The 56,415-nt window shown below is 57.7% G+C and carries 55 protein-coding genes, 1 tRNA gene, 1 pseudogene and 1 riboswitch (2 of these 58 running past the window's edge); of the genes and pseudogenes, 18 read left to right on the forward strand and 39 right to left on the reverse strand.

The annotated features are described in order from the left end of the window. Window positions 1–1,411: the 3' portion of an alkaline phosphatase family protein gene (locus tag ACR0A2_RS10615; RefSeq protein WP_480834976.1), read on the forward strand. It extends 263 nt beyond the left edge of the window; only the last 1,411 of its 1,674 coding nucleotides appear in the window; its start codon lies beyond the left edge, outside the window; its stop codon occupies window positions 1,409–1,411. 252 nt (window positions 1,412–1,663) lie between these two features. Here ACR0A2_RS10615 and ACR0A2_RS10620 read toward each other — a convergent pair whose 3' ends face one another. The 3 genes from ACR0A2_RS10620 to gntH all read right to left on the reverse strand — a co-directional run bounded on the left by ACR0A2_RS10620 (window position 1,664) and on the right by gntH (window position 5,954). Further along, window positions 1,664–2,779, reverse strand: coding sequence for a HupE/UreJ family protein (locus tag ACR0A2_RS10620; protein ID WP_480834977.1), 1,116 nt, complete (start codon window positions 2,777–2,779; stop codon window positions 1,664–1,666). Between the two features lie 160 nt (window positions 2,780–2,939). After that, complete coding sequence (locus tag ACR0A2_RS10625) at window positions 2,940–4,706, reverse strand: hypothetical protein (protein WP_480834978.1); 1,767 nt, start codon at window positions 4,704–4,706, stop codon at window positions 2,940–2,942. Between the two features lie 54 nt (window positions 4,707–4,760). Next, a complete protein-coding gene (gene gntH, locus ACR0A2_RS10630; RefSeq protein ID WP_172978510.1) occupies window positions 4,761–5,954 on the reverse strand; it encodes a guanitoxin biosynthesis MBL fold metallo-hydrolase GntH in 1,194 nt (397 codons plus the stop codon). A 184-nt stretch (window positions 5,955–6,138) separates the two neighbouring features. Between gntH and ACR0A2_RS10635 the strand changes: the two genes are divergently transcribed. After that, window positions 6,139–6,648, forward strand: coding sequence for a TetR/AcrR family transcriptional regulator (locus ACR0A2_RS10635; protein WP_171230081.1), 510 nt, complete (start codon window positions 6,139–6,141; stop codon window positions 6,646–6,648). Window positions 6,649–6,806: 158 nt separating this feature from the next. Beyond that, window positions 6,807–7,420: pseudogene (locus ACR0A2_RS10640) on the forward strand (IS5 family transposase); the annotation flags it as partial. Here the strand turns inward: ACR0A2_RS10640 and ACR0A2_RS10645 are convergent. The 5 genes from ACR0A2_RS10645 to ACR0A2_RS10665 form a co-directional block, all read right to left on the reverse strand. Next, window positions 7,355–8,002 (reverse strand): hypothetical protein, encoded by a 648-nt coding sequence (locus tag ACR0A2_RS10645; RefSeq protein WP_480835076.1) that lies wholly within the window; start codon window positions 8,000–8,002, stop codon window positions 7,355–7,357. The pseudogene ACR0A2_RS10640 and the gene ACR0A2_RS10645 overlap by 66 nt on opposite strands. 240 nt (window positions 8,003–8,242) lie before the next feature. Continuing rightward, window positions 8,243–8,794: a recombinase family protein gene (locus tag ACR0A2_RS10650; protein WP_480446555.1), complete on the reverse strand. Its 552-nt coding sequence runs from the start codon at window positions 8,792–8,794 to the stop codon at window positions 8,243–8,245. A gap of 143 nt (window positions 8,795–8,937) precedes the next feature. After that, window positions 8,938–9,096 (reverse strand): hypothetical protein, encoded by a 159-nt coding sequence (locus tag ACR0A2_RS10655; RefSeq protein ID WP_480446554.1) that lies wholly within the window; start codon window positions 9,094–9,096, stop codon window positions 8,938–8,940. A gap of 243 nt (window positions 9,097–9,339) precedes the next feature. Continuing rightward, window positions 9,340–10,662, reverse strand: a complete 1,323-nt coding sequence (locus ACR0A2_RS10660; RefSeq protein ID WP_480834979.1) for a tyrosine-type recombinase/integrase — start codon at window positions 10,660–10,662, stop codon at window positions 9,340–9,342. Window positions 10,663–10,819: 157 nt separating this feature from the next. Next, window positions 10,820–10,896 (reverse strand) — tRNA-Arg (locus tag ACR0A2_RS10665). A 114-nt stretch (window positions 10,897–11,010) separates the two neighbouring features. On the opposite strand from ACR0A2_RS10665, the gene ACR0A2_RS10670 reads away from it, so the two are divergent. After that, window positions 11,011–12,036 (forward strand): LacI family DNA-binding transcriptional regulator, encoded by a 1,026-nt coding sequence (locus ACR0A2_RS10670; RefSeq protein WP_152459531.1) that lies wholly within the window; start codon window positions 11,011–11,013, stop codon window positions 12,034–12,036. After that, a complete protein-coding gene (locus tag ACR0A2_RS10675; protein WP_480834980.1) occupies window positions 12,033–13,253 on the forward strand; it encodes a winged helix-turn-helix domain-containing protein in 1,221 nt (406 codons plus the stop codon). Before ACR0A2_RS10670 ends, ACR0A2_RS10675 begins: the two co-directional genes overlap by 4 nt. Before the next feature lie 3 nt (window positions 13,254–13,256). Here the strand turns inward: ACR0A2_RS10675 and ACR0A2_RS10680 are convergent, their stop codons facing one another. Next, a complete protein-coding gene (locus ACR0A2_RS10680) occupies window positions 13,257–13,955 on the reverse strand; it encodes a fumarylacetoacetate hydrolase family protein (protein WP_480834981.1) in 699 nt (232 codons plus the stop codon). A gap of 608 nt (window positions 13,956–14,563) precedes the next feature. Next, entirely contained in the window at window positions 14,564–14,998 is a 435-nt protein-coding gene (gene hpaR / locus ACR0A2_RS10685; RefSeq protein WP_170345758.1) for a homoprotocatechuate degradation operon regulator HpaR, read from the reverse strand. A gap of 232 nt (window positions 14,999–15,230) precedes the next feature. On the opposite strand from hpaR, the gene ACR0A2_RS10690 reads away from it, so the two are divergent. Beyond that, the gene (locus ACR0A2_RS10690; RefSeq protein ID WP_171364129.1) at window positions 15,231–16,001 is read left to right on the forward strand and encodes an HpcH/HpaI aldolase family protein; all 771 of its coding nucleotides are present in this window, start codon (window positions 15,231–15,233) and stop codon (window positions 15,999–16,001) included. Window positions 16,002–16,005: 4 nt separating this feature from the next. On the opposite strand, the gene ACR0A2_RS10695 is transcribed toward ACR0A2_RS10690, so the two are convergent. Continuing rightward, window positions 16,006–17,148, reverse strand: a complete 1,143-nt coding sequence (locus tag ACR0A2_RS10695) for a DUF3095 domain-containing protein (protein ID WP_480446548.1) — start codon at window positions 17,146–17,148, stop codon at window positions 16,006–16,008. A gap of 141 nt (window positions 17,149–17,289) precedes the next feature. Here ACR0A2_RS10695 and ACR0A2_RS10700 point away from each other — a divergent pair, with 141 nt between their 5' ends. The 5 genes from ACR0A2_RS10700 (at window position 17,290) to ACR0A2_RS10720 (ending at window position 22,917) form a co-directional block, all read left to right on the forward strand. After that, the gene (locus ACR0A2_RS10700; protein WP_480834982.1) at window positions 17,290–18,462 is read left to right on the forward strand and encodes an MFS transporter; all 1,173 of its coding nucleotides are present in this window, start codon (window positions 17,290–17,292) and stop codon (window positions 18,460–18,462) included. Beyond that, window positions 18,452–19,537: a glycosyltransferase family 4 protein gene (locus ACR0A2_RS10705; protein ID WP_480834983.1), complete on the forward strand. Its 1,086-nt coding sequence runs from the start codon at window positions 18,452–18,454 to the stop codon at window positions 19,535–19,537. The genes ACR0A2_RS10700 and ACR0A2_RS10705 overlap by 11 nt, the downstream gene beginning before the upstream one ends. A gap of 95 nt (window positions 19,538–19,632) precedes the next feature. Continuing rightward, window positions 19,633–20,655 carry an aspartate-semialdehyde dehydrogenase gene (locus ACR0A2_RS10710; RefSeq protein ID WP_171116819.1) on the forward strand — a complete coding sequence of 341 codons (1,023 nt, stop codon included), beginning with the start codon at window positions 19,633–19,635 and terminating at the stop codon, window positions 20,653–20,655. Window positions 20,656–20,806: 151 nt separating this feature from the next. Then, on the forward strand, window positions 20,807–21,721 hold the full coding sequence (locus ACR0A2_RS10715) for a DMT family transporter (RefSeq protein ID WP_480834984.1): 915 nt from the start codon (window positions 20,807–20,809) through the stop codon (window positions 21,719–21,721). A 278-nt stretch (window positions 21,722–21,999) separates the two neighbouring features. After that, on the forward strand, window positions 22,000–22,917 hold the full coding sequence (locus ACR0A2_RS10720) for an endonuclease/exonuclease/phosphatase family protein (RefSeq protein WP_480834985.1): 918 nt from the start codon (window positions 22,000–22,002) through the stop codon (window positions 22,915–22,917). 47 nt (window positions 22,918–22,964) lie between these two features. On the opposite strand, the gene ACR0A2_RS10725 is transcribed toward ACR0A2_RS10720, so the two are convergent. Both ACR0A2_RS10725 and ACR0A2_RS10730 read right to left on the reverse strand, forming a co-directional pair. Beyond that, window positions 22,965–23,501 (reverse strand): SRPBCC family protein, encoded by a 537-nt coding sequence (locus tag ACR0A2_RS10725; RefSeq protein WP_480834986.1) that lies wholly within the window; start codon window positions 23,499–23,501, stop codon window positions 22,965–22,967. 98 nt (window positions 23,502–23,599) lie between these two features. After that, on the reverse strand, window positions 23,600–24,250 hold the full coding sequence (locus tag ACR0A2_RS10730; RefSeq protein ID WP_152459543.1) for a carbonic anhydrase: 651 nt from the start codon (window positions 24,248–24,250) through the stop codon (window positions 23,600–23,602). A 144-nt stretch (window positions 24,251–24,394) separates the two neighbouring features. Between ACR0A2_RS10730 and ACR0A2_RS10735 the strand changes: the two genes are divergently transcribed. From ACR0A2_RS10735 to ACR0A2_RS10745, 3 genes are all read left to right on the forward strand, one after another. Continuing rightward, window positions 24,395–24,784, forward strand: coding sequence for a hypothetical protein (locus ACR0A2_RS10735; protein WP_480834987.1), 390 nt, complete (start codon window positions 24,395–24,397; stop codon window positions 24,782–24,784). A gap of 63 nt (window positions 24,785–24,847) precedes the next feature. After that, window positions 24,848–26,230, forward strand: coding sequence for a leucyl aminopeptidase family protein (locus ACR0A2_RS10740; protein ID WP_480834988.1), 1,383 nt, complete (start codon window positions 24,848–24,850; stop codon window positions 26,228–26,230). Beyond that, entirely contained in the window at window positions 26,227–26,964 is a 738-nt protein-coding gene (locus tag ACR0A2_RS10745; RefSeq protein WP_480834989.1) for a C40 family peptidase, read from the forward strand. Before ACR0A2_RS10740 ends, ACR0A2_RS10745 begins: the two co-directional genes overlap by 4 nt. On the opposite strand, the gene ACR0A2_RS10750 is transcribed toward ACR0A2_RS10745, so the two are convergent. The 10 genes from ACR0A2_RS10750 to ACR0A2_RS10795 all read right to left on the reverse strand — a co-directional run bounded on the left by ACR0A2_RS10750 (window position 26,961) and on the right by ACR0A2_RS10795 (window position 37,906). Further along, complete coding sequence (locus ACR0A2_RS10750; RefSeq protein ID WP_117871396.1) at window positions 26,961–27,311, reverse strand: DUF2794 domain-containing protein; 351 nt, start codon at window positions 27,309–27,311, stop codon at window positions 26,961–26,963. The two genes, ACR0A2_RS10745 and ACR0A2_RS10750, sit on opposite strands and share 4 nt — an antisense overlap. A 73-nt stretch (window positions 27,312–27,384) precedes the next feature. Further along, on the reverse strand, window positions 27,385–29,049 hold the full coding sequence (locus ACR0A2_RS10755) for an ABC transporter permease (protein WP_480834990.1): 1,665 nt from the start codon (window positions 29,047–29,049) through the stop codon (window positions 27,385–27,387). Window positions 29,050–29,171: 122 nt separating this feature from the next. After that, a complete protein-coding gene (locus tag ACR0A2_RS10760; RefSeq protein WP_171171637.1) occupies window positions 29,172–30,389 on the reverse strand; it encodes a phenylacetate--CoA ligase family protein in 1,218 nt (405 codons plus the stop codon). Between the two features lie 19 nt (window positions 30,390–30,408). Beyond that, the gene (locus ACR0A2_RS10765) at window positions 30,409–31,242 is read right to left on the reverse strand and encodes an ABC transporter ATP-binding protein (protein ID WP_152459549.1); all 834 of its coding nucleotides are present in this window, start codon (window positions 31,240–31,242) and stop codon (window positions 30,409–30,411) included. 108 nt (window positions 31,243–31,350) lie between these two features. Next, the gene (locus ACR0A2_RS10770) at window positions 31,351–32,634 is read right to left on the reverse strand and encodes an ABC transporter substrate-binding protein (protein ID WP_480446538.1); all 1,284 of its coding nucleotides are present in this window, start codon (window positions 32,632–32,634) and stop codon (window positions 31,351–31,353) included. A gap of 74 nt (window positions 32,635–32,708) precedes the next feature. Continuing rightward, window positions 32,709–33,785: a branched-chain amino acid ABC transporter permease gene (locus tag ACR0A2_RS10775; RefSeq protein ID WP_152459551.1), complete on the reverse strand. Its 1,077-nt coding sequence runs from the start codon at window positions 33,783–33,785 to the stop codon at window positions 32,709–32,711. 3 nt (window positions 33,786–33,788) lie between these two features. After that, window positions 33,789–34,046 (reverse strand): hypothetical protein, encoded by a 258-nt coding sequence (locus ACR0A2_RS10780; RefSeq protein WP_171230095.1) that lies wholly within the window; start codon window positions 34,044–34,046, stop codon window positions 33,789–33,791. Between the two features lie 3 nt (window positions 34,047–34,049). After that, the gene (locus ACR0A2_RS10785; RefSeq protein WP_152459553.1) at window positions 34,050–35,036 is read right to left on the reverse strand and encodes a branched-chain amino acid ABC transporter permease; all 987 of its coding nucleotides are present in this window, start codon (window positions 35,034–35,036) and stop codon (window positions 34,050–34,052) included. 29 nt (window positions 35,037–35,065) lie between these two features. Continuing rightward, window positions 35,066–35,884: an ABC transporter ATP-binding protein gene (locus ACR0A2_RS10790; RefSeq protein ID WP_171116793.1), complete on the reverse strand. Its 819-nt coding sequence runs from the start codon at window positions 35,882–35,884 to the stop codon at window positions 35,066–35,068. 78 nt (window positions 35,885–35,962) lie between these two features. After that, window positions 35,963–37,906: an AMP-binding protein gene (locus tag ACR0A2_RS10795; protein WP_480835071.1), complete on the reverse strand. Its 1,944-nt coding sequence runs from the start codon at window positions 37,904–37,906 to the stop codon at window positions 35,963–35,965. A 313-nt stretch (window positions 37,907–38,219) separates the two neighbouring features. Between ACR0A2_RS10795 and ACR0A2_RS10800 the strand changes: the two genes are divergently transcribed. After that, complete coding sequence (locus ACR0A2_RS10800; protein ID WP_480834991.1) at window positions 38,220–38,648, forward strand: GFA family protein; 429 nt, start codon at window positions 38,220–38,222, stop codon at window positions 38,646–38,648. Between the two features lie 24 nt (window positions 38,649–38,672). Here the strand turns inward: ACR0A2_RS10800 and mutT are convergent, their stop codons facing one another. The 3 genes from mutT to ACR0A2_RS10815 are packed head-to-tail and all read right to left on the reverse strand — an operon-like array spanning window position 38,673 to window position 41,149. Further along, window positions 38,673–39,071 (reverse strand): 8-oxo-dGTP diphosphatase MutT, encoded by a 399-nt coding sequence (mutT, locus tag ACR0A2_RS10805; RefSeq protein ID WP_171171438.1) that lies wholly within the window; start codon window positions 39,069–39,071, stop codon window positions 38,673–38,675. Then, on the reverse strand, window positions 39,068–40,294 hold the full coding sequence (gene argJ / locus ACR0A2_RS10810; protein WP_480834992.1) for a bifunctional glutamate N-acetyltransferase/amino-acid acetyltransferase ArgJ: 1,227 nt from the start codon (window positions 40,292–40,294) through the stop codon (window positions 39,068–39,070). Before argJ ends, mutT begins: the two co-directional genes overlap by 4 nt. 6 nt (window positions 40,295–40,300) lie before the next feature. Then, window positions 40,301–41,149, reverse strand: a complete 849-nt coding sequence (locus ACR0A2_RS10815; RefSeq protein ID WP_480834993.1) for a peptidylprolyl isomerase — start codon at window positions 41,147–41,149, stop codon at window positions 40,301–40,303. A gap of 177 nt (window positions 41,150–41,326) precedes the next feature. Here ACR0A2_RS10815 and secA point away from each other — a divergent pair, with 177 nt between their 5' ends. The 3 genes from secA to ACR0A2_RS10830 all read left to right on the forward strand — a co-directional run bounded on the left by secA (window position 41,327) and on the right by ACR0A2_RS10830 (window position 46,642). After that, entirely contained in the window at window positions 41,327–44,044 is a 2,718-nt protein-coding gene (gene secA / locus ACR0A2_RS10820) for a preprotein translocase subunit SecA (protein WP_480834994.1), read from the forward strand. 99 nt (window positions 44,045–44,143) lie between these two features. Next, entirely contained in the window at window positions 44,144–45,061 is a 918-nt protein-coding gene (locus ACR0A2_RS10825) for a hypothetical protein (RefSeq protein WP_480834995.1), read from the forward strand. A 24-nt stretch (window positions 45,062–45,085) separates the two neighbouring features. Further along, window positions 45,086–46,642, forward strand: coding sequence for a phosphate ABC transporter substrate-binding/OmpA family protein (locus ACR0A2_RS10830; protein WP_480834996.1), 1,557 nt, complete (start codon window positions 45,086–45,088; stop codon window positions 46,640–46,642). Window positions 46,643–46,645: 3 nt separating this feature from the next. On the opposite strand, the gene radC is transcribed toward ACR0A2_RS10830, so the two are convergent. From radC to ACR0A2_RS10895, 13 genes are all read right to left on the reverse strand, one after another. Further along, entirely contained in the window at window positions 46,646–47,401 is a 756-nt protein-coding gene (radC, locus tag ACR0A2_RS10835; RefSeq protein WP_480834997.1) for a RadC family protein, read from the reverse strand. 35 nt (window positions 47,402–47,436) lie between these two features. Then, complete coding sequence (locus ACR0A2_RS10840) at window positions 47,437–48,171, reverse strand: ABC transporter permease (protein ID WP_480834998.1); 735 nt, start codon at window positions 48,169–48,171, stop codon at window positions 47,437–47,439. Beyond that, the gene (locus ACR0A2_RS10845; protein WP_480620388.1) at window positions 48,168–48,896 is read right to left on the reverse strand and encodes an ABC transporter ATP-binding protein; all 729 of its coding nucleotides are present in this window, start codon (window positions 48,894–48,896) and stop codon (window positions 48,168–48,170) included. Before ACR0A2_RS10845 ends, ACR0A2_RS10840 begins: the two co-directional genes overlap by 4 nt. Further along, a complete protein-coding gene (gene tenA / locus ACR0A2_RS10850) occupies window positions 48,893–49,567 on the reverse strand; it encodes a thiaminase II (RefSeq protein ID WP_480834999.1) in 675 nt (224 codons plus the stop codon). Before tenA ends, ACR0A2_RS10845 begins: the two co-directional genes overlap by 4 nt. After that, a complete protein-coding gene (locus ACR0A2_RS10855) occupies window positions 49,564–50,499 on the reverse strand; it encodes an ABC transporter substrate-binding protein (protein ID WP_171116773.1) in 936 nt (311 codons plus the stop codon). The genes tenA and ACR0A2_RS10855 overlap by 4 nt, the downstream gene beginning before the upstream one ends. A gap of 20 nt (window positions 50,500–50,519) precedes the next feature. After that, on the reverse strand, window positions 50,520–51,485 hold the full coding sequence (locus tag ACR0A2_RS10860; protein ID WP_480835000.1) for a HesA/MoeB/ThiF family protein: 966 nt from the start codon (window positions 51,483–51,485) through the stop codon (window positions 50,520–50,522). Continuing rightward, window positions 51,482–52,078: a thiamine phosphate synthase gene (locus ACR0A2_RS10865; RefSeq protein WP_480835001.1), complete on the reverse strand. Its 597-nt coding sequence runs from the start codon at window positions 52,076–52,078 to the stop codon at window positions 51,482–51,484. Before ACR0A2_RS10865 ends, ACR0A2_RS10860 begins: the two co-directional genes overlap by 4 nt. Continuing rightward, entirely contained in the window at window positions 52,075–52,839 is a 765-nt protein-coding gene (locus ACR0A2_RS10870) for a thiazole synthase (RefSeq protein ID WP_480835002.1), read from the reverse strand. Before ACR0A2_RS10870 ends, ACR0A2_RS10865 begins: the two co-directional genes overlap by 4 nt. A 2-nt stretch (window positions 52,840–52,841) precedes the next feature. Next, on the reverse strand, window positions 52,842–53,036 hold the full coding sequence (gene thiS, locus ACR0A2_RS10875) for a sulfur carrier protein ThiS (RefSeq protein WP_171230109.1): 195 nt from the start codon (window positions 53,034–53,036) through the stop codon (window positions 52,842–52,844). Further along, the gene (locus ACR0A2_RS10880) at window positions 53,020–53,997 is read right to left on the reverse strand and encodes an FAD-dependent oxidoreductase (protein ID WP_480835003.1); all 978 of its coding nucleotides are present in this window, start codon (window positions 53,995–53,997) and stop codon (window positions 53,020–53,022) included. Before ACR0A2_RS10880 ends, thiS begins: the two co-directional genes overlap by 17 nt. Next, entirely contained in the window at window positions 53,994–54,797 is an 804-nt protein-coding gene (gene thiD / locus ACR0A2_RS10885; protein ID WP_480446526.1) for a bifunctional hydroxymethylpyrimidine kinase/phosphomethylpyrimidine kinase, read from the reverse strand. Before thiD ends, ACR0A2_RS10880 begins: the two co-directional genes overlap by 4 nt. Before the next feature lie 44 nt (window positions 54,798–54,841). Further along, window positions 54,842–54,947, reverse strand: a riboswitch (TPP riboswitch). 238 nt (window positions 54,948–55,185) lie between these two features. Then, entirely contained in the window at window positions 55,186–56,334 is a 1,149-nt protein-coding gene (gene dnaJ, locus ACR0A2_RS10890) for a molecular chaperone DnaJ (RefSeq protein ID WP_152459574.1), read from the reverse strand. A gap of 3 nt (window positions 56,335–56,337) precedes the next feature. Continuing rightward, window positions 56,338–56,415: the end of an FkbM family methyltransferase gene (locus tag ACR0A2_RS10895; protein WP_480835004.1), read on the reverse strand. The gene runs 675 nt beyond the window's last position; the window shows 78 of its 753 coding nt (coding positions 676–753); its start codon lies beyond the right edge, outside the window; its stop codon occupies window positions 56,338–56,340.

Genomic DNA, 56,415 nt, shown 5'->3' on the forward strand with positions numbered 1-56,415 from the left:
TCCTTCCGAACATGGAATGATTGGCAATGCCTGGTTCAACAGGGGTGAAGAGCGATTGGGGTACAATATTGAAGATCCGGACTACCCGATGTTGCCAGTTCCTGGCTTCGATGGAAACCTTGATCAAGTCGACCCGACACAAGCCGCGGCTGCTACTTCGGGTCGTTCTCCCGTCAACTTGTTGGCGACGACGTTCGGAGACGAGCTGGTGAAATCAAATGTCGGTCGATCAAAAGTGTTTTCTGTATCTGGTAAAGATCGCTCAGCGGTCGCAATGGCGGGACATTCTGGAAAGGCTTTTTGGCTTTCGGCGGCTACAGGGGCATTTGAAACAAGTAAATTTTACTACGACGCGTATCCTGAATGGGTTCTCGATTGGAATTCTAAACGCCCAGCAGATGCGAAGATCGAAAGTGAATGGTGGCCGGAGTGTTCAGACGCACCGTACCTAATGGAAAGAAAGGAACGCTCCTTCGTAACGAACCTTGGCACGTTCGGTCGCACGTTCCCGCATTTCTATGGAAAGCCGGACGACGGTCTCTATTACACACAGGTCTTATTGTCGCCGCATGGGGACCGGATCACGGCCGACTTCGCAAAAACTGTAGTCAAAGAGGAAGGGCTTGGTGTTGACGAATGGCCCGACTACCTAAGCGTCAGTTTTTCTGGGGTAGACGCTACCAACCATTTCTTCGGACCATCCAGCCTAGAAAATGAAGAAATGGTGCGCTGTTTGGATGAGACACTGGCTGATTTCTTTGAGTTCATGGATCGAGAAGTTGGACGTGCGAATGTGCTTTACGTGCTTTCTGCCGATCATGGCATGCCGGAAGCACCAGAAGAGATGGCCGAAGTTGGGCTCTCCACATTCCGCAACTCAACCGAAGCATTGATGATGGATGTGAATTCGGTCGTCGCCGATGAGTTCGGAGTGGAGTCCGCAATACAGTTCTTTTTTCGTCCTTACGTTTACCTAGACGATACCGCCATTGAAGCGTCTGGCGCCGACCGGCGCGTAATCGAGCGACGCATCGCAGAAAAACTGATGGCTGCATCTGGCATTGACCTTGCGATGCCGACCGAACCGCTTGCTGAACAGCGAGGGCATACTCTGGAGGAGCAGATCCGGCGAAACTATCACCCAACTCGCTCTGGCGACATTTACGTTGTGCAAACGCCTTATTCATTTCTCTTTGAGGATGGTCCAATTGCCGTAATGCACGGATCGCCTTGGCGCTATGACACACATGTTCCAATCATTTTTGCTGGTCCAAGTATCAAGCCAACTCGTGTAAACCGTCCTGTTTCCACGGTGGACGTGGCGGTCACTCTGAGCACTATTCTAGGTATCAGCCAACCGAGCAGTGCTGCGGGTCAAGCATTGAGCGAGATTGGCGTTACGAGTCCATAAGCGGTCTTGTCTTTTTGTCGGATGCCGGACTGTTAAGCGTGTTGCTATGGTTAGCTGCGACTTTTGGCTTAGCCTCCCGAGTTTGAAGAAATTTGGAGAATGACCTCATTAAACGTTAGTTTTGTCCGGAGAGCGGCCATTGATGCTCTGCGCAGCAAACGACTGCATTGAGCCTAATCTGTCTTATTCTTCGGAACAGCCGAAGTCCGCATGTCTTAGGCGACCATCACGGCACGCGCCTTCGCAATGACCCTAAGCCAACGTGGAATAAACCTCGGCAACTCGCTGAACGGTCCAAAAGCAGGCGATAGCCGCACACCCACTGGCTAAGCCCACTCGTACGGACATCCACAAACTGGAGTTCACGCGCCGACACATTATCAAGGCAGGCCAGAGTGCAAGAATAATGGCAACTTGGCCAAGCTCGACGCCAAGGTTGAAAGCAAGCAAGCTCTGCCAGATGTTTGGGGATGTAACCTGCAATATCTTGTGCAACACAAAACTGAATCCAAGCCCGTGCAAAAGGCCAATCAGCGTTGTCAGAAGCACCATCGTGACTTCAGAGCGTGCATTGTCCTTAGAACTCACAAACGCTGCGACGGCTGCAAATATGATAGAAAGCGCGATCCCGGTTTCGACGGCAGGAACAAACCACGCGCCCGATGGCACAAACCCGAAGAACCCCAGAGACAGCGTCACGCTATGCCCAACGGTAAAACCGGTTGCACGCAACAATAGCGCCCTTAGTGTCTGCGCTCCGATGACCAAACACACAACAAACAAAACATGATCCAACCCTTCGAGGATATGTCGTATGCCTTCCCAGACAAAACTGAGGAATCCTCCATACCCCTCTTGCTGAACTACCAATGGTTCAGTCATCAGGCCCCGAGATCGGAATATCTGAGGCGTGTCAGACGCGTAGTCGAGAATGAGGTTGGCCGTTTGGTGCTGATCCGGCAAGCCGGGGTCTAGCACGTTAGAAATACTGTACGATTGGATCGGGCCGTCAGTGTCATAATACAGGACGAGATCGACAATCGTATCACCAACAAAAAGCGGTGGCGTTAAGGCCGTTTCGGTGTCCACGGCCTGTTGAGCTTCGGCCAAAGTTGCAAATCCGGGCTCATTTCCAACGCGATGCAAGCGAACGGACTTAACTGTTCCTCTCAAGCGCTGATTGTCGACCAACAGATGCAACCCACCTTCCGCGAATTGCCCCAGCCCATTGGGATCGCTCATGACAGCCGGCAAGTCGACGAAGTGGACCACCTGACCATCGCTCATGGCATTGGTCGTGAATGGTGCAGCTTCCGGCAAGGCATCTCCATTCTGATCACCGACCTTGTCTGCAACCAGATAAGGCATGGGCGTACGCATGTAGACACGCAGACCGCCCTCGGAATGCTCGACATGCGAAATTCGAACGTTGAGGTTAAGCAAAAAATGCGCAGAGGCTGACAGCGTCAGTGATAAAAGCACACCGACAAACAGAGCGCCGACAGTAAAAACCTTTGATCTTAAATACTTATGCATTTGGATCGCGAGCCTCGATTACAGTTAATCCATCCAGCTTCCATTGCCCTGACTCAGGTATGACTTCGGCTAGCACTCGGAACGTAATCGCGCGTATATGGGCGTGCCCCCAATGACCACCTTGGGCTTTCACTGTCCATTTAGCCAGAGTGCTAAATCCACCCGGTTTAAAGGTCGGGTCAACGCGCTCTAATTTCAGGTCTCTAATATCAGTAACTGTAGCAAGACTGCCTCCTGGCGTTCGGATCACGAGACCACGCTCTACCTCTGTTGCGATGTCGCCCAGAGATGCCGCCGTTACAATGTCGGCCAGCTCTGCCTTTCTTGCTGCCGGTGAAGTTTCCAGGGTCACCGTGTTCAAGTTTTTGACCATCGAGTGCAGTATGTCTTCCGCAACCTGCTGCTCAGGGGGCTCGGGCTTGTTCCAAAGTAATTCCGGCAAATATCCCGAAAATACAAACGTTGCCGAAGCAGCGGCAATCATAGTCACGCAACTGGCACGCTTTGCGACTTTGTCCCTGGTTAGCAGGAGAAAACCGAGTGAAACGGCGCTGATAATCCCGGCGATCAACGCCATAGCCGGGTTCTGCCGTTTCTGCTGCTCAAATGGTATCTGAGTAACAGATGCTCTTTGGTATTGGAGCAGGTGGTTCTGCCAGTGAAACTGAGGGTCCGCAGGTGTCACAGCTCCAAAGAATGGCCCAGCGATATCGTTTGAAATGGTTGCAACGCGGGAAATTTCCTCGTCAAACATATCCCATGTGACTGTCACCTGATCGGGAAGCTCTACCGATGAGAAGGACAGGATAGCTCCGATAAACGCATTGTTCACGGACACTTCCTTTCCAGGCTCGACAACCTGATAACCCTGCGATGTCAGTTCCAAGAGCTTTGCTGTAGCGTTCGACGGTTGCACTAATTTGCCATCAATTGTCACCGGGTTACGAGAAGCCAGGAAGGACGCCGCTTGGTTTACGATCATGGCGCTACGCTGTGGCGAAAGTGTTTGACCGACTTCGGTAGTTTCACCAATCCAAGGCGCCAGTTCACGCAAGCGGATCAGCGTCTCATGCCGAACTTCACGAGGTTCGATGTAGAGAAAGGTGGATGTCCCGTCCTGCGCTTTTCGATTTAGGCTTTCAGCAGAAAAACGGCTATCCCACGGATCAGGCCAGTGAATCTTTAACTCTGCCGGCTTTGACAAGAAGCTAAAATCGGTGACCGGAACCTCTCGGTCAAAAACCTGCATCCCGATAGTCGCCAGTGGTTCACCATCCCGCGATGGAGGCACTATAGTCAGCTCGTTGGGAACTGTGTTTTGAAACGCAAAGAACACTTTGACGAACAGAACACGCGGATCTTTTGGCGGGCTGGGAACAACTTGACCCGAGAATGGATTCCGCTGACCTGCAAGTGGCGAGGCCCGGTCGATGCGTGTTCGGTATTCTAAATTTCTGATTTCAGCGTTTAGGGGCTGATTGTCCCTTCCAACAATCGATAACGCCCGACTTTCGGCTTGGGCAAAACCTTGTTTGGTCTCTTGTTTAGCCTCCGGCTCACCCTCGGCGAAATCCGATGACCAACCGATTGGCAACATATCAGTAAACAACGGAATATCTTCGACATAGATCTCAAGGTCGACGTAGACCCCATCGTCTTTGATATGAAGGACAGCGATGTTGGGGGCGACTTCTGATCCGTTAGTCAGAACGACATCCGCCGAAACGGCGCGCGCACCTGAGGCCATCAGGCTCAGCATCAGAAATAGTCGGCACAGATACTGCCAAATTGGAATTTTGTTCACCCCTGAACTTTATTTTTCCGGCATTGGCGGTGGCGTGTAACCATCCCATTTGCCCGCTTTGACTTTGTCGGACGGCTCTTTTTCTTTTGAACGCGGGGCATTGATATACTCGTCGCTCACAGCTGGTGGCAGTGCATAGTCATCAACACTCGCTTCCCGAACAACGATCTGGTCCTTGGTGACGTTGATCACCTGAAGATCTCGCGCGAGTGTGAGCGGTCCATCGTAAGTCGAACGGACACCTTCCAAAATCGCCTGATAATTCTCGGGTGAAAGAACAGAGTGATACCCCAGCGCCATACGCGGTTCGACCGCAGACATCACTTTGCCAAAGGCCGCAGGTTCGGTATGAACGCGCGTGGCTACATAGGTCGCCTGTTTCATGTCCCAGCCAAAATATGGGGCCAAAGCGTCAGGTGGCAGAAAAGCCTCGTGAGAAGCGATATCCGCCCCTTTGGCATATTCTACGTACCATTTGTTTGGGTAAGTATCTCCGCCAAAGACGTATTTCAGCCCATTCCATTCTAGAGAATAACTCACCGAGCCATCTAAGCTGTGGATAGCAGGCCAGGACCGGATAGTTACGTCGTTCTCCTGATAAACGATCTCGTTTTCCTGCATGTAATCGAATTCGGTAACTTCAAGCTTGGCACCATCATCCGGCAGCGCCCCTGTACGTGTGGCCAGATCCCAAGCATAGGCTTTTGACATGCCTTCTACATAGGCTTTGGTGCCCAGTTCATCCTCTGATCCGGACGGGCCGAAGACGCGGAGCGGAGTATATCTGCCCGAAAGCCAACCCCCAACATGAAGACCCATGAAGTCTCCAACGTGGTCGACATGCAAATGACTGAAAAAGACCTTATCGACCTTCGCAAAATCCGGTCTCAATGAAAACAAGTTTCCAGTTGCACCCGTGCCCACGTCAAACAGGAAAACGTCTCCATTTCCTAGTTCAACATAAAATGAAATCGAAACGGCAGCTTTGGTTTGGTTTGGCATCCCTGTCCCCAATGCCGTGATACGCATCTCATCCGCGCCAAGGATTTCAGTGTTGGGAAAGTATGACGCGGGATAAACACCGTTTTCAATTGCAGAAGCAGTTCGACCAGTCGGCAGCGCGTTTTGCGCTGAAGCGGTGCCAGCCAACGACAAACCCAATGCCAATAGTGCGCCAGTCGTGGAATTCATAATGCTATTCATTGATCCCCCCTTTTCTGCGTGGCGTTTCGGAGAGCACGATGTCGTGAACTCCCAGTCAACCATAGACTTCTCTACGGTAAGTCCATAGACTGCTCTATGTCAAACAAAGAATGCTGTAATCTGAATGTCAGAAACTATCACCCGAGCCTCACCCAAAAACGCCGCGACCAAAGAAGACTGGATATTGCTGGCCTACAAAGTCCTGAACGAGGGCGGCGTTTCCGCGATAAAAGTCGTACCAATGGCAAAGCGACTGAACCTGACAAGCGGTAGCTTTTATTGGCATTTCAAAAACGTCCGTGAGCTTTTGGATGAGGTTCTCAGATATTGGGAGCAGGAACTGACTGACAAAGTGATCGCACAGGCAAAGACATTTGGCGGCCCCCCGGAAGACCGAATTCTTCTTCTTATGAAAAAGGTCATTGAAGAGGACGCCGCATTGCCAGATCACGCTGTCTCAGTCTGGGCGAATACCGATGAGAAGGTGAAAGAATCGTATCAAAGAACCATCGGCAAACGCTTCCAATTTGCCGCCTGGATGTTTGAACAGGCCGGTTTCTCGAATGAGGAAGCGAAAGCGCGTGGAAGACTCATGGTCACGTCGCTAATGGGAGACTCTTCGACTGGTCTGAAGGCGCAAGGCGATTGGGAAAAGGTCATCGAACGGGAACACGCAATTCTTGTCGGAAAGTAGAAAAAAGTCAGGATAATAGCCAGATTAGGATGCTTGCTGGAAACGGAACACTATTTTTACCAGCCTCATGACCCATTGGATTAAGTTATGCGGCGTGATTCACGGTTCGAAAACGAGCGATTAACATGTCTGATCACTTCTGACTAACGGACACGCAGATGGCGCGTCTTGAGCCTTTCTTCCCGCAGTCCCACGGGAAACCTCGCGTCGATGACAAGCGTGTTTTGAGTGGGATTATATTCATTAATCGTAACGGGTTAAGATGGCGTGATGCACCCAAGGAATACGAGCCACACAAGACCTTGTACAACTGTTGGAAGCGGTGGAGTGATAAGGGCATCTTCGCGGAAATGATGATGGGCCTGTCCGCCGATCACGGCGAAGAAAAGACCGTGGTGATTGATGCGACCTATCTGAAGGCGTACCGCATGGCATCCAATCTTGGGTCAAAAATGGGGGCGATGACGACTGATACACTGCCTGGCAGGCGCATCCGAAGGATGCTGCCGAGAGGGGACGCGCCAAAGGTGGAATGAACACGAAGCTACATGCCATTTGTGACAGCCAAGGACGCCCGTTGAACTTCTTTGTGACCGCCGGTCAGGTCAGTGATGATACCGATGCAAAGGCCCTGCTAAACGGTCTGCCGGACGTGGATTGGCTGCCTGGAGATCGTGGATATGATGCCGATTGGTTCAGAGAAGCGTTACAAGACAAAGGCATAAAGGCCTGCACACCTGGTCGAAGACAGCGAAAGAAGCCCATCCGATATCCCTGCCTCGTAGCAAGCGTACAGCACGTCTTCCTGAGCGAATACGTCCATACGCTCTGCGAATCTGTCGGCCAGTTCGTCAAGCGACGTAGTGTCGTTTGTGGTCATCAACTCACGTGCTGCCTGCTGTGCCAGTTCCGAACCCTCAGCGCTGCCCACGAACGCCTCAAAGGCATCGACATCCAAGGTGCCAATGCGCTCACCAATGCGGTCGAGTGCGGCCTCTTGAACGCCTAGCGCCATGGTCTCGACGTGTGCTTGTACATCCTCAGGCTCAACGCTCATCTCCGACGCCGCCCGCTGCAAAATGTAGTCAGGCACTTCGCCAAGGTTGATCAGCCCATCGACGATTTGTGTTTGCGTCCCCGGCGCTGCTGTAGCGATAGCAACAAAGGCCTGCTCAGTTGCTTCATCAGCAACGAATGCACTCTCTGATGCACCTTTTGCCTCACCTTCAGTTGCGCCTTCTTGTGCCCCTCTCAGGGCCTCTGAAGGTTGTCCTTGAGGTGCTGCTTGTGGGTTCGTTGAGACTGCGAAACCCGCCGCATCAGTAACACACCTGAGGTGTTCGTTAGGTTCCAAACAAGGGCAACCCAAGGGGCACATCAGGGGATATGCTAGGGTGAGACATCCAGCACACAGGACGCCCCACCACAGATGGTCTGCTATCAGCCTTCCTCGACGGTCGGTGATAACGCCATGCTGACATCACCTCGCACTTCCATGAAGCGAGGCAATTCCGAAATTTGTTTACGGCTATAGTGTGGGTGAATGTTCATGGTATGTTCTTTTCTTGTGTGGGGGTGAATTGCATGCAGCCTTTCAAGCCGCATCTTTCACCAGCCTGTAGACGGTCGCTCTGCTGACCTCGAAGTCTTTCGCTATCTGGGTTGGCTTATCGCCTCTTTGGAACGCTTCACGAATAGCTGCTGCTTTGTCCTTATCCATGGCAGGGCGTCCTTTGAACTTGCCATCGGCCTTGGCCTTAGCAATCCCTTCACGTTGCCTCTCAAGCATCACCTCTCGTTCAAACTGAGCAACAGCTCCAAGGATGGTCTCAAGCATCTGCGCGGTGGCACTGTCGTTCATCATGGGCATGTTCATGATATGCAGACCAACGCCCTTGTCAGAAAGCCGCTTGCGGATGTCGATGAGGTCAGGGACCGAACGCGCCAGACGGTCCAGCTTAGTGACGACCAGAGTGTCCCCTTCACGGGCAAAGTCTATGGCTGACTCAAGCTGGTCTCGCTGCTTAACGCTGCTCACCTGCTCAGCAAACACCTTCTCACATCCATGGTCTTTCAACTCGCGCTGCTGAGCCTCAAAGCCTGCGATCTGGTCTGCTGTGGACGTCCGTGCGTAGCCTATGAGCATGTGTCTGTCTCCGAGAGTGTATCATTTACCTCAATGAGTTAAGTAAGAAATTGTGCTTTAAGTGTCAACCCCACTTAAATGAGACAGTATCTGAGGGGTTGGAACTTGTCTTGTTACCCTCTGGTCAAATGAGACACGGATGTTCAGGCTGCCTTACGGTGGTTTGTGAAGGTCAGGGCATAGAATCCAAGGTCAAGGAACACTTCGCCCGGTCCCTCTCGTGTCACCTGAAAGGGAACTGAGCGGACCTCACGTTCGATGAGCAAGTCAAAAGGACCAAAGCGAAAATCAAAGATGATCATGGGTCGTTACCTCATAAATGATATGCATCAGGAGCGATGTGCGCTCAACTTGGCTCCACGTCGGTAGAAATTCAACCTATTGAAAAATATACACTAAAGGGACTTTCCCTCAGGTGGAAGGAGGTGACCCTGAGGTGGCCCCACCGGGGGGCCTGCGCGGCATTTTCTTTAATCTCTGTTACTCAGATTTTTTTGCCAAATTATTTGGACCACATCAAATGCGTATCGCGTTTCGTATTTCGCTCACAGCCCCTTAAGGTACCCGTCAGCCCGCATCCTATCGACGATCTTACGCTGCACCTGCCGCAACTCATCCCGGCCTAACCCATGGTTGTAAATCTCACGTGCCCTGCGCTCGTCTTTGGACAAGCCGCCGAGCTGCACAGCGTCCTTGTCGTCAACGCCTGCCCTATGAGCGATGGCCCTCCATGTATGTCTGAATGAATGAAAGTCCAACATCACGTTGCTTTCAGGTCTCCCCAAAACATCATCCCTAAGGCGGCTATATGACTGACTAGCCTGCTTGCTTTTGCCTGATTTGGGGTCCAGACTGAAGGCCCCTAGAAGCCTGCCCTTGGGTCCATCTCTACTCTCTACTTCTTTTCGCAACTTCAATACCGTCGCTTGAAGCTCAGTGGGTACGGGGGTCCACCGTTTCGCGTTTTCGTTTTTGCCAACAATGATCTTCAGCCCAGCGCCGTCAGTATCTACATCCTCAACTGTAACCCTAACCAATTCGGAAATGCGTGTTCCGAGTGTCAGGCCCAGACGCATCAATACTCCCAACGGTGTTTCCTGTGAACGCGCGACGAACAAAGCACTGGTCTGCTCTGGTCGGTACATCAGCCTTTCTTTCTTCGGCGTGGCGGCTTCCCTAGTGACCCCCTTAGGTAGTGTGAAGGGTTCCACTGAGGGATTGCTTGTGGCCTTGGTTTCTACAACCCACGCCCAAAACGTGCGCAGCTGCGTCATGAGTTTCTGGATGGTCGCTCCTGCTAGCGGCTCCCCTGTCCGCTCCGACACTATGCCACCTAGGTATTCCCTGAAGGCCACCGCCTCAACGTCTGCCATATCGTCCACAAAAAGGCTGGACATATCACCGCCCAGAAAGTCGACCAGATAGCGAACCGAAGTCCGAAAATCATTGATGGTCGAACTTCGCAGCGGTTTATAACCTGAAGCGTTCCCCGGCGCTCTGGCCTCAATATACGCCGCAACCATCTCAGCCAGTGGTCTGGATGTAGCCATGCCCCTTTTACCGAACGCATCTCGCACCGCGCTGGGCGCATTCTCAACCTCTTCATAGAACACATCACGCACCAGCATCGCGGCTTCAGGGTCGGGGTCTGCCATGGCTTCAGCCCATCGGTCTGCCGCAGCAATGCTATAGCGCTTTCTGCCCAGCGCTTGTAATTCCAACTCTCGAACCTTGCTAAGTTCCACGTCGCGTAGCTTACGTGCCGTGGCTTTGTGCTTAACACCTCCAAGGCTTCTTATGATGTTTCGACCAAAAGGTTTGCCCGCCTCTGGATCAGTGGTGCCCTTTAAAATTTTGGGCGTAGACATCCTAAACCGCCAAGCTGTACCGGGACCGCGTGGTTGCTCAAGGTTTCTATCACTACTCATAGCCCGCTCTTTTGTAGTGTAAATTTGTGGTGTAACTCCACCACATCCGTAACACTAGCTGTCAAAAAATGTCAACAAAATAAGGCATTAGAAAGTATGGCGACCCCGGCAGGATTCGAACCTGCAACCTGCCCCTTAGGAGGGGGCTGCTCTATCCAGTTGAGCCACGGGGCCGCGCCCGCCTTCTGTAACCGGGAATTTCCGTGTTGTCATCGCCTTTGCACAATTGTTGTACACACCGACCTGTTCGCGCTAGCATCGGACAAAACAACTACGCAGGTGCCTCCCGTGAACAGTGAAACCAAACGCCCGCTTACCCTTCGTGATGTGTCCGAGGCTTCCGGTGTCTCAGAGATGACGGTGAGCCGGGTTCTGCGTAACAGGGGGGATGTGTCCGACGCCACCCGCACCCGCGTTCTGGCGGCCGCGAAAGAGCTGGGATATGTCCCCAACAAGATCGCGGGCGCGCTGGCATCCAGCCGGGTCAACCTGGTCGCGGTAATCATCCCCTCGCTTTCGAACATGGTATTTCCCGAGGTGATGACCGGCATCAATCAGGTGCTGGAAGATACCGAACTTCAACCCGTGGTTGGCGTGACGGATTATCTGCCCGAGAAAGAGGAAAAAGTGCTGTACGAGATGCTCTCGTGGCGACCCTCGGGCGTAATCATTGCCGGGCTGGAACACACCGACGCGGCCCGCGCCATGCTGGATTCGGCGGGCATTCCGGTGGTCGAGATCATGGATACCGACGGCAAACCTGTCGACGCGATGGTGGGCATCTCGCATCGCCGCGCCGGGCGCGAGATGGCGCAGGCGATTCTGAAGGCCGGGTATCAACATATCGGCTTCATGGGCACCAAGATGCCATTGGATCACCGCGCTCGAAAACGCTTTGAAGGGTTTACCGAAGTGCTGGGCAAACACGGGATCGAGATCGAAGATCGCGAGTTCTATTCCGGCGGTTCTGCCCTGGCCAAGGGGCGCGAGATGACACAGGCCATGCTTGACCGGTCGCCCGATCTGGATTTCCTGTATTATTCCAACGACATGATCGGAGCCGGTGGCCTGTTGTACCTGCTGGAGCAAGGCGTGGATATTCCGGGGCAGATCGGTCTGGCCGGGTTCAACAACGTGGAACTTTTGCAGGGTCTTCCGCGCAAATTGGCGACGATGGATGCCTGTCGTCTGGATATAGGACGTCAGGCCGCGCAGATCATCGCTGAACGCCTGAAGGACCCGGATTCCGAAATCGAGACACGGGTCACGCTGACCCCCAAGATCAGCTATGGCGATACCCTGAAACGACGATGAATACGCCCCTGAAGCGGCTCGACAACCGGACGGCCCGCGCCATTTTTCTGGATCGCCATGCTTTGGCCGAACGGCCCGCGGGCGCGGCCAAGGGCGCCGAGCTTCTGGACCTTGTCCAGCGGTTGGGGTTCGTGCAGCTCGACAGCATCAACACGGTTGCCCGCGCTCATGACATGATCCTGTTTTCCCGACGGCCTGCGTATCGAAGCGCCAACTTGAAAAGGCTCTATGAAAGGGAAAAAGCGCTGTTCGAACACTGGACACATGATGCGGCCGTGATCCCGATGTCGTTCTATCCGCACTGGCATCTGCGCTTTCAGCGTGATGCGGATCTGTTGAAGGCCCGTTGGAAGAACTGGCGGCGGGATGGGTTCGAGCAACAGTTCGAGACTGTCTTGCAACACATCCGCGACCACGGGCCCGTGTGTTCGTCAGACGTTGGCAGGGATGAAAAGAAAGGCTCGGGCGGTTGGTGGGACTGGCACCCGTCAAAAACCGCATTGGAGTTTCTGTGGCGTTCCGGGGCCCTGACCGTCGTGGGCCGCGACGGGTTTCAGAAACGGTATGATCTGACTGAACGTGTGATCGAAACCCACCTGTGCCCCGGGAACATGGCCTGTGATGCGACGGCGACCGTGGATTGGCTGTGCAACGCAGCGCTGGACCGGTTGGGGTTTGCCACGTCCGGAGAGCTGGCCGCGTTCTGGGGCACGGTTACCGCCGACGAAGCCAAAGGCTGGTGTGCCACGGCGTTGGCTCAAGGAAATATCGAAGAGATCGAGGTCACTTGCGCCGATGGACGCCTGCGCAAAACCTTTGCCCGCCCTGATTTGATGGATCGGGCAACCGACTTGCCGCAACCGCCCGGTCGGATTCGCGTGCTCAGCCCGTTTGATCCCATACTTCGGGACAGAAACCGGGCCGAGCGGCTGTTTGGCTTTCACTATCGCATCGAAGTTTTCGTTCCCGAAGCCAGGCGCACATATGGGTATTACGTCTTCCCCTTGCTTGAAGGCGATCGATTGATCGGCCGGATCGACATGAAGGCGCATCGGGATCGCGACCTGCTGCATGTCAAAGCGCTCTGGCCCGAACGCGGGGTGCGCTGGTCTAACGCCCGCAGCCGACGCCTGAACGCCGAGCTGGACCGGGTGCGCCGGCTGGCAGGCGTAACCCAAGTGGAATTTGCAAGGGGCTGGCTGAAAGACCCTAAATAGGGCCTATTCCGCGTCCGTCAGGATCAGTTTGATCGGCTCCAGCCCGTCAATCTCTCCTGTTATGATGTCGCCGGCTACAACCGGGCCTACGCCGGCCGGTGTACCTGTCAGGATCAGATCGCCTGGGCGCAGATGGTAGAAACCGGACAGATGGCTGACGATTTCATCGATCTTCCAGATGAGCTCTTCCAGGGTAGCGTCCTGACGCAATTCGCCGTTCACGCTCAACCGGATGTGTTTGTCATCGTCCGGCGACCAGTCCGCGGCGGGGGTCAGCGGCGCGAAGACTACTCCGTTTTCGACGTCCTTACCCAGATCCCAAGGCCGCTGTTTGTCCCGCTCGCGGAGTTGCAGATCGCGGCGTGTCATGTCGAGCGCACAGCCATAGGCATAAACCGCATCCCAAGCCTGCGCACTCGAGGCACGAAACACCGGTTTCCCGATTGCCAGCGCCAGCTCCATTTCGTGATGGTAATTCTTCGTCCCCGCCGGGTACGGAACCGTCGCGCCGGACAGGATTGCGTTTGGCGCGGATTTGGTGAAATAGAAGGGCGCATCGCGATCCACCTCATTCCCCATCTCTGCTGCATGCGCGGCATAGTTTCGCCCGACGCAGAAAATGCGCCTGACAGGGTACCCGGCCGTCTCGCCAACGACAGGAATGGTTATGGGATCGGGAAGGGAAAACAGGCTGTTTGACATCGTGGTTCCTGAATTTTTCATCGCTGCCATCTTACGCCTGCCAGAGCTGCCAGCAAGCCGGGAATGCACGCTGGATTTCGCCAATATCCAAGAGTTGTTTCAGCGCGAACCTGCTCAATTCTGACCTGAACGCCCAGTGCCGTTCCAATGCTGTTTCACATCCGTCTTTATTGATGCACCGGAACTTGGGCAGATCGGAATTTAACTTGGCTCTGGCGCAAGTCGGGCTAGGTCTTGGATAGAAATTGTGGGGCGCATCTATCTTGAGGTGTGCGATGGCAGTAAATCACCGCGCATGCGGAAACACTCGGACAGAATGACGCCAAGTCATCCCTTGCGGGCCAGGTTTTCCTTCGGCAATTGCCCAAGACTGTTTCGGAGAGCATAGGTGCACGGCCTTTCCCCCAAAGGCCAAAAGGCCCTAATCAGAGCCACATTTCCGGCTCGCCATATACTCCGATGCGCAGGCCGGACCGTCAGGCAAGGCGTGACGCAACCGGCCTCAGGCCAGGCCAAACCCAAATCCAAGTCTGGCCACCCCGTCGGAGATCGCCCCTAAAATCTCCGGCGGGGCCCTTGCAGATGACACCCATGTTCTGCCCCCGGCATCAGGTATCCAGGTCGTTCAACTCGTTCAGAAGATCCAGCAACAATTCGTGTTTTTCCGGCCCCAGGCGGGAACGAATGCGTTCCGCCTGCGCCATACTGGCGGGCTGATTGGCGTGAATAATCTGAACGCCACGCTCGCCGATCTCGACAATCTGGCGACGCCGGTCAGCCGGGTGGCATCGTCGGGAGATCAGGCCGCGATGCTCCAGTTTCTGCAGTATCCGTGTCAGGCTTGGCAACAACAGACAGGCGCGTTCGGCAATATGCGTCGGTTCCTGCGGGCCTTCTTCGTTCAATACGCGCAACACGCGCCACTGCTGTTCGGTGACACCGGCGTCGGCCAGCATTGCTCGGATGGGTCCCATAACCTTTTCCCGCGCCCGCAAAAGCGCAATGGGCAAAGATCGCGACGTCAGAGGGAGGTCGTCGGTCATGCCAAAATTATCGCCGAAATCCGTGATTTACGCAAGGGAACCCTCGGCTTTCGGTTTGAAGCACAAGAACCGCCGGGACGCCGCCGCCCTTGCGTGACGCGCCTTTGCCGCCGTCGATCCGATGACGCCAAATTGCATTAAAACTGGACAATTTCGCGCCACGTAAGAAGATGTGGAAACGGCCGCTTTCGCGACCACGTGGCGCTGAAGGTTTTGCAACAAAGGAAACAGTATGGCTGCGCAGCAGAACGCGTTCAAACAGGCTCTGAAAAGGGGAGAAATGCAGATCGGGTGCTGGATGAGCTTTGCGGAGCCTATAGCGGCCGAGATGATGGGAACCGCCGGTTTTGATTGGCTGGTAATCGATGGAGAGCATGCCGCAAACGATATCCGGTCGATCCGGGACCAGCTTCTGGCGCTTGCGGCAAGCGACTCTCATGCGGTTGTGCGGGTTCCCGTGGGTGAGACCTGGCTGATCAAGATGGTTCTGGATGCGGGTGCTCAGACCATTCTGGTTCCGATTGTGGAAAGCGCCGAGCAGGCGCAAGAGCTGGTTCGGGCCTGCCGTTATCCCCCTGCCGGTGTCCGCGGCGTGGGCGCGATGGCATCGCGGGCGACGATGTACGGATCGGTCGGAGATTATATTCAGACCGCAGATCAGGAGATTTGCCTGTTGTTGCAGGTGGAAACCCGCGCCGGAATTGCTGCTCTGGACGACATTCTGGATGTTGAAGGCGTGGATGGCGTATTCATAGGCCCTGCTGATCTGTCGACCGATATGGGCCATCAGGGCAACAGCGCGGCACCCGAGGTGCGAGCGGTCATCCGGGATGCACTGGCCCGGATCAAGGCCGCAGGCAAAGCGCCGGGCATTCTGGCCACAAATGACGAGGCCCGTCAGGCATATCTGGATATGGGCGCACAGTTCTTGGCGGTTGGCATTGATGTGATGCTGCTGACGCAAACGGCACGTGATCTCGCCGCACGATGGAAAGCCAACTAACCGCTCAACGGACCATGGCCGCTGCGGCTTGGGCGTATCCGCCCGAGGCACCGTCAACGAAATGCACATGATCGTCCCGTGTGGCCGACGGGACGAAACAGGTCATCATCGCCTCGTCCTGCACGTGCAGACCGTATCGGATTTTGCCGCGCCCGCGCGCTTCTTTCAGCAAGTGTTCGATCTGTCGCAAAGTGGCCGGGTCACAATCCAACGTCATCTTCAGGCCGTCATCGAACTTGCGGAAATCGGCATTGCTGCTGACCATCGTCCTGTAGTGTTCGGGTTCAAACTGCCCCAGCTTCTTGCTTGTTTTGAACAATATCGCGATCAGCAGGTTCTGAAACAGAAGAACGAGCTTGTGCAGAAACAAATTCCGCCCGTTGCGCGAAACATGCGCGTCAATGTCGAGGCCGGGGGGCGGCCAACTCATGGGCGGACCATTCATCGGCACCGGATGACCTGCGCGCTCCAGCTCTTCTGACGCGGACAGAACCGATTGCGCAAGGTCGGCAAAGTCGCGTTCAGTTGCCGACGCAGTGGGTTCAACGACCAGTGACACGATCTGACCGTGCCGCGCCGGGCTGTTGGACCATCTGCATGACAGGCCTGTCAGGTCCGGTTGCGCACCCGGTTCGGCAGGCGCGATCATATGATGACCCGCTTTCATCTCTGCCTCGGCCCAGGCCAAGCCTCCGCCAGAGAACATGGCATAATCCACCCCGGAAGAGGGCGCAAAACGAGCGACGCGCAAGTCCCTGCCGGCTTTTCGGATATCCGCCACCGACACCAGCGCCGCACGCAACGGCATGGAAAACTCTTCTTCCGCCCAGCGCCGCATGGCTGACAGAGTATCCCGCGCTGCTTCAACTTCGCTGGGGGGGATCGCAAACGCCGCCCCGTCGCCGCCAAAGACATAGGGAAACAACTTGCCGTCCATCGCGTTTATCATCGCCGAGATAACGGCGGCCCCCACGGTGTTGACGGTTTTGTATCGCCCCCGCGCGATCTCGCCGGTTGAATCGACGATGTCGGCAACCCCCAGAAACCAGTCGTCGGGCACCGGCGAAAACTGCGCCGGGTCCGCCAGACGGGTGAAATCCCTCAACAGGGGCAGGTTTTCGTAAAATGCGGAATGGAGGTCTTTCATTTTCCCCCTCGAAATCAAACTTCTGGCAATGATAGCCGGAATGCGGCCCGAGTCCTCGTTTTGAAACATAGTACACATGCTTGTGCGTTGCATCATTGCGTGCCAAGCATTCCTTTCGGATGAGCGGAAAAGAGGCGGGATATGCAGGCGGGTTTGGTGGTTTTGTGCCTGGGCTATGTGCTCAGCCAGTTTTTCCGTGCATTTCTGGCTGTGCTCAGCCTGGATCTTGAACGCGATATCGGTGCTACACCCGAAGATCTGGCTTTTGCATCCGGCCTTTGGTTTCTGGTGTTCGCTGCAATGCAAATCCCGGTCGGCTGGGCGCTGGACAAGGTTGGGCCCAGGCTGACCGCAGCCGCGCTTCTTCTGGTTGGCGGTGCAGGAGGATCCGCAATTTTTGCGGTCGCGACCTCACCGTTGCATGTCAGCGTTGCCATGGGCCTGATCGGGGTTGGGTGCTCTCCGGTTCTGATGGCTTCCTATTTCATCTTTGCCCGCGAATACCCGCCTGCGAAATTCGCGACACTGGCCGCCGTCATGCTGGGTGTTGGCTCGGTGGGCAATCTCGTGGCCTCTTACCCGACTGCCCTGGCTGTCGAATGGATGGGATGGCGCGCCACCATGGTTGGGCTGGCCGTGATATCTGCTGCGATCGCTATGGGTATTTGGCTGAGCCTGCGTGACCCAGCAAAGGTTGATACGGAACACAATGGGTCACTTCTGGACCTGCTGAAAGAGCCTGCACTGTGGCTGATCATGCCTTTGATGCTGGTGGCCTATGCGCCCTCTGCCGCGCTGCGCGGGCTATGGGCCGGGCCGTATCTGAACGATGTCTTCGGGCTCAGCACCACCCAGATCGGCACTGCGACTCTGGTCATGGGGTCTGCGATGATCGTCGGTACCTTTGTCTACGGACCGCTGGATCGCGTCTTCGGCACTCGGAAATGGGTTATCTTCACGGGCAACGCGCTGGGTGTCGTGGCACTGACCCTGCTTTGCGTTTGGATCGACCATGCCACATGGCTGTCCGTTCTGCTGTTGGCCATCATAGGGTTCACCGGGGCCAGTTTTCCGGTCATCATGGCCCATGGTCGGGCCTTCGTTCCCCCCAATCTGGTGGGCCGAGGCGTAACCCTGTTGAACCTTTTCGGAATCGGAGGGGTCGGCATCGCCCAATTCGTCACCGGGCGCATTCATGCCGCCACTACCCAGGCCGGAACGACCGCGCCCTACACCGCGATTTTCGGGTTTTTTGCCGTAACCCTTGCCTTCGGTTGCGTGATATATCTATTCAGCCGGGATAATGTGGATTGAAGCAATTGCGGAGCAAGCCGTGCAGGAAATCGAGGTTATAGCGCCGAACCTGAAACACAGCCTCTCCGGCGTCACCACAACCGTCATCCGCCTGCTGCCGATCCAGAAGCATATGATCGGGATCGTTGCCACGGGACCCGGCCTGCCGGATGATCTGCCCCACATCCGATTGATCAAAGTTCCATTCCTTTCGAACAGGACGCCCCGGGTGTGGCATGCGCGGCGCAACACCGAAATGCTGATGGGTTTGTTTCTGAAACATGTGCTACGACGCAATCTGAAACTTCTGTTCACCTCGGCTGCGCAACGAAATCATTCGGGGTTCACCAAATGGCTGATTTCGAAGATGGATGCGCTGATCGCCACAACGCCGCAAGCGGCGTCGTTTCTGGAACATCCCGCAACCGTCATCATGCACGGTGTGAACACCGAACTGTTTCACCCGGCCGAAGACAAAACCGCCCTGCGACAGAAGCTGGGGCTGCCGGAAGGGACCTTGATCGGGTGTTTCGGGCGTATTCGACCTCAGAAAGGTGTCGATCTGCTGGTGGATGCGGCAATCGAGGTTCTGCCGAACCATCCCGACGCCAGCATCGTGTTCACCGGGCGCGCCACCAAAGAATTTGAAACCTTCCAACAGGAGCAGGAGGCCAAACTCAAAGCTGCCGGGCTGTCGGAACGGGTGCACTTCCTGGGCGAGCGTCCTTGGGAGGAAATCGTTGAAACCTACCGCGCCCTTGACCTGTTCGTGGCCCCGGCCCGACACGAAGGGTTCGGCCTTACACCGCTTGAGGCGATGGCCTCCGGCGTGCCTGCAATCGCCTGCCACGGGGTCGGAGCCTTCAGCGCCCAGATCGAGGACGGGAAAACCGGCCGCTTGATCGAAAAGGACAACGCCGGGGCGCTGGCCGAAGCACTGGAACAGATGTTGAGCGATCCGGACAAGCTGGCGCAATCCGGTCAGGCCGCAAGACAGCGTGTCGAGCAGCATTTTCGAATCGAAGGTGAGGCCGAGGCCATCGTGCAGGTCTATCGGTCTTTGCTGAACACGGGTGAAAACGCGCATTCGGGTTAAAATCGACGTCAATTCGGCCAAATCACCCGTGATAGCCCTTTTTTCTTTGCTGCAACGCGGCTATGAACGCGCGTCCTTAACTTTGGAGACATGAAATGGGCTATCGCGTCGTTGTCGCCGGCGCCACGGGTAATGTGGGCCGCGAAATGCTGAACATTCTGGCAGAACGCCAGTTCCCGGTCGATGAACTTGCCGTGCTGGCAAGCCGTCGTTCGCTGGGTACGGAAGTAAGCTTTGGCGACAAGACACTGACCACCCAGGACATCGACACCTTCGATTTCACCGGCTGGGACATGGCCCTGTTCGCCATCGGCTCGGACGCAACCAAGACCTATGCCCCCAAGGCGGCTGCGGCTGGCTGTGTGGTGATCGACAACTCGTCGCTCTATCGCTATGACCCCGAGATCCCTCTGATCGTGCCGGAATGTAATCCGCAGGCGATCCACGACTACAAGAACAAGAACATCATCGCCAACCCGAACTGTTCGACCGCGCAAATGGTGGTGGCACTCAAGCCGCTGCATGATCGCGCCAGGATCAAGCGCGTCGTGGTGTCGACCTATCAGTCGGTGTCGGGCGCGGGCAAGGAAGGCATGGATGAACTTTGGGATCAGACCAAGGCGGTTTATAACCCCACCACAGACGTGCCGCCGAAGAAATTCCAGAAGCAGATCGCCTTCAACGTCATCCCGCAGATCGACGTCTTCATGGAAGACGGCTCGACCAAGGAAGAATGGAAGATGGTTGTCGAGACCAAGAAGATCGTCGACCCGTCGATCAAGGTCACCGCGACCTGTGTCCGCGTGCCGGTTTTCGTCGGCCATTCCGAGGCTGTGAACATCGAGTTCGAGGAATTCCTGGACGAAGACGAAGCCCGCGACATCCTGCGCGAAGCACCGGGCATCATGGTGATCGACAAGCGCGAAGCGGGTGGCTACGTCTCGCCCGTCGAATGCGCGGGCGATTTCGCCACGTTCATCAGCCGTATCCGCCAGGATTCGACCATTGAGAACGGTCTGAACCTGTGGTGCGTCAGCGACAACCTGCGCAAGGGTGCCGCCCTGAACGCGGTGCAGATCGCGGAACTTCTGGGCCGCGAGGTTCTGAAAAAGGGCTGACATCCCGATTTTCGTCAAAGCTTGAAAACGAGGAAACCCGCTGATTGTTCAGCGGGTTTTTTTGCGTTTTCCAATAGCCGGTTTACAGACGACGTGACGGTTCGGTCAGGTTGCTGATGCCAACGGAAATACTGCATGGTAGGTGTCAAAGATGGGCCGGCCAACATCAACCAAGCACGATCCAATACCCTACGCCCTTGCCGGGGCGGGAGTGTTCTTTGCATCCATCTGTTTTGGCTTTGTACCCTATTTCAGCCGAGGTCTCACTGACCAGGGACTCGCGCCCTACGCAGTTGCGTTTTATCGGTACATTTTGACGGCGATCCTATTGTTGCCCACCCTTTTTAAGCATCGTTCAAACCGGCGGGAATTAGTCTGGGGTATGGCTGCGGGGGCAGTCATGGGGCTTGGGTGGGTCGGATATGTTACCGCACTTGAAACAGTGCCGGCATCAACGGTGGGTGTTCTTTACATGACCTACCCGGTGTTTACGATCATCATCGCTTGGGCGATATTCGCCGATCCGCCGACGCGGCGCAGCCTTGTTGCGGCCGGTTTGATTGTTCTTGCGGCAGGCATTGCAGGGTCTCCGGCATCCGTACCGATTGACCAAATTCCAACGTTGCTTGTCTCTTTGGCTGCACCTTTCGGATTTGGCTTCGGCATATGCGTGCTTGTACACCGTCTTTCGCGAATTGCTCCTTTGGCCAGGATAGCGTCGGTTTCGTTGGGATCGGTCGTCGGGCTAACCCCTTTGATTATCTCTTCGGAAATTGACGAAGTCCTGCCAGCAGGCGGCAGTGACTGGTTTCTGATCGTCGGGATCGGTCTTATGACGGCACTGGTTCCCCAGCTGATTTACACCGTCTGTTCCCCTGTCATCGGGGCATCGCGCACGGCCGTTATCGGCAGCATTGAACTGCCGACAATGTTTGCCGTGGGCGTTTTTGCTTTCGGTGAAACAATCACAGGTGCGCAAGCAGTGGCCTGTGCCTTGGTTTTGAGCGCCATCGCACTTGCACAAAGTCGCGCAACACGAACCGTTACCACCGTGATCAGCAGTTAACGTCACAGGTGAGCCCGCGCCCGAGGTCGCCCGTCAATGTGCTCAGCAGAACCGGCTCGGATCACCACTTCCACCAAATCGGCACTTTCCGGCCCATCACCCGCATCCATCATGGCTGCGCTATGAACGTTGGTTAGGGTACAGTCTTGCACGCGGTGAAAATCGCCAACCTGTTGACAAAACCAGACACGCTTGCCACCTAAAACTGAACCTTGTTCGTGGCGGATGCCGGAAGTCCGGAAAAAATACCGCCCGGTGCAGGGTAAAAGAGGCAGGGCATGCATATTTCGACCAGACGCAGGATTGCCAGAACCCTGACCATCGGATGCACATGCGTTCTGATGATACTGGTCGTCATTGGCTTTACGGGGCAGGTTTTTGCCGTAGGAGATTCAGTCGCTCTGCTCCGGCCTCAGGCTGGTGTTTTGCTTCTCCCCTGCGCGGTAATTCTTCTTTTCATGCGCGCCAGATATCTTGCATTGGCCACATTGCTCTTTTCCGGGGTGGCCATCGGGTCCATCGCGGCCAGCGTTGCCGCGCCCTCGGACGATTGCGATGATTCCTGCCTGACGCTGTACCAGAAGAACCTGATGAGCAAAGCCTGGCCCCGGTATTCGCTGTCCGATGATATCCTTGAATCAGGCGCGCAGATCGTGACCTTGCAGGAAGTCTCCAGCCACAATCGCAAGTACATGAGCAATCTGTTCGAGCATTACCCCGAACAGGCGATCTGTGAATTCCGTTCTGAACAAAACGTCGCCATCCTGACGACCTTGCCGATTGTCGAGAATTCCGAGTTCTGTCTGCAAGGTTACGGGCTTGTGGGGTTACAGGTCAAAGCGCCTGGCGGTGATTTGGTCTGGGTTGTTTCAGTTCATCTGAACTGGCCATTTCCTTACGACCAGTCCAGGCAAAGCCAGGTGATTGCCGACCGCATCAGCCAACTTGAAGGACCGGTTCTGATTGCCGGGGATTTCAATATGGTGCCCTGGGGCGAAAGCGTCAGACGGATCGGAGCAGCCGCAAACAACCAAAGCTTTGGAACCGTCCTGAACACCCACAACCTCGGCAGTTGGAAAATCCCATTGCCGATAGACAACCTGTTGTTCCCCAAAGGCACAACCGGAACGGTTGAGCTGCGCCCCTTCATGGGATCCGATCACCTGGGAAAGCTTGCCCGGTTTCGACTGGGCTAGGACTTCGGTCAAGCACGCCGACGCATGCTTCCATACAAACAAGCGGCCTAGCTTTGGTTTTCAACCAGTGCTTTCCGATTGGTCAGACCACGGTCATAATCCTCGCCCACCCATGTATCCATCATCAAACCCATCCAGCGGGACATGGGGTTCAGGCCCAGATCCGAGTCAAACCCCCAGGTCACTCTGGTTCCCGCCCCGTCAGGCTCAAGGATGAATGACGCCGTGGCAGTACCCATCGGGCCGAAATCCAGCGCCGTTTTGACCCGTTGGTTTTCCACGCTTTCGACGATTTCCTGTGATCCCGTGCCGACCTGCGGGTGATCCGACGCCCAGTTCAGAGAGTTCCCGACCCCGGCGGCAGGGCCGGAATAAGTCAATTTGGTTTCGGGGTCCCGGTGGAGCCACGGAGACCACTTTTCGGTTTCCTGCATCGAATTCACGTAAGGAAAGATGGCGCTTGGCGGTGCGTCGATCGCGATGCTACGCGAAACTTCCGCTTTTCCCGGCAACAGATAGGAAACCGCGACCAAAACCAGAATACAAACGACCAATCCTGCGCAGATGCGCTTGATGACTTTCATGGCAGGCTCCGATCTTCAGGTGTAATGGGTGGAGTATACCAAAAACGGCCCTGAATCAGAGCCGCCATTGTTGTTTCGGATCTCCAGCTCTGCTGCTGTCAGACCGGGACGAACTTTTTTTGGTAAGGATCATAGCTTTCAAGCCCGCCTGCGCCGATATCCGTCCACAAGCCGTGCAAGCTCAGCGCGCCTTGATCAACGGCTGACGAGACGAAGGGGAAGGTCATCAGGTTTTCCAGCGAAGCGACAACCGATTGACGTTCGAACTGCCGGGCCTGTTCGACACCGTCCTCGATATCCGCGACCAGTTCGAATTTCGGCTTCAGAATATCCATCCAGCGGCCAACAAAGCTGTCCTTGGCATCCAGCTGCGGCGCCTGCCCCTTGCACATGTCGATACAGCCCTGCACGCCGCCGCATTGCGAATGCCCCAGCACGATCAAATGAGCGACCTTGAGCGCCGTAACAGCATATTCGATGGCGGCGCTGGTGCCGTGGTGGTCCCCGTCCGGAGCATAGGGCGGCACCAGGTTGGCGATATTGCGGTGAATAAAGAAATCGCCCTGGTCAGCGCCGAACATGGACGTGACGTGAACCCGGCTGTCGCAGCAGGATATGACCATGGCGCGGGGGCGTTGCCCTTCATCGGCGAGACGGCGATACCAAACCTGGTTTTCCGAATATGTTGTGGCCTTCCATCCGTGATACCGTTTTACAAGGTAGCTCGGCAGAGGTTTGGCAAATTCCATTTCAATGTCCCCGTTCTTGTCGCTGACGGATGATCTAAACCGAATTCAAAGAAAATTCGAGCCATTATCCAGTTTCCCTGCAAGGTTTTGCAAAGGAATTTTCTGCCAGGATCAACACCGCGCCGTGGGGGCGTTTGAACTAGGGTGAATGTGGTGGAAAAGATTATCACGCTTGAACACAAGGAATCCGTCCGTCTGGACTCGGATCAATTAAGCGGGCTGTACCGGCAACTTGGCGACAAGAATGCGCTGGATGTTCTGTGTCGCACGGTCGAAGAGCTTGCCGTGCGCCTGTCAAACTGCGAACGCTACTGGCGTCGGCGCGAATGGGCGAACCTGCGCAAATGCGCCAGGTCACTGGTCGCTATATCCGAACAAATCGGGATGACGGCCCTGGCCCGGGTGGCGGGTGACGTGGCCCACACCGTCGATGCCGGTGACGCCGTTGCGGCGGGCGCGACGCTTGGGCGTTTGATCCGCGTGGGCGAACGATCGCTGACCGCCATCTGGGACCAGCAGGACCTTTCCGTCTGACAGGGGTTGCGGGCAGATCATGCGCGGCTAGTCTGTGCGCAGAAACCATCAGCCGAGACGCCCATGACCCTGTCCTTCGCCCCATCCTCTGACCCGTCCATACCGCTTCATGTGATTGCGCAGCCGGATTTGGACAGTTGGTTGCAGGACCAGCCGGATACCGTCCGGGCCTGGGTTGCCGCAAACGGGTTTACAGGTGCGATGGGGCAGACCGTGCTGGCGCCAGGCGCGCATGGCGCGGTTGACTTTGTGCTGGCCGGGTATGGAACAGAAGACAAGCGCGCGCGAAAAAGGTTCCCATTGGCCGCCGCAGCCATGGCATTGCCCGAAGGAACCTATCATATCGCGTCCGGCATTCCCGCTGATCGTCTGGAGACGGAATGCTTTGGCTGGTTGATGACCGGCTACGCCTTCGATCGCTACGCGTCTCAATCCGCTGGAACCGCGGCGCTGGTTGCGCCCGAAGGTGTCGACGCCAACCGTATCGAAGCGATGGCCAATGCCGAAGTTCTGACCCGCGATCTGGTGAATACGCCAGCCTCGGATATGGGTCCTGAGCAGTTGCAGCAGACGGTCGAGGCTCTGGCCAGCGAATTCGGTGCCGCGTGCAGCGTGATCAGCGGCGCGGCCTTGCTGGAACAGAATTTTCCCATGATCCACACCGTAGGGCGCGCCGCCGAACAGGCCCCCCGGCTGATCGAGCTGAATTGGGGCAGCAGCGGCCCCAAGCTGACTCTGGTCGGCAAGGGGGTGTGTTTCGATACGGGCGGATTGAACCTGAAACCGGGCGCATCCATGGGTCTGATGAAGAAAGACATGGGTGGCGCGGCCAATGTGTTGGGGTTGGCGCGGATGATCATGCAGCTGGGTTTTCCCCTGCAATTGAGGGTCCTGATACCCGCGGTCGAAAACGCGCTTGCGGGAAATGCCTTCCGCCCTGGTGACATCCTGACCTCTCGCAAGGGACTGACGGTCGAGATCAACAATACGGATGCCGAAGGGCGTCTGGTGCTTGCTGATGCGTTGGCGCTTGCTGAAGAAGGTGAGCCCGATCTGGTGATCTCGATGGCGACGCTGACCGGGGCCGCCCGTGTGGCTGTGGGCCCCGATCTGGCACCGTTCTATACCGATGATCAGAGCTGCGCGTCTGCCCTGTCGCATGCCGCTGAGGCTTCGGCTGATCCGGTCTGGCGCATGCCGTTCCACACGCCCTATGAAGCGATGATTGAACCCGGCATCGCCGATCTGGACAACGCGCCGTCGGGCGGGTTTGCAGGGTCGATCACAGCCGCCCTGTTTCTGCGCAGGTTCGTGGGCGCATGCCGCTACATCCATTTCGACATCTATTCCTGGCAGCCCAGCAAAGAACCGGGGCGCACCAAGGGCGGTCTGGGTCAGGGGCCTCGTGCCGTGCTGACGGCGTTGCCGGAGATATTGGGACTGTGACACGCCATCGAGTTTCCGCACCCTTTGTCGATTTGCTGCGCAGCCCAGACGGACCGCGCGACCGGCAATTGTTGTTCGGTGATACGGTTCGGATCGAGGAAACAAAGAGCGGCTGGAACAGGGTCATCGCAGACAAAGACGGGTATACCGGCTGGTTGCGATCAGATCAGCTGACGGCGGATGCGCCTGCGACGCATTGGATCACGGCGCCTGCAACGCACGCCTACCAGGAAGCGGATTTCAAAAGCCGCGATCTGGTGTCGCTGAGTTTCGGAAGCAAAATCCAAGCCATGACCGAGACAGACCGGTTTGTTGAAACCGAACTGGGATATATCCCAAAGGTACACACGGCGCCGATGACCGCAAAGCCTGACGACCCGGTCGAAGTGGCCCAGCTGTTTCTGGGCACACCCTATTTGTGGGGTGGCAACAGCCGGTTCGGCATCGATTGTTCCGGGTTGGTGCAGGCGGCGCTTTTGGCTTGTGGCCTGCCGTGCCCCGGCGACAGCGGCGATCAGGAACGCGCTTTGGGCAAAACCGTGATCGAAGGGACCCCTGCGCAACGGGGTGATCTGTTGTTCTGGAAAGGGCACGTGGCCTGGGTTTCGGGCCAAAACATGCTTTTGCATGCGAACGCCAGCCATATGGCCGTGGTTTTCGAACCAATGGATCAGGCGATCCACCGCATATTGGATCAGGGTGACGGGCCCGTCACGGCCCACAAAAGGCTCTAATCCGGGTTTACGGCCCGGATCAGCTTGCGTTCCAGCACCCGCAGGACTGCCCGCAGATCGTGGCCGCGTTTCAGGATGCGCCCGTCCATACCTATGACGGAATACATTCCCTGCCGGGACCTCAGACGCGGGTGTTTTTCGACGCGGTAGATCGGATGTTCCGCAGTGCGCCGAAAGATCGAGAACACCGCCATGTCGCGCAGGTTGGAAATACCGTAGTCGCGCCATTCTCCGGCGGCGACCATCCGACCATAAACGGATAGGATTTGAGACATCTCATGCCGGTCGAAAGCCACGGGCATCTGCGCTGCGCTTGCCGAGAACCGGCTGGGAGGCTGCATATTCATACCTCCAGCCTTGCCGGAAATCGTGTTTGAATCAAGCCTGATGCGCAGTTGTCCTACAATTGCGACACAAGTGTTACCGTCGGCCGACCTGACGGCAGATCAGGATTACAGGCAACAGACCTACCGCCAGAATGACCAGCGAAGGCACGGCGGCGCCCTCCAGCCTCTCGTCCGAGGCCAGCCGATACGCCTGCACCGCCAATGTGTCGAAATTGAACGGTCGCATGATCAGCGTGGCGGGAAGCTCTTTCATCACGTCTACGAACACGATCAGCAGGGCCGTCAGCAGCGAGGGGGTCAGAATCGGCAGGTGAACCCGTCGCAATGTTCCCAACGGCGTCTGACCCAGCGAACGGGCTGCGGCGTCCATATTCGCATGTACAGTGCTTTGGCCCCCCTCATAGGCGCTGAGCGCGGCAGCCAGGAAGCGCACCATGTAGGCAGCGACCAGCAGCCAGATCGAACCTGTCACCAACAGCCCCGTGGATACGTCGAAGGTCTGTCGCATCCAGACGTCCAGCGCGTTGTCAAAACTCGCAAAGGGGACGATCAAACCAACCGCAATGACGCCACCGGGAACGGCATATCCCAAACGCGCCATATATGCGGTCGCAGACGAGGCGCGCCCGGGCCTCAGGCGTTGAAAGAACCCGACACTGATCGCCGCAAAGACGGTGATGACCGCCGCCGTACCAGCAAGTATCAACGAATTCTGGATGAAACCGATGTAACGCTGCGACAGCAGGTTCTGTTCGGAGTCCAGGCCCATCTCGACCAGAATGATGACAGGCAGCAAAAACCCGAAAAGAACGGGTATTGCACACAGCAGAAATGCCCCGCAGGCGCGCAGACCCGTCAGATTTGCCGCCGGTTGCGCCACATGCTGTTTCCCGGCCTGATAGTATTTTGCCTTGCCACGTTGGGTGCGCTCGGCCACGGCCATGATCAGGGCAAAGACCAGCAGGCACAGGGCCAGTTGTGCCGCTGCCGCACGATCGGCCATGGAAAACCAGCTTGTGTAGATCCCGGTGGCAAAGGTCTGTACGCCGAAATACGAGACGGTTCCGAAATCTGCGATGGTCTCCATGACGGCCAGCAGAACGCCGCCTGCAATGGCGGGTCGCGCCATCGGCAGTGACACGCGCCGAAAAGCCAGCCATGGATTGTTGCCCAGCGCCCGCGCCGCCAGAAACGCGGTCGCGCTTTGTTGCAGGAACGCAGCCCGCGCAAGCAGATAGACATAAGGGTAAAGCACCAGGATCAACATGACCGCCGCACCCTCGGTCGAGCGGATTTCCGGGAACCAATAGTCGCGCGGGCCCCACCCCGTTACATCACGCAGCGTGCTTTGAACGATGCCCGGGTGATCCAGAATGAAAGTGTAGGCATAGGCCAGAACATAAGCCGGAAAGGCCAGCGGAAGGACCAGTGCGATCTCTAGAAACCGCACGCCGGGAAAACGGGTCATCGTTACCAGCCAGGCCGCCCCGGTGCCGATGCTGAACGTGCCGGCCGCGACCAGGACCACAAGAATCAGGGTCGTCGCGATATAGCGAGGCAGCACCGTCTCCATCAGGTGCGAGATCGTGTCCGTTCCCCCGGTTACAGCCGCCAGGACCACGGCGATCATCGGCAAAAGGCATGCGGCAGCCACGACATAGGCGATCCCCGCCAGCAGTCGGGTACCGCGTACACCGCGATTGCGCGATCCGTTCTGTGAAAACTCGATTTCGGCCATGATCCCGGCTTGTGATTGGCAAAGGCGAAGGGTTCGCCTTTAATCGACCAAAAAGCTCGGAAACACCAGTGCATCGGTCAACAAATCTGCGGCACAAACTGCCGCAGATCTGAAAAACACCGCTATTCGTAGACGCGCTGATCCTCGATCACCACCCCGTCCTTGGGAAGGGATCCGGGTGCCACGACCTCGATCGCACCTTTCAGTTTCAACACTTCGGCCACTGACTTGGCGTATGCCGGGTCGTCACCGCGTGGGCTTTCGATCCGGACAGTCATCGTGTCCATCTCACCCTGGCGGGCTGCGATGACGCGGGCTTTGACAATTTCCTCATGCTTGTCGACCAGGGCCGCAACCTGCTCCGGGCGTACGAACATTCCCTTGATCTTGGTGGTCTGATCGGCGCGACCCATCCAGCCTTTGATCCGGGTGTTGGTCCGGCCACAGGGCGAGACACCCGGCATGACGGCAGAAAGATCCCCGGTCGCAAAGCGGATCAGCGGGTAGTCCGGGTTGAGAGAGGTCACGACAACTTCGCCCACCTCGCCCGGCTCTACCGGCGTTCCGGTTCCGGGCGTCACGATTTCGACGATCACGTGTTCGTCGATGATCATCCCTTCCATCGCGGCGCTTTCATAGGCGATGTTACCCAGATCCGCCGTCGCATAGCATTGCAGGCACGAAATACCGCGATCCGCATATTCCTGCCGCAGGGACGGGAACAGCGCGCCACCACCAACAGCGGCCTTGGAGAAATTCAGCGAAACGCCCATCTCGTCGGCCTTGTCCAGGATGACCTTTAGATAATCAGGAGTGCCCGCATAGGCGGTGCAGCCAACGTCACGCGCGGCTGTCACCTGCAGTTCGGTCTGCCCGGTTCCCGCCGGCAAAACGGCAGCACCAACTGCGCGGGCACCGTTTTCAAAGATCATGCCAGCCGGCGTCAGGTGATAGCCAAAGCAGTTCTGAACAATATCGCCAGCTGCAACACCAGCGGCATGCAGGAACCGGCCCATACGCCACCAGTCGTGATCGGTGCTGCCCGGTTCATAGATCGGCCCGGGGGACTGGAACACGTGATGAAAGTGGCGCGCAGGCTTCACGGTGAAACCACCAAAAGGGGGGCGCTCCGCCTGCGCGCGGATCAGGTCCGACTTGCGCAGCACCGGCAGCATCGGCAAATCATCTGCCGAAATCACCTTGTTAGTGTCTGAATCAGAAAAATGTGCAGCAAACCCGGGTGCAGATGCAGCACGCTTGATCTGCTCTACCAGAGCTGCAGCCTGATCCGAAGCGCGTTCGTCCGCCGAGCGTGTTTCGAGTGCGTCGAAATAGGTCATCGCGATATCCTCCATCCGCTCACAGCCACCTCTTGCGGCGACGATAGGACCGCACATCGCGAAAACTCTTGCGGCCTTCGTCAGACATGCCGAGGTAGAATTCTTTGACATCCGGATTCTCGCGCAGTTCTGCGGCCGGGCCATCCATCACAACGCGCCCGGATTCCAAAATGTATCCGTAATGCGCGAACCGAAGGGCAACATTTGTGTTCTGCTCGGCCAACAGGAAGGAAACGCCCTCTTTCTCGTTGAGATCCTTCACGATACCGAAAATTTCTTCGACCAACTGCGGCGCCAGTCCCATCGAAGGTTCGTCCAGCAGGATTGTCTCGGGGCGCGACATCAGTGCCCGGCCCATGGCGACCATCTGCTGTTCACCACCCGACGTATAGCCTGCCTGCGAGCGGCGGCGCTCTTTCAGGCGGGGAAAGTAATTATAGACCAGCTCCAGATCCTGCTGGATCGCTGCGCTGCCGTCCTTGCGGGTATACGCGCCCGTCAGCAGGTTTTCTTCAACCGTCAGGTGTTCGAAACAGTGACGGCCTTCCATCACCTGAATCACACCTTTTTCCACCAATACGGCGGGGTCGCTTTCGTGTACGTTCTGGCCACGATATTTGATCGTGCCTTTCGTGACCTCGCCGCGTTCTGAATGCAGCAGGTTAGACACTGCCTTGAGCGTGGTCGTCTTGCCCGCGCCATTGCCCCCCAGCAAGGCCGTAATACCGCCCTTGGGCACAGTCAGGCTTACGCCCTTCAGCACGAGGATCACGTGGTTGTAGATCACCTCGATATTGTTGACCTCAAGCAGGGTTTCCGCCTGCACGTCAGTGGTTTGTGCCGCATCAAGCATCAGCGCGTGTCCTCATGCCTGTCCCCTTCGGGACTGTTCGTGAGGAGCGGCGGCAAACCGCCGCTCCGGTTGTCTGCACCGCCCCGGGATTCCGAGGCGATCAGTTTGTCATTCACACCGCGGAGAGATGTTGTTTTCAGCCGCATAAGCGCCCGAGTCTTCTTCGATCAGCGCACTGATTACCTCGACATCGGTCGGTTTGAAATCCTGAACCGGGTTCCAGGTTCCTGCTGCCGCATCCCACTGAACGACGCCCACAAGGCCGGGGCCACCATGGTTTTCACAGCTTACCGTGAATTCGGGTCCAAAACCTGCCATGCCCAGACCTTCCATCTTGGCATTGGTGATCTCCAGCGCTTCCATTCCGTCACGCATCATCGATGCGTCGATATCGGCGGTTCCGTGCATCTCCTGCGCGGTCTTCACGGCTTCGGCTGCCAGCATCGCGGCATAGAGACCGCGGTTGTACTGAACCGTTCCCAGCTGATCACCTGCGCCGGCGGCTTTGCCCGCATCCACAACGTATTTCTTCAGATCGTCGTAGACCGGATAGTCCATACCCAGGCCGGTGAAGGTCAACGCTTTGTAGCCATTGGCTTTTTCACCTGCCGGCTCAACGTCGAATTCCGCGCCCGACCACCAGACGCCGATGAAATTTTCCATCGGGAAGCGGATGTTGGCGGCTTCCTGAACCGCAACCTGGTTCATGACGCCCCAGCCCCACATGATGACATAGTCAGGCTTTTCACGGCGGATCTGCAACCACTGCGACTTTTGCTCCTGACCGGGATGGTCAACGGGCAGCAGGGTCAGTTCATAGCCATGCTTTTCGGACAGGGTTTCAAGTGTGCGGATCGGTTCTTTGCCGTAGGCAGAGTTGTGATAGACCAGCGCAATCTTCTTGCCGCTCAGATCTCCGCCATTTTCATCCAGCAGATAGTTGATCGCGCCGGATGCACCGTTCCAATAGTTGGCCGGATAGTTGAACACATGGCTGAACACCTTGCCGTTGGCGGCCGAGGTCCGGCCATAGCCCATCGTGTGCAGCGGGATGCCGTCTGCCGTTACTTTCGGGATCAGCTGATAGGTGATGCCGGTCGACAGAGGCTGATAGACCAGGGCGCCTTCACCCTTGGTCGATTCATAGCATTCCACACCTTTTTCGGTGTTATAGCCGGTTTCGCACTCGATAACCTTGGCCGGAACGCCACCGATACCGCCATCGCGTTCGTTCAGCAGGGTGAAATAGTCCGCATAGCCATCCGCGAACGGAATGCCGCCCGCTGCGTATGGGCCAGTCCGGTAGCTGAGCGATGGGAACACCAGGTCGGCCATGACCGGACCTGCGGCCATCACGGCGCCCAGCGCCAGGGTTGCCAGTTTCTTGTTCATCGGGTGTGTCCTCCCTTGATTGATCCGATGTTGAGTTTCGGGCTTCGCACCCGTCTTTTCCTTGGGCCTGCCCCTTAGTGCGGGAACGGCCAGAGTCTGAGTTTCTCTTTCGCCACGCGCCATAGCTGTGCCAGCCCGTGTGGTTCTAGGATCAGGAACATGATGATCAGCGCACCCACGATCACCAAGTTAAGATGCGCGACGATGTCAGTGGGCCAGCCCAGCAAATCAACGCCAACAAGTTTCAGAACCACCGGCAGTAAAACCAGGAAAGCGGCCCCGGCAAAGGATCCGAAAATAGACCCTAATCCGCCGATAATGACCATGAACAAAACCAGGAACGATTTCTGGATTCCGAACACCTCGCCGACCTCGACCGCGCCCAGATAGACCGCGAAAAACAGCGCGCCCGCGATGCCCACGAAGAACGAGCTTACGGCAAACGCGGTCAGTTTCGCCTTGAGCGGGTTCACCCCGATGATCTCGGCGGCGATGTCCATGTCGCGGATCGCCATCCATGTCCGCCCTGTCGTACCGCGTGTCAGGTTGCGCGCAACGATGGCGCAGGCGGTCAGGAAAATCAGACAGAACAGATAGGTGGCCCAGGCCGATGCATTCGGACCGGTGATGATGATGCCGAACACATCGCGTTCCGGCGCGTTGATCTGCCCCGAAGCCGAGTAGTTGTAGAACCACGGCACCCGGTTGAACAGCCAGACCAGAAAGAACTGCGCCGCCAGCGTCGCCACCGCAAGATAAAACCCCTTGATCCGCAAGGATGGCAAGCCGAACAGCACGCCCACGATGGCAGTGATGCCACCGGCCAGGATCACGTGGATGAACATCGACACGTCTGGAAAGGCGGTCATCAGCTTGTAGCAGGCATAGGCCCCAACGGCCATGAACCCCCCGGTACCCAGGCTGACCTGCCCGCAATACCCCACAAGAATGTTCAGCCCAATGGCCGCGATCGCATAGATCAGGAAGGGCAGCAGAAGTGCATTGGCCCAATAGTCGTTGATGATGAACGGAATGATCCCGAAGGCCACCGCCAGCACCACATAGTACCGATACCGATCGAACTTGATCGGGAAAGTCTGGCTGTCATCCACGTAGGAGGTTTTGAAATCTCCGGCCTCACGATAGAACATGTCTTACTTTCCCCATTGTTCCTGCGCCCGATTCCGGGCTGCGGCGTCCAATTGATTGGACCCTTTGGCATATCCGCTCGCCTCTGAGGCGCGCACCAGCTTCAAGTAGGCCAGAACCCCCATGATCAGCCCTGCAAAGGCCAGGATCGCTGCAATCGTCAGTTGGCCTTCGGTCAGATCGTCTGATGTGAGAGCGATGTAGCCAAAGGCCCAGAACCCCGCCCATGCGATCACGTTGATGATGGCGATCAGCTTGGTCATGCCCTACACCCTCTCGATGATCTTTTCTCCGAACAGGCCCTGCGGCCTGAACACAAGGAAGATCAGCGCCAGCACATAGGCAAACCAGTTCTCGGTTGCGCCACCGACCATCGGTCCGATTGCGAATTCGAACAGCTTTTCACCCACGCCGATGATCAGACCGCCGACAATGGCACCGGGGATCGAGGTGAACCCGCCCAGCATCAGCACCGGCAGCGCCTTGAGTGCGATCAGCGACAGTGAAAACTGGACCCCCGATTTGGTGCCCCACATGATGCCCGCGACCAGAGCAACGAACCCGGCCACCGACCAGACCATGACCCAGATGAAGTTCAGCGATATGCCCACCGACAGCGCCGCCTGATGGTCATCCGCCACCGCGCGCATGGCCCGGCCCTGCTTGGTGTACTGGCTGAACGCCACCAATGCGGCCACCAACAGCGCCGCAATTATCGTTGCCACGATGTCCAGATTGTCGATGAAGAAGCCGTAGTCGAAGATGTTATAAGTGGTCTCGTCAATCCACAGATTGATGCCCTGCGGCAGACCCACATCCAGCGTCTTGATTTCAGACCCCCACATCAGGTCGGCCACGCCTTCAAGGAAGTACGCCAGACCAATGGTCGCCATGAACAGAATGATCGGTTCCTGCCCCACTAGATGGCGCATGACAAATCGCTGCACCGCCCAGGCCAGCAATACCATCACACCCATCGTCAGAATGATCGCGAACAGCGCTGGCACATTCCACCCGAAATAATGGATATGGGTGCCGAAAGTCGCGTTGATCAGATGGGCAAACGGCACCTGCCCATTCATGATCCCGACCAGAGTCATCGCCGCGAACAGGGCCATAACCCCTTGGGCATAGTTAAAAATACCGGACGCCTTGTAGATCAGCACAAAGCCCAGCGCGACCAGCGCATAAAGCACCCCGGCCATCAGACCGTTGAGGATGACCTCCATTGCGAAGATAAGTTGTTCAGGCATGCCAGCCCCTCCCCAATTCTGCCCAGAGCTTAATCATGGCTGACCCCCAGATAGGCGTCGATGACTTCCTGGTTGTTGCGCACTTCGTCGGGTGTGCCGTCGCCGATCTTCTTGCCGTAATCCATCACGACCACCCGGTCGCTCAGATCCATCACCACGCCCATATCGTGCTCGATCAGAGCAATCGTGGTGCCGAACTCATCATTCACGTCGAGGATAAAGCGGCTCATGTCCTCTTTCTCTTCGACATTCATCCCGGCCATGGGTTCATCCAGCAGCAGCAGCTTGGGCTCCGCCGCCAGCGCTCGCGCCAGTTCGACACGTTTCTTCAACCCGTATGGCAGACGTGACACGGGCGTCTTGCGGATGTGCTGGATTTCAAGAAAGTCGATGATCTTCTCGACCGCCTCGCGGTTTTGCACCTCTTCCGCTTCGGCCTTGCCGCGCCAGATCGCCTGCTGGAGGATGTTGGTCTTCATGAAGTTCAGACGACCCGTCATCACGTTGTCCAGAACGCTCATACCCTCGAACAGGGCGATGTTCTGGAACGTCCGCGCGATTCCCTGCTGGGCGACTTCAAAAGGCCGCATCGGCGGGCGTCTGGACCCATGGAACCAGACCTCGCCTTCCTGCGGAACATAGAAGCCCGAGATCACGTTCAGCATCGAGGATTTCCCGGCGCCGTTCGGCCCGATGATGGCGCGGATCTCGCCCTCGCGGATATCGAACGAGATATCCTTGATCGCCACCACACCGCCAAAGCGCAGGGTGATGTTCTTCATTTCCATCACCACACCGCCGATCTTGCGACCGTCTTCGGTGACATATCCTTCGGAATTATCCAGCATCGGTCACTCCCTGACTTGCGCGAAAACGGGACGGCGGGCGGGGCGATGACCGCAGGTCAAGCGGCGCTCGTGCGGTCCTCATTCTGCGGCAACCTTGTGTTGGGCGACGGGAACAACCGGCGCATCGACAATTTCCAGCGTCGCCGAAATCGATCCCTTGCGACCATCCTCATAGGTCACCTCGGTCGTGGTCGAAACCGTCTTGGACCCGTCATAAAGCGCGGCAATGATGTCGCTGAACTTGTCCTCGACAAACCCGCGCCGCACCTTGCGGGTCCGGGTCATCTCGCCATCATCGGCATCCAGTTCCTTGTGCAGCACCACAAAGCGGTGCACCTGACAGCCCGACAGCATCTCGTCAGCGGCGACCGACTTGTTCACCTCTTCCACATGGGCCTTGATCGTCTCTAACACACGCGGATGCCCCGCCAGTTCCTGATACGAGGCATAGGCCACGTTGTTGCGTTCGGCCCAGTTGCCGACCGCGGTCAGATCGATATTGATGAAGGCAACGCAGCGATCCTTGCCATTGCCGAACAGCACCGCCTCCAGAATATCGGGATAGAACTTCAGCTTGTTCTCGACATATTTCGGCGCGAACATCGACCCGTCGGCCATCTTGCCCACGTCCTTGGCGCGGTCGATGATCCGCAGATGACCCGAGCTTTCCTCGATGAACCCCGCGTCGCCCGTGGCCACCCAGCCCTCAGCGTCCTTGGTCGATGCGGTCGAGTCCGGGTTCTTGAAATATTCGACGAAAACGCCAGGCGAGCGGTAGTGTATCTCGCCCTTGTCGTCGATCCTGATCTCGACATCGGGGGCCGGGACGCCAACGGTGTCGGCGCGCACCTCGCCGTCGGGCTGGACGGTGATGAACACGGTCGCCTCGGTCTGGCCGTACAACTGTTTCAGGTTGATGCCTAAAGAGCGATAGAAATCAAAGATCTCCGGCCCGATCGCCTCACCCGCCGTATAGCCCACCCGAAAGCGCCCATATCCCAGCGTGTCTTTGAGCGGCCCGTAAACCAACAGATTGCCCAGCGCATATTTCGCCTTGTCACCCAAGCTCACCGGCTTGCCATCCAGCAACCGACCGCCGACCTTCTTGGCATGCGCCATGAAGTAGTGGAACATGCGCTGCTTGAGCTTGCTGGCATCCTCCATTCGGATCATCACATTGGTCAGCTGGGTCTCGAAGACCCGCGGCGGCGCGAAGAAATAGGTCGGCCCGATCTCGCGCAGGTCAGTCATCATCGTGTCGGCGCTTTCGGGGCAGTTCACGCAGAACCCGCACCAGTAGGCCTGACCGATGGAAAAGATGAAATCCCCGACCCAAGCCATCGGCAGATAGGACAGGATGTCTTCGTTGCGGGTCAGGTGGTCGAATTCGGCTGAGTTCTTTGCACTTTCGATCACGTTGCGGTTTGACAGCACCACGCCCTTGGGCTTGCCCGTGGTACCCGAGGTATAAAGCATCACGCAGGTGTCGTCATAGGTGATCTCGCCGATGCGCCTGTCCAGTTCGGCGTCGAAACGCGCATGACCGGCGCTGCCCTCGGCCTTGATGTCGTCAAGGGCATTCATCTGGCTGTGGTCGTATTTCCGCATACCGCGCTTGTCGGTATAGAGGATGTGTTTGACCTGATGCAGGTTTTCCTGAATCTCGATGACCTTGTCGACCTGCTCCTGATCGCCGCAGACGACATATTTCGCTCCGCAATGCTCCAGCACATAGGCCATCTCTTCGGCAACCGCGTCTTGATAGAGAGGGACCGGAATGGCACCGACCATCTGCGCCGCAACCATTGACCAGTAATGTGCCGGACGGTTGCGCCCGATTACGGCGATGTGGTCACCTTTTTCAACGCCAAGTTCAAGAAATCCAAGCGCCAGCGCGCGGATTTCGGCGGCCGTTTCCGCCCAGGTCCAGCATTGCCAGATCCCGAATTCCTTTTCGCGGTAAGCCGGGGCATCCCCGAACTGCGTCGCATTGCGATGTAGCAGCGCCGGAAGGGAGTGCATCCCTTCGGCGCCCGACTGCGTCTGAGCCAATTCTATCTCTCCTCCCCATCCGGCCCCGGGTCGGGCCGGAACGGCGTCGCCGGGTCAGACCGGAACGCTGTTGCCCCGATTAAGGACAAGGAGGACGATCAGCGTCAACTTTTTCGTGATGTTTTCTCAATTCTTACGAATTGTAACAATGGAGGGGTGATCGTCTGATCCTGTTTCAAACCGCATATTCTAGTCGTGTTTTGTACTTTAACTGTCCGCTTTCAAACAGTCTTGGGCCAATGGGCGTGCCAATACAAATTGGCAAATGAACAAGGAGCTTGACATGACAACGCGAGGCAATTGCCTGTGCAAAAATACGAAATGGGAGTTTATCGGGGATGTGACATGGGCGTGCTACTGCCATTGCGATGATTGCCGTCGAAACTGTGCCGCACCCATAGTTGCATGGTTGGGTGTTCCACTTCGGAACTTCAAATGGACTGCCCAAGCACCCAAAACACTGGAAAGCTCAAAATGTGTATTTCGGCATTTCTGCCGCGATTGTGGTTCTCCAGTTGGTTTTGAAGCAGACCATTACCCTGGTGGGATGCATTTATATGCCGCTTCAATGGAACACCCAGAGGACTTTGTTCCGACCTTCCACGTCAACTACCAAAGCAAACTTCCATGGCTGCGTATCGAAGACGATCTGACGAAGTACGAGGGCACACTCCTTCACGCCCCAGAGGATTTGAGTGCTTATGACGAATAGGCCGATTCAGGGTCTAATTGACGCCTAGAGCCAATCCCGTAAAATCGGAATCAGCGGCACATCGGCAGCCGGCATCGGATAGTTCCGCAAGTCATTCGCGCGCACCCATTTCAGCGCCTGACCCTCTTTCGACTGCGGGATGCCGTCCCATTTGCGGCAGGCAAACAGGGGCATCAGCAGGTGGAAATCATCATAGCTGTGGCTGGCAAAGGTCAGCGGTGCAAGACACGAGGCCCAGGTGTCGATGCCCAGTTCCTCGTGCAACTCGCGGATCAGGGCGGCCTCGGGGGTTTCGCCCGGCTCGATCTTGCCGCCGGGGAATTCCCACAGTCCGGCCATGGATTTGCCTTCGGGGCGTTGGGCCAGCAGCACGCGGCCCTCGATGTCGATCAGGGCGACAGCAGAGACTAACACGGTTTTCACGAGCGATAATCCGCGTTGATCTCGATATAGCCGTGGGTCAGATCACAGGTCCAGACGGTGGATTTCCCCTCGCCCAGCGCCAGATCGACCGCAATCACGAGGTCCTGACCTTTCATGTATTCGGCGGCGTCCTCTTCGCGGTAGTTGGGGCTGACCCAGCCGTTCTCGGCCACAAGAATATCACCGAAGGAAATGCTGAGCTTGTCGCGATCCGCCGCCGCGCCCGACTTGCCGATGGCCATGACGATACGGCCCCAGTTCGGATCCTCACCGGCAATGGCGGTTTTTACCAGAGGGGAGTTGGCGATGGCCAGACCGTGGATCTTGGCGTCAGCGTCCGAGGCGGCTCCGGTCACGCGGATTTCCACGAATTTGGTGGCGCCTTCCCCGTCACGCACCACTTGTTGCGCCAGATCCAGCATCACGCCTTCCAGCGCCTCGGCAAATGCAGCGTTGGTGGTGGCATCGACGCCCGAGGCCCCGGTGGCGCACAAAAGCAGCGTATCCGAGGTCGAGGTGTCGCTGTCCACAGTGATGCAGTTGAAGGTGCGATCTGTGTGGGCGCTCAGCATTTCCTGCAACGCCGATTGCTCAACCTGTGCGTCGGTGAAGATATAGACCAGCATCGTCGCCATGTCTGGTGCGATCATTCCGGAACCCTTCGCAATCCCTGCAATAGAGACTGTTTTGCCACCGATTTCGACCTGTGCGCTCGCCCCTTTCGGGAACGTGTCCGTCGTCATGATCGCCCGCGCGGCGTTTTCGATGGCATGGCGGCTGAGGCCGGATTTCAACGCCTTAAGCTGCGATATGATGCGATCATGTGGCAGCGGTTCACCGATGACACCGGTGGACGAGGTAAAGACCCGTTCGACCGGGACACCGGTCGATTTGGAAACGACCTGCGTCACCTCGGCAACCGATGTCTGGCCATAATGCCCGGTAAAGGCGTTGGCGTTGCCCGAGTTCACAAGGATCGCCGCAGGTCCATCGCTGGGGCCGCCGATTTTCTCCTGACAATCCAGAACCGGTGCCGAGCGGGTGGCCGAGCGTGTAAAGACACCCGCCACCGACGTGCCCGGATCAAGAACAGCCAGCATGACATCCGTGCGACCCTTATAGCGCACACCCGCTTCGACGGTGGCAAAACGCACACCGTCAATCGCAGGCAGTTCAGGGAAAGACGCCGGTGCCAGCGGCGAAACCTTCGTGATCGTGGCCACTGGTCTTTACTCCTGAATCAGGTCCAGCTGGCGCATGATCTCGGGGCCTGCGCCTTCCAGCGCAGGGCGTTCGATCTGTGCCTGCTGCGTCAACTCGTCGATCCGCGCCTGAATGGCATCTTGCTGGATCGTTTGGGCCAGCTCATCGCGCACCGCGTCCAGTTCGGGGGCTTCGGTTTTGCGCTTGTCGTTCAACTTGACCAGATGCCAGCCAAACTGAGTTTGCACCGGTTCCGACACCTGACCTTTTTCCAGCGCGATCACTGCTGCCTCGAACTCAGGCACCATCTGGCCTTTTCCGAACCATCCCAGCGCGCCACCATTCGGGCCGGACGGACCGGTCGAGTTCTCGCGGGCAAGTTCCGCAAAGTCGGCGCCATCATCAAGCTGTGCCTTGAGCGCTTTGGCTTCTTCTTCCGATTCCACCAGAATATGGCTGGCGTCGAATTCGTCTTCACCCGCAAAATCATTGAAACGCGCATCGTAAGCGGCCTGAATGGCTTCCTCTGTGACGAGATCGTTGGTCAGGGCTGCGACCGTCTGAACCGCCTGAAGCGACCGCTTTTCATTGTCGAGTGTCAGCGCGTTTTGCTTGTTCAAGCCATCCTGTTGCTGTCCCAGCAATTGTTGCTGGATCAGCTGTTCCAGAACGAAATCGAACAGCACGTCGTCTTCCGCCTGCTGATATTGCGGTGGCAGAGAAGCAACGGTGGCGATCACGTGACCCAATGTGATCTTATCCCCGTTTACCCGAGCGACAACGGTCGACGCATCCGGCTGGGTTTCGGCGGCCAGCGGCAGGGCCATCACGGCGGCCAGGGCCAGCGATGGCAGAAAAGTGAGACCTTTGGGCATTGAATCATCCTATTTTCTTGCCGCGACAGGGCGCGGCGTTGACACTCTGGAACCTGCCGCTTACATCGCTTTGAAGCCTTGGACAGGGCCGCCTTTCACCCCCCCGTATCTATGGGTTGCGCGCAAGGTGGGCAAGCCTGTCGCAACCACGAAAAGAACAGATCCTCTGGAGTGAACATGCTGGGACTCGGAACGCTCGCCAAAAAGGTGTTCGGAACACCGAACGACCGCAAGATCAAGGCGACCCGCCCTCTGGTCGAAAAGATCAATGCGCTGGAGCCAGAGTTTGAAAAGCTTTCAGATCAAGGTCTGATCGACAAGACCGAAGACCTGCGCAAGCGGGCACTGGATGGCGAAAGCCTGGACGACCTGCTGCCCGAGGCCTTTGCCAACGTACGCGAAGGCGCCAAGCGCGCACTTGGCCTGCGGGCCTTTGACGTGCAGCTGATGGGCGGCATTTTCCTGCATCAGGGCAACATCTCGGAAATGAAGACGGGCGAAGGCAAGACTCTGGTCGCCACCTTCCCGGCCTATTTGAACGCACTGACCGGTAAGGGCGTGCATGTCGTCACGGTGAACGAATACCTGGCCAAACGTGACGCGGAATGGATGGGCAAGGTGTTTGCGGCCGTAGGCATGACCACTGGTGTGATCTGGTCCGGCCAGCCCGACGCGGAAAAACTGGCCGCGTATTCCTGTGACATCACGTATGCCACCAACAATGAGCTGGGCTTCGACTATCTGCGCGACAACATGAAGGCGGATCTGGAGCAGGTTTACCAGAAGCATCACAACTTTGCGATTGTGGACGAGGTCGACTCGATCCTGATCGATGAAGCGCGGACGCCGCTGATCATCTCGGGTCCTGCGCAGGACCGGTCGGATCTGTACACCGCCATTGATGCCCTGATCCCGACGCTGAGCGATGATCATTACACCCTGGACGAAAAATCGCGCAATGTGACCTTTACCGATGAAGGCAACGAATTTCTTGAGGCACAGCTGCTTCAGGCCGGCCTGATTCCCGAAGGCCATTCCCTGTATGATCCGGAAAGCACCACCGTCGTGCATCACGTCAACCAGGCGCTGCGTGCACACAAGCTGTTCCAGCGCGACAAGGATTACATCGTGCGCGACGGCAACGTCGTTCTGATCGATGAATTCACCGGCCGCATGATGCCGGGGCGTCGCCTGTCCGAAGGTCTGCATCAGGCGATCGAAGCCAAGGAAAAGGTTCAGATCCAGCCGGAAAACGTCACATTGGCAAGCGTGACATTCCAGAACTATTTCCGCCTGTACGACAAACTGAGCGGCATGACCGGCACCGCGTTGACCGAAGCCGAAGAATTTGCCGAGATCTACGGTCTGGGCGTGGTCGAAGTTCCGACCAACCTGCCGATTGCCCGTATCGACGAAGATGATCAGGTCTATCGTACGGCCGCCGAAAAATACAATGCGATGATCGCCGAGACGAAAAAGGCGCAGGAAAAGGGCCAGCCGGTTCTGCTGGGGACCACGTCGATCGAAAAATCCGAACTGCTCAGCCAGATGCTGACGAAGGAAGGTATCAAGCACAACGTTCTGAACGCTCGCCAGCACGAACAAGAGGCTCAGATCGTTGCTGATGCCGGTCGTCTGGGTGCGGTAACCATCGCCACCAACATGGCCGGTCGCGGCACCGACATTCAGCTTGGCGGCAATGTCGAGATGAAGGTGCTGAAAGCGATTGCCGAGAATCCAGACGCGGATCCGTCCGAGCTGCGGGCCGCCGAAGAAGCACGCCACGCCGAAGAAAAAGAAAAGGTTCTGGCTGCTGGCGGCCTTTACGTCATGGCCTCGGAACGCCACGAAAGCCGCCGGATCGACAACCAGCTGCGCGGTCGTTCCGGCCGTCAGGGCGACCCGGGCCGAACGGTATTTTACCTGAGCCTCGAGGATGACCTGATGCGCATCTTCGGCTCGGAACGGCTGGACAAGGTATTGACCACGCTGGGCATGAAAGAAGGCGAGGCGATCATTCACCCTTGGGTGAACAAGTCGCTGGAACGCGCGCAGTCCAAGGTCGAAGGCCGCAACTTTGACATGCGCAAGAACGTTCTGAAGTTCGACGACGTGATGAACGACCAGCGGAAGGTGATCTTCAGCCAGCGCCGCGAAATCATGTCTGCGAACGACCTGTCCGAGATCGTCTCGGATATGCGCGAACAGGTGATTGACGACCTGATTGACGAATACATGCCGCCGAAATCCTATGCTGATCAGTGGGATACCGAGGGCCTGTACGAGGCGATAAAGGACAAGCTGAACATGGACGTCCCGGTTCAGGACTGGGCCGCCGAAGAAGGCGTGGATGACGAGCAGGTGCGCGAACGTCTGATCAAGGCCGCGGATGAGATGATGGCCCAGAAGGCCGTCGCCTTTGGCCCTGAAAACATGCGCAACATCGAAAAACAGGTTCTGCTTCAGACCATCGACAGCAAATGGCGCGAGCATCTGCTGACCCTGGAACATCTGCGCTCGGTCGTGGGTTTCCGCGGTTATGCCCAGCGCGATCCTCTGAACGAATACAAGAACGAAAGCTTCCAGCTGTTCGAAAGCATGCTGGATTCCCTGCGCGAAACCGTGACACAGCAATTGTCACGCGTACGTCCGCTGACGGAAGAAGAACAGAAAGAAATGCTGGCGCAGATGGCAGGGCAGCAGGCTCAGGCGCAGGAGGCCGTGGACAAGGCCGCGAAACAGGCCGAAGCCAAGGCCGAGGCTGCGGCCTCGGATGATGCGCTTCCGGGGTTCGACGAAAGCGACCCATCGACCTGGGGCAACCCGTCGCGAAATGATCCGTGCCCGTGTGGCTCGGGCAAGAAGTTCAAACACTGCCATGGCCGACTGACCTAACGTCACCCGCCGAATCCACAATGTGTTCGTCTCGCGGCCACAAATTGGCCGCGATTCGTGGCGAATGTGCGATTTGCTCCTTCAACTGGGGAGGGTGTCTTGTTTGTAGTTCGAAACTACGTGACCATGTGCGGCACGGTCGCTTGTGCTTTGGGCATAGGCTACCTGATGCAAAACGGACCAACCGCGCAGCCGGCGAACGCGGGGGATAGTGTTGATGTTGCCTCGGCATCTCAGCAATCCTCGGTTCTGTCGGGGTTGGATGATATCGTACTGACTTCGGCTTCGGCGTCTGACGCAGATTCCGGGGCGACAGCGCCCGAACCTCGCGCAGTTCCGTCAGCCCCGAAAACGACGGATTGCAACATCAGCGCGCGCGCCGTCGCCGTCCCCGGCGCCATGGCACAGCTGTCGCTGCGGGCACCCTGCCACCGAAACGAACGCGTTGATATTCATCACAGCGGCCTGACGGTCAGCCAGAACACTGACGATTCCGGTGCCTTGAACTTGACCATCCCGGCACTGTCGGAATACGCGATTTTCCTGATTTCGTTCGAAGATGAAACGGGTACGGTCGCCACCACTCACGTGACCGACATTGCCGAATATGACCGCGTCGTCCTGCAATGGCAGGGTGAAACCGAGTTGCAGATTCACGCGCTGGAATTCGGGGCAAGCTATGGCAGCAGCGGCCACGTGTGGGATGATTCCTCGGCAAATGGCGCAGGAGACGTTCTGCGCCTGGGCCAGACGGGTCTGGGTCGTGCCAAGAATATCGAAGTATATTCCTTTCCGACGGGCGCGTCGGATCGGTCCGGCAGCATCGACCTGACGGTCGAAGCCGAAGTGACCGAATCCAACTGCGGGCAAATGCTGAATGTGCAGGCGCTGGAACTTCTGTCAGATAGCCGCCTGCGGTCGCGCGACATGTCCCTGACCCTGCCGGATTGTTCACAGGCCGGTGAGTTTCTGGTGTTGAATAATCTGCTCTCAGACCTGACAATTGCGGCAAAGTAATCCGCAGGCAGGCTCGACTCTCTTATGACTTTCTTTCGTGCGGCTGTGACCGCACTGTTAACCGTTGCAGGTGCGACCTGTGCAGTGGCGCAGGACATCACGCTGACGTCTCATGACGGCAAGGTCGAAGTAACAGGCAACCTGCTGGGCTTTGACGGCGAATTCTACCGCGTCGATACGCAGTTCGGTGAGTTGACCGTTGATGGTTCGGGCGTCACCTGCGACGGACCTGCGTGCCCCAGCCTGACGGATTTCGTGGCCGAGTTGCGGTTTTCCGGATCGTCTGTCATGGCCGAAACGGTCCTGCCCGCCCTGATCATCGGGTTTGCGCGGCAGGAAGGCTTGACCGCAACGCCTGCCCGCGTGGATGCGGACACCTTCGTCTATGAGCTTTTTCAGTCAGGCCGTGACGCCCCGTTGGCGCGGTTCTACTTTGACGTTGGGACCACGGATCGCGGCTTCGCCAAGTTGATCGGGGATCAGACAGATATCGTGATGGCCCTGCGCGAAGTACGCGAGGCAGAGCGGGATGCAGCCGATGCCGCGGGGCTGGGTGATTTGAAACGGGCCCGGCGATCCAGGGTTGTTGCATTGGACGCCATGGTTCCTGTGGTGGCACCCGACAGTGTGATGCGTCAGATTTCGCTGGCCGATTTGGCGCGCATTCTGTCAGGTGAATTGAAGAACTGGGTGGACCTGGGCGGGCCGGATGCTCCGATCGCGTTGCATGTGCCGGACCCGGGATCGGGGCTGGCGCAGGCTGTCGAGGATCAGGTATTGAAGACCGCTGGCGTGGAACTGACCGATACCGCAATCCGTCATATTCGAACGAGCGATCTGACCAAGGCCGTGGCCAAGGACCCGTTTTCCATCGGAATCGCCAGCAAGGCGACGGCCGGCGATGCCCGAGCCCTGCCATTGACCGGAGGGTGTGGGCATCCGCTGGCCGCCACCCGTCAATCGATCAAGACCGAAGATTATCCGCTGAATCTGCCGATGTTCCTGTATCTGCCCGAACGCCGCCTGCCGCGGATCGCACGGCAGTTTCTGGCCTTTAGCCTAAGCCCCGAAGCCCAGATGGCCATTCGTGACGCAGGTTACGTGGATCAATCGCCCGAAACCTTGCCGGTTGGCGTACAGGGCGACCGGCTTGCCAACGCCATCGCCACCGGAGGGCCCGAGGTTGGGCTGGACGAGCTTCAGCGCATGATCGAAACCCTGCGCCCGCTGTCGCGCCTGTCCCTGTCGGTTCGGTTCGAGCCCGGATCATCCCGCCCGGATGCGCAGTCACGTTCCAATATTCAGCAACTGGCACATATGCTTGACGCCGGCACATTGAAGGCGCGCAAGCTGGTGTTCGCCGGTTTCAGCGACGGGGATGGCGGGGCCGCTGCCAACGCCCGCATTGCCCTGCGACGTGCACAGACTGTACGAAACGCGGTTCTGGCCGCGGCCGAGACATCGATATCAGACAGTATCGAGGTGGTCGCGGAAGGGTTTGGCGAAGCAATGCCGATGGCCTGTGACGACACCGAATGGGGCCGCAAGGTCAACCGCCGGGTTGAAATCTGGGTGCAGTGAAGCTCACAGATACCCTTCGGACCGAAAGCTCAACTCGGTCGATTTTCCAATGATCAGGTGGTCGTGCAGGGTCAGGCCCAGGGCCGAACAGGCATCCTGAATACGGTTGGTCATGTCGATATCCGACTGCGAAGGCGTCGGATCGCCCGACGGGTGGTTGTGCACCAGAATCAGGGCCGAGGCGTTCAGTTCCAGCGCTCGTTTGGCGACCTCGCGCGGGTAAACCGGCACGTGATCCACGGTGCCTTTGGCCTGTTCCTCATCCGCGATCATTACGTTCTTGCGATCCAGATAGAACACGCGAAACTGTTCGATCTCACGATGCGCCATGGTGGTGTGGCAATAATCCAGCAGCGCATCCCAGCCCGAGATCACATGCCGCTGCATCACCCGGGCGCGGGCCATCCTGTGGGCGCAGGCCTCAAGAATTTTCAGGTCGGTAACCACGGTATCGCCAACGCCCTTGATCTGGCGCAGCCGTTCCTCGGGCGCGGTCAGGAAGCGATTGAAATCACCAAAAGTATCCATCAGCGCCCGCGCCAGTGGCTTCACATCCTGCCGGGGAATGGACCGGAACAGGACCAGTTCAAGCAGTTCATAATCCGGCATCGCCGCCGATCCGCCGGTCATGAACCGTTCGCGCAGCCGCTTGCGGTGGTCTTTTATGTAGGAGGGTAGCCGACCAGAGGGCAGCGGCTGCGCCGGGGCTTCGTCCGTATCAAACAGCATCGGGGCTTCGGCAAAGGCGTCCTGTGTCATGAGCGCACCCTGACTCAGAATCGGTTTCTGATTGGTTAACGCACCTCACCCGCCATGCGTGCCGTGGCCCGGCGGACAATCATGTGCAGAAGGATCGAGAATACGCCCAGGGTCAGCATCGCGGCAAACATGAGATCGGTCTTGGCACGTCCATTGGCCAGCAGCATCAGATAACCCAGCCCCTGCGACGAGCCGACCCATTCGCCGATCACCGCTCCGATCGGGGCATAGACCGCCGCCAGCCGCATCCCCGACGCCAGCGACGGCAGAGCGGCCGGAATACGGATATGCCACAATACGGCGCGCTTGCTGGCCTGCATCGTTCGGGCCAGATCCAGATACCCCGACGGGGTGCGCATGAGCCCGTCAAAAAAGGATGAGGTGATCGGGAAATAGATGATCAACACCGCCATGGCGACCTTGGACCACAGCCCATAGCCCAGCCAAAGCGTCAGCAACGGCGCCAATGCGAATACCGGCAGAGCCTGCGTGAACACGAGCATCGGCTGCACCAGCACCCGCGCCGCCCGCGAATTCGCCAGTTGCAGCGCAGTAACGACACCCAGCAGCGTTCCGCATGCCAGACCGATCACCACTTCGATCGTGGTGATCCAGGTATGCTCGGCGATCACCCAGCGGTTCTGCCACCAAGTCTCGGCCACGACGGCGGGTCCGGGCAGGATGAACTTCGGCAATCCGGTCAGGGTCACGATGCCCTGCCAGATCAGCAAGGCAAACAAAGTTGCGGCCAATGCAGAAAGATACTTCATGCCGCGCCCTCGCGGAGAAGACGCAGCAAGGCACCCTGGGTTTCCAATGTCTCCAGATCATCCACGCGGCGCGGGGCCGGGGCCCGGGGCGGTTCGCACTGCGTCAATCCGTGTTCGGTCATCACTACGATGGATTGCCCCAGACGCGCGGCCTCTGCGGGATCATGGGTCACAAGAAGGACGGTGCGGCCCTGCAATGCTTCGGCGGCCAGATCCTGCATGTCAGCGCGGGTGCGGGCATCAAGGGCCGAAAAGGGCTCGTCCAGCAAAACAATGGGGCGATCTTCCATCAGTGTCCGGGCCAGGGCGACACGCTGACGTTGCCCGCCGGACAATGCGTTGGGCTTCTTGTTCATGTGATCCTGCAACCGCATACGCTTGATCAGGCGGTCGCGTCGATCAAGATCAACGGTTTCCCCGCGCAGACGCGCACCCAGCGAGACATTCTGCGCGACGGTTGCCCAAGGCAGAAGAAGATCATCCTGCGCCATGTATGCGACACGCTCAGCCACAGGCAAGCCATCACTGGCCGTGATCCGCCCGGCGAAGACAGCCCCGGTCTCGAGCCCCGCAATCAACCTCAGAACCGTGGTTTTTCCCACGCCCGAACCGCCCAGCAGGCATGTCCACGCCCCGGCCCCAAGGGTCAGGGACAACGGCGCAAACAGGGTCGCGCCGTCGATCGTGGCAGTGCCGCTGATGGTCAGTTCGGGCGCAGGTGTCATGGCGTCAAACCCATCTGCCAGAAGTCGACTTCAAGCTCTGTCGCCTTGCGGAAGGTCTGGCACAGTCGATCCCAGCGTGGCGAACCCTGAAAATCAGCCCCAATACGTCTTGTTAGAGCCTGATCCAGCAACTCGCCAACCGCCACACATGCGCCTTGGTAATCTTCGCCGGCATAAGTGTCGATCCAGCCGCGATATGTCTCGGACGTTGCCTCGGCGGACAGGCGCGTACCGATCTCACCATACCCCATGACGCAAGGAACCAGCGCCGCCAGCAGGTCCAGAAGATCGCCGCTGTAGCCTGCTTCCAGGACAAACCGGGTATAGGCCAGATTCTCGTGCCGCTCTGGCGTGGCAAACAACTCTGCCTGCGAGATACCTTCTGCCGCGCAGATACCGATATGCAGTTTCATCTCTTCGCTGATCAAACCGTTCACGGTTCGCGATGCGGCAAGCATTTCTTCATGCGTTTCCGATTTCACCACGGCCAGCGCCCAGGCACGTGAGAAGTGGATCAGAAACACATAATCCTGCCGCAGATAGTGCAGAAACGCCTCGCGTGGCAGCGTTCCGCCTTTCATGCCCTCTACGAAGGCGTGGCGGGTATAATCCCGCCACGGCTCCGCCGCAGCATCGCGCATCAGCGCAAAGGCTTTGCCATAGTTGCTCATTGCGCGGTCACGTCGATGGTGATGTCACTGACCGGAAGGACGCTGTCGATCATCCCGCTTTCGTTCAGGAAGGTTTCGAACCGGGCATAACGACCGGCATCAAAACCTGCCGGGCGCAGCGCAAAGCGCGGCAGTGTATCGACCCAGGCGCGGGCATTCAGCTCGTCCTGAAGTTCGGGCGAGGTCGCCGCAAAGATTTCCCAGCTTTTTTCCGGGTTGTTGACGATATATTGGGTCGCTTTTTCAGTCGCGGCGAGGAACCGGGCGATCTTGTCCTTGTCCATCGTTTCCGGATTGGCGACATAGATCAGTTCATCATAAGACGGAACGCCCTCTTCCTCGATATAGAAGCAGGTGCCGGGACGGCCTTCGATATCCATCTGGTTCAGTTCGAAGTTGCGATATGCGCCAATCACCGCATCCACCTGACCGGTCATCAGCGACGGCGAGAGGGAAAAGTTGACATTGATCAGCTCAACATCGCCCAGCGCAACATCGTATTTGCCCAGAACGGTGCCAAGGATGGCTTCTTCGACCCCTGCGACCGAAAAGCCGATTTTTTTACCCTTGAGGTCCGCAGGCGACTTGATCGGCCCGTCTTCCAGCACCAGAAGACAGTTCAGCGGCGTCGCAACCAATGTGCCGACACGCTTCAGCGGCAGGCCCTCGTGAATCTGCAAGTGCAATTGCGGCTGGTAAGACACCGCCAGATCGGCTTGGCCGGCAGCCACCAAACGGGGCGGGGCGGACGGGTCGGCGGGCGGGACGATCTCGACCTCAAGCCCTTGTTCGGCAAAATAGCCGTTTTCCTGCGCCACGATGATGGGACCATGGTCAGGGTTGATGAACCAGTCCAGCAGAACGGTCATTTTGTCTTCGGCCCATGCCGGCCCGGCGGCCAGAAGGGCGATGGCTGTCATCAGCTTTTTCATGTCTCGCGTTTCCCTTTTCTTCACGAGGTTGAGGCCGCGACGAGGACAATCTCGCCCGGCCAATCTGGTTGAATCTGTTCGGCGGCACGCCATGCCCGCAAACCGGTGGCACAGCAAAGAGCCAGCCTTTTTCCCCTGTTAGGGTCTATTTCCTGCAAATTATCCGACGAAATGCGCGTCGCGTTCGAATGGATGGGAACAGGGGCTTCCTGCGAACTGCGCAGCTCGATGATCTGATCCGTGTCCTTCAGCTGGCTTGCGGACAGAAAGCGAAAGCAGTTGCCGGGCTCGGGTGCGTCATCAAAGCGAAACCCGGTGCTGCGCAGGGTTCTTGCATCATATTGAACCAACTGCCCAAGGGGCGAGGGATCAAGTCCAAGGATCAAGCTGAGCGCCATCTGCGCCTGCATCGCCCCGATCACGCCAACCACGGGGCCCAAAACCCCCGCAGTGGCGCAGCTGGCACCACTGTCCGGTGCATCGGGAAATACAGCGCGCAGCGATGGGCCCCCGCCGCCGAACCCGCCCACATAACCCGAAAGCCCCAGCACCGAGGCGCTGATCAAAGGCTTGCCCTGCGCCAGACACGTGTCCGACAGGATGTAGCTGGCTGCGTAGCTGTCGGCACAATCCAGAATGATATCGGCTTGCGACACCGAGCCAGGCGCATTTTCGCTGGTCAGAGCCTGATTCAGACCGATGACATCGGTTTCATCATTCAGCGCGCGGCAACGGGCGGCGGCGGTTTCCGCCTTGGAGTGCCCGCAATCGGCCTCGGAAAAAAACGTTTGACGGTGCAGGTTCGACAGATCGACGGTATCCCCGTCCATGACCGTGATCCGCCCCACCCCGGCCCCTGTCAAAAGCGGCAGAACCGGTGCAGCCAGACCGCCCGCACCGACGACCAGAACATGGGCCGCTGACAGGCGTGCCTGCCCCTGTGCCCCGACTTCGGGCAAAAGCGTCTGGCGGGCATATCGGCTCATCGTGTGACCTCGATCCACGCGCGCACCCGTGCTTCGGGGTCGGGGTTCAGTGTGATATCCGTGACCGCCGAGACGATGTCCGCCCCGGCCTTCAGCACACCGGCTGCGCGCTCGACACTCATGCCGCCAATACCGACCAAGGGAGTATCACCAACCCGCGCCTTCCATTCCGTTACGCGGGGCAGGCCCTGCTGATGCCATTTCATCTTTTTCAGAATGGTGGGGTAGACCGGGCCCAATGCCACGTAATCGGGATCCATGGCCAGCACACGCTCAAGCTCATCATCGTCATGGGTGGAAACGCCCAGTTTCAGACCCGCTTTTCGGATGGCTTTCAGGTCGGCATCGTCCAGATCTTCCTGCCCCAGATGGATCCAGTCGCAGCCCAGATCGATCGCGTGTTGCCAATAGTCATTGATCACCAGAACCGCCGCGTGATCGCGGCACAATTCGCGTGAGACGGCAATCTGGTCGCGCACCGCATCGTCTGGCTGATCCTTGATGCGCAGCTGCACCAGCTTGACACCCAGAGGCAACATCCGCCGCAGCCAGTCCGAGTGATCAAAGATCGGATAGAAACGGTCCAGCGTCATGACAGGAAGGCCTTTCCAACAACAGGGGTAGAGGGTTCCGCCATATCGCGCGGCTCGATCGGGTCGGCCTGATGGGCCAATTGCCCGGCAAGAGTTGCCTGCGCCATCGCCTTGGCCATCAGAACCGGATCTCCGGCACGGGCCACAGCTGTGTTGAGCAGAACCGCGTCAAAGCCCAGCTCCATCGCGCGGGCCGCGTGGCTGGGCAAGCCGATACCGGCGTCCACCACCAGGGGAATGTCAGGAAATTCGGCCCGCATCGCACGCAGAGCGTATTCGTTGTTCAGCCCGCGCCCTGACCCGATCGGTGCGCCCCAGGGCATGAGCACCTCGCATCCCGCTTCCAACAGGCGTTCTCCCACGATCAGGTCATCGGTGGTGTAGGGAAACACCTCGAACCCGTCCTCGGTCAGAATGCGGGCGGCTTCTACCAGTTGGAAAACGTCCGGTTGCAGACTGTCCGTATGTCCGATGAGTTCCAGCTTGATCCATCGAGTCTCGAACACTTCGCATGCCATATGGGCGGTCGTCACGGCCTCTTTCACCGTATGGCAACCGGCCGTATTGGGCAGAATGCGTACACCCAGGTCGCGGATCATGTTCCAAAAGGTCTGGCCCGCACCCGCTTCACGCCGCAAGGATACAGTGGCAACGCCTGCACCGCTTTCGCGAAACGCCTGTTCCAGAATGGCCGGGCTTGGATATTGCGCCGTGCCCAGCATCAGCGGGTTGGGCAGTTCAGTGCCGTAAAACGTCTTCATCTTCAGCCCCCCTGCATCGGTGCGACGACCTCGACCCGGTCGCCTTCAGCCAGCTTGTGAGCGATGCGCAGGCTTGAGGGCACGAAATCTTCGTTCACGGCGGTGGCCACACGGCCCGAGAAACCGCATTCGTCCAACAATTCCGACAGGGTTTCGGCGCGCACCTCGCGCGTCTCGCCGTTAAGCACGATCTTCATCGACCATCTCCGAATGTGTGTTGTTCAGCGCCAGATCCGCAACACCCCGTGCCAGCGCCGGTGCCAGCAGATATCCGTGGCGATAAAGCCCGTTGGCATAGATCGTCCGGCCCAAACGCCGGATGCGCGGTAAGTTGTCGGGAAAGGCGGGGCGCAGATCGACGCCTATCTCCAACACTTCGGCTTCGCCAAAAGCCGGGTTCACGGCATAGGCCGCGCTGAGCAATTCCAGCATCGAACGGGCGGTAATGCGGCTGCTATCCTCGGATTCGATCATGGTCGCACCCAACATATAGACGCCGCCGCCGCGCGGAACGATATAAAGCGGCATCCGCGGGTGCAGCAAACGAACCGGGCGCGTCAGTTCCACGTCAGGGCATCGTATGACCAGCATCTCACCCTTCACGCCGCGCAGATCATGCAGGTATTCGCGGGCGTGAAGGCCACGGCAGTCAATTGCATTCTTCAACTGGGCGGGCGCCAGTTTCCGGTGGAACGCGACGCCCTGGCTTTGCAGTTGACGATACAGATCTTGCAGCGCCTGACGCGGATCGACATGGGCTTCGCGTTCGAAAAACAGGCCCTGGCCAAACCCTGCCAGATCAGGCTCTAATTCCGTTATTTCTGCCCGTTCGACCTTGGTGAACTCTTTTGTTCGACGCGCAAATCGGCGCAGGTCCGGCACATCACGGGCACTTGCGACAACAAGCGTTCCCCGCCGGATCAATTTGGTGCGTTGGGCCCACCATTCAATCGCTGACTGCCCTAGACGCAGCACCGGTTCTTCCGCGTTTTCATATTCGCACCACGGTGCCAGCATTCCTCCGGCCCACCATGAACACCCATGCGGGCCCGGTGGCCCGCCGGGGTCGAATATCTGCACTTTTGCACCGCGCGACACCAGTTCGCTGGCAACGGCAAGACCGGCAACCCCTGCCCCTATGACAGACCAAAGCGTCACGAAGGCCAAACCCGGTGGAAATGATGCACCGGCCCGTGCCCAGCGCCGACATTCAACTCATCCGCGCGCGCGATGGCCCCTTGCAAATAGTCATGCGCCTGCGCAACCGCGTCCCTCAGGGTCAGCCCCTTGGCCAAACCGGCGGTGATGGATGACGACAGGGTGCATCCTGTTCCATGGGTGTTTTTCGTATCCTGACGCGGGGCCTGAAACTCGGCCATGACACCCGACGGATCGATCAGCAAATCGTGGCAGATGTCACCTGACCCGTGTCCACCCTTCATCACGACTGCTCCCGCACCCAAAGCGCACAATGCCCGGCCCTGTTCAGCCATCTGCTCACGCGTTTCTGCCGCTGGCATGTTCAGCAGGCACGCCGCCTCAGGCAGATTCGGCGTAAGAACCGTCGCCGTTGGCAACAACACATCGCGCAGCGTCCGGACCGCTTCTTGCGCCAACAAAGCGTCGCCGGATTTTGCAATCATGACCGGATCAAGAATCACGGGACCCTCGAAAGCCGCCAGCCCGCTGGCGACCGTATGAATGATCTCAGGTGTGCCAAGCATGCCGATTTTGACGGCCCTGACGTCAAGATCGTTCAGAACCGCGTCGATTTGGGCGGAAATCACATCCAGCGGAATTCCATGCACAGCGGTGACAGCTTGCGTGTTCTGCGCGGTAACGGCGGTGATGACACTTGCGCCAAAAACACCCAGCGCCGACATTGCCTTCAGGTCAGCCTGAATGCCCGCGCCGCCGCCACTGTCGGATCCTGCTATGGTCAGGGCAATTGCCGCCATCTCGTTGCTCCATCTTCTATGGGCAACGGAGTAGAGAAAACGTCTGTATTCAAGAGACCGTTCCCTACGCCGGAATTGCCCGGATCAGGTTCGATGGGTTAACGCGGTTGCGTCTCTCAGCCCTGTAAAAGGGCACCCCAACGGTTGAGGCGGACAATCTCAGGGTCGAGGGCCGGAATCAAGACTCAATTTTCCAGATATATTGCCACTTTCAGCTTTCTGCTAAGGCCAAAACTGCATGTGTATGACAGTGGGATGCGAGGCTCTGCCTCGCGCTCCGGGATGTTTTGGGCCAGATGAAGAACGGGTCCCATGCTTCATCTGGCTGCAAATATCCCGGGGGAGTCGCCCGAAGGGCGGCGGGGGCAGAGCCCCCTTTCCCGGTCGTTCAGCCTTTCATACCGTCCCAGAAAGATTTGACGGACGAGAAAAAGCTTTTTGATTCCGGATGATTGTCTTCACCCAGATCATCAAACTCGCGCAGCAGTTCTTTCTGGCGGCTGGTCAGGTTGACCGGGGTTTCCACGGCCAGTTCAATGAACATGTCACCCACACCACCGCCGCGCAACGCAGGCATGCCTTTGCCGCGCAGGCGCATTTGCCGACCCGACTGACTTCCGGCCGGAATCTGAACGCGGCCGCGACCGCCATCAATGGTCGGAACCTCGATCGATCCGCCTAGCGCCGCCTTGGCCATGCTGACCGGCACGCGGCAGTAGAGGTTCACGCTGTCGCGTTCGAACAGTTTGTGCTCGGCCACTTCGACGAAAATATACAGATCGCCCGGAGGTCCGCCGCGCATTCCCGCCTCACCTTCGCCTGCCAGACGAATTCGCGTACCGGTTTCGACACCGGCAGGAATGTTCACCGACAAAGCGCGGTCCTTTTCGACCCTGCCGGCCCCCTGACAAGATTTACAGGGGTTCTTGATGATCTGCCCCAATCCCGAACAGGTCGGGCAAGTCCGTTCCACCGTAAAGAAGCCCTGTTGTGCCCGCACTTTCCCCATGCCCGAACAGGTGGGGCAGGATGTGGGTTCAACGCCACCTTCAGCCCCGGTACCTTCGCAGGACGAACACGCCACGGCCGTTGGCACATTGATGGTTTTTTGTAGGCCCGAGTAGGCTTCTTCCAGCGTCACACGCAGGTTGTAGCGCAGGTCCGAGCCGCGCGCGGCGCGACGCCCGCCGCCGCCCCTTTGACCACCCATGAAATCACCGAACAGGTCGTCGAATACATCCGAAAATGCGCTGGAGAAGTCGCCTTGACCGCCAAAACCGCCGCCGGGGCGGCCACCGCCCCCCATACCGTTTTCAAATGCGGCATGGCCAAAGCGATCATAAGCTGCCTTCTTTTCGGCATCACGCAGAACGTCGTAAGCCTCGTTGGCTTCCTTGAACTGCGCCTCGGCATCCGGGTTGTCCTTGTTGCGGTCAGGGTGCAGCTCTTTGGCTTTCCTGCGAAAACCCTTCTTGATCTCATCCGCCGAAGCGCCCTTGGACACGCCGAGCACTTCGTAATAGTCGCGCTTTGACATTTGTTATTCCTTCGTGCCGCCGGACGCGGTGCTTTCATTGAGCCTGTACACGCCGTTGGTGTTGTTTGCAAAACTGGCCAC

The sequence above is a fragment of the Ruegeria sp. H8 genome (genome assembly GCF_056532905.1).

Excerpts from the sequence above, each read along its gene's own strand:
- ACR0A2_RS10620 (WP_480834977.1), bottom strand. The coding sequence starts at position 2,779 with ATGCCTTATCTGGTTGCAGACAAGGTCGGTGATCAGAATGGAGATGCC.
- ACR0A2_RS10625 (WP_480834978.1), bottom strand. The coding sequence starts at position 4,706 with ATGCTGAGCCTGATGGCCTCAGGTGCGCGCGCCGTTTCGGCGGATGTC.
- gntH (WP_172978510.1), bottom strand. The coding sequence starts at position 5,954 with ATGAATAGCATTATGAATTCCACGACTGGCGCACTATTGGCATTGGGT.
- ACR0A2_RS10650 (WP_480446555.1), bottom strand. The coding sequence starts at position 8,794 with ATGCTCATAGGCTACGCACGGACGTCCACAGCAGACCAGATCGCAGGC.
- ACR0A2_RS10655 (WP_480446554.1), bottom strand. The coding sequence starts at position 9,096 with ATGATCATCTTTGATTTTCGCTTTGGTCCTTTTGACTTGCTCATCGAA.
- ACR0A2_RS10660 (WP_480834979.1), bottom strand. The coding sequence starts at position 10,662 with ATGTCTACGCCCAAAATTTTAAAGGGCACCACTGATCCAGAGGCGGGC.
- ACR0A2_RS10675 (WP_480834980.1), top strand. The coding sequence starts at position 12,033 with ATGAATACGCCCCTGAAGCGGCTCGACAACCGGACGGCCCGCGCCATT.
- ACR0A2_RS10680 (WP_480834981.1), bottom strand. The coding sequence starts at position 13,955 with ATGTCAAACAGCCTGTTTTCCCTTCCCGATCCCATAACCATTCCTGTC.
- hpaR (WP_170345758.1), bottom strand. The coding sequence starts at position 14,998 with ATGACCGACGACCTCCCTCTGACGTCGCGATCTTTGCCCATTGCGCTT.
- ACR0A2_RS10690 (WP_171364129.1), top strand. The coding sequence starts at position 15,231 with ATGGCTGCGCAGCAGAACGCGTTCAAACAGGCTCTGAAAAGGGGAGAA.
- ACR0A2_RS10695 (WP_480446548.1), bottom strand. The coding sequence starts at position 17,148 with ATGAAAGACCTCCATTCCGCATTTTACGAAAACCTGCCCCTGTTGAGG.
- ACR0A2_RS10700 (WP_480834982.1), top strand. The coding sequence starts at position 17,290 with ATGCAGGCGGGTTTGGTGGTTTTGTGCCTGGGCTATGTGCTCAGCCAG.
- ACR0A2_RS10705 (WP_480834983.1), top strand. The coding sequence starts at position 18,452 with ATGTGGATTGAAGCAATTGCGGAGCAAGCCGTGCAGGAAATCGAGGTT.
- ACR0A2_RS10710 (WP_171116819.1), top strand. The coding sequence starts at position 19,633 with ATGGGCTATCGCGTCGTTGTCGCCGGCGCCACGGGTAATGTGGGCCGC.
- ACR0A2_RS10715 (WP_480834984.1), top strand. The coding sequence starts at position 20,807 with ATGGGCCGGCCAACATCAACCAAGCACGATCCAATACCCTACGCCCTT.
- ACR0A2_RS10720 (WP_480834985.1), top strand. The coding sequence starts at position 22,000 with ATGCATATTTCGACCAGACGCAGGATTGCCAGAACCCTGACCATCGGA.
- ACR0A2_RS10725 (WP_480834986.1), bottom strand. The coding sequence starts at position 23,501 with ATGAAAGTCATCAAGCGCATCTGCGCAGGATTGGTCGTTTGTATTCTG.
- ACR0A2_RS10730 (WP_152459543.1), bottom strand. The coding sequence starts at position 24,250 with ATGGAATTTGCCAAACCTCTGCCGAGCTACCTTGTAAAACGGTATCAC.
- ACR0A2_RS10740 (WP_480834988.1), top strand. The coding sequence starts at position 24,848 with ATGACCCTGTCCTTCGCCCCATCCTCTGACCCGTCCATACCGCTTCAT.
- ACR0A2_RS10750 (WP_117871396.1), bottom strand. The coding sequence starts at position 27,311 with ATGAATATGCAGCCTCCCAGCCGGTTCTCGGCAAGCGCAGCGCAGATG.
- ACR0A2_RS10755 (WP_480834990.1), bottom strand. The coding sequence starts at position 29,049 with ATGGCCGAAATCGAGTTTTCACAGAACGGATCGCGCAATCGCGGTGTA.
- ACR0A2_RS10760 (WP_171171637.1), bottom strand. The coding sequence starts at position 30,389 with ATGACCTATTTCGACGCACTCGAAACACGCTCGGCGGACGAACGCGCT.
- ACR0A2_RS10765 (WP_152459549.1), bottom strand. The coding sequence starts at position 31,242 with ATGCTTGATGCGGCACAAACCACTGACGTGCAGGCGGAAACCCTGCTT.
- ACR0A2_RS10770 (WP_480446538.1), bottom strand. The coding sequence starts at position 32,634 with ATGAACAAGAAACTGGCAACCCTGGCGCTGGGCGCCGTGATGGCCGCA.
- ACR0A2_RS10775 (WP_152459551.1), bottom strand. The coding sequence starts at position 33,785 with ATGTTCTATCGTGAGGCCGGAGATTTCAAAACCTCCTACGTGGATGAC.
- ACR0A2_RS10780 (WP_171230095.1), bottom strand. The coding sequence starts at position 34,046 with ATGACCAAGCTGATCGCCATCATCAACGTGATCGCATGGGCGGGGTTC.
- ACR0A2_RS10785 (WP_152459553.1), bottom strand. The coding sequence starts at position 35,036 with ATGCCTGAACAACTTATCTTCGCAATGGAGGTCATCCTCAACGGTCTG.
- ACR0A2_RS10790 (WP_171116793.1), bottom strand. The coding sequence starts at position 35,884 with ATGCTGGATAATTCCGAAGGATATGTCACCGAAGACGGTCGCAAGATC.
- ACR0A2_RS10795 (WP_480835071.1), bottom strand. The coding sequence starts at position 37,906 with ATGCACTCCCTTCCGGCGCTGCTACATCGCAATGCGACGCAGTTCGGG.
- ACR0A2_RS10800 (WP_480834991.1), top strand. The coding sequence starts at position 38,220 with ATGACAACGCGAGGCAATTGCCTGTGCAAAAATACGAAATGGGAGTTT.
- ACR0A2_RS10815 (WP_480834993.1), bottom strand. The coding sequence starts at position 41,149 with ATGCCCAAAGGTCTCACTTTTCTGCCATCGCTGGCCCTGGCCGCCGTG.
- secA (WP_480834994.1), top strand. The coding sequence starts at position 41,327 with ATGCTGGGACTCGGAACGCTCGCCAAAAAGGTGTTCGGAACACCGAAC.
- ACR0A2_RS10830 (WP_480834996.1), top strand. The coding sequence starts at position 45,086 with ATGACTTTCTTTCGTGCGGCTGTGACCGCACTGTTAACCGTTGCAGGT.
- radC (WP_480834997.1), bottom strand. The coding sequence starts at position 47,401 with ATGACACAGGACGCCTTTGCCGAAGCCCCGATGCTGTTTGATACGGAC.
- ACR0A2_RS10840 (WP_480834998.1), bottom strand. The coding sequence starts at position 48,171 with ATGAAGTATCTTTCTGCATTGGCCGCAACTTTGTTTGCCTTGCTGATC.
- ACR0A2_RS10845 (WP_480620388.1), bottom strand. The coding sequence starts at position 48,896 with ATGACACCTGCGCCCGAACTGACCATCAGCGGCACTGCCACGATCGAC.
- tenA (WP_480834999.1), bottom strand. The coding sequence starts at position 49,567 with ATGAGCAACTATGGCAAAGCCTTTGCGCTGATGCGCGATGCTGCGGCG.
- ACR0A2_RS10855 (WP_171116773.1), bottom strand. The coding sequence starts at position 50,499 with ATGAAAAAGCTGATGACAGCCATCGCCCTTCTGGCCGCCGGGCCGGCA.
- ACR0A2_RS10860 (WP_480835000.1), bottom strand. The coding sequence starts at position 51,485 with ATGAGCCGATATGCCCGCCAGACGCTTTTGCCCGAAGTCGGGGCACAG.
- ACR0A2_RS10865 (WP_480835001.1), bottom strand. The coding sequence starts at position 52,078 with ATGACGCTGGACCGTTTCTATCCGATCTTTGATCACTCGGACTGGCTG.
- ACR0A2_RS10870 (WP_480835002.1), bottom strand. The coding sequence starts at position 52,839 with ATGAAGACGTTTTACGGCACTGAACTGCCCAACCCGCTGATGCTGGGC.
- thiS (WP_171230109.1), bottom strand. The coding sequence starts at position 53,036 with ATGAAGATCGTGCTTAACGGCGAGACGCGCGAGGTGCGCGCCGAAACC.
- thiD (WP_480446526.1), bottom strand. The coding sequence starts at position 54,797 with ATGGCGGCAATTGCCCTGACCATAGCAGGATCCGACAGTGGCGGCGGC.
- dnaJ (WP_152459574.1), bottom strand. The coding sequence starts at position 56,334 with ATGTCAAAGCGCGACTATTACGAAGTGCTCGGCGTGTCCAAGGGCGCT.